This window comes from Pseudomonas putida S13.1.2 (assembly GCF_000498395.2).
Classification (GTDB): Bacteria; Pseudomonadota; Gammaproteobacteria; order Pseudomonadales; family Pseudomonadaceae; genus Aquipseudomonas; species Aquipseudomonas putida_Q.
Window position 1 is genome coordinate 2678376 of sequence record NZ_CP010979.1, and the last position, 56505, is coordinate 2734880.

Below are 56505 nucleotides of genomic sequence, written 5' to 3' on the forward strand. Positions count from 1 at the left end.
CCATTGACCGAATCGGGGAATGTTCGCGGGCGCCTGGTCGCCGACTACAAGACCGAGAAAGCCTGGATTGACCGCTACAACCAGCAATCGCAGTTGATCTACGGTATTACCGAATTCGACGTGAGCGAAGACACGTTGTTGACGCTGGGCTTCAGCTACCTGCGCAGCGATATAGACTCGCCGCTGCGCTCCGGCCTGCCAACGCGTTTCAGCACCGGCCAGCGCACCGACCTCAAGCGCTCGCTCAACGCCGCGCCGGACTGGTCCTACAACGACCATGAGCAAACCAGCTTCTTCACCTCGATCGAGCAACAACTGGGCAACGGCTGGAGCGGCAAGCTAGAACTGACCCATGCCGAAAACAAGTTCGATGAACTGTTCAACTTTGCCATGGGCAGCCTGAACACCGATGGTAGCGGCCTGTCGCAGTTGCCCGTGCGTTTCTCGGGCACGCCGCGCCAGGACAACCTGGACCTGTATGTCACCGGCCCGTTCGGCCTGTTCGGCCGGGATCACGAGCTGATCACTGGCGTTACCCTGTCGCAATACAAAGAGAGCACGCCAAGTTGGGGCGGCTGGCGCTATGACTATGCCGGCTCACCGGCAGGTGCTATCGACAACCTGTTCGACTGGGATGGCAACTCGGCAAAACCGGCCTTCAGCGAAAGCGGAAAGTCGTCGATCGATGAGGACCAGTATGCGGCGTACCTGACTGCGCGGTTCAGCGTGACGGACGACCTGAGCCTGATTGTCGGTAGCCGCGTCATCGACTGGAAACGCGACACGTCCGATCGCCCGTACGGTGGCGAAGCTAGCGAGGTCAATCGCGAAGAAAACGGCGTGTTCATCCCCTATGCCGGGGTGGTCTACGACCTGGATGAGACTTGGTCGCTGTATGCCAGCTACACCAAGATCTTCAACCCGCAGGCCTCCTGGGTCACCGATGAAGACGACAAGCCGCTGGACCCCATGGAAGGCAAAGGTTATGAAATCGGCATCAAGGGTTCGCACCTCGATGGCCGCCTCAACTCCAGCCTGGCGCTGTTCAAACTGGAGCAGGACAACCTGGCGATCTGGCAACACGACAACGTCTACACCGCTGAACAGGACACCACGTCCAAGGGCATCGAGCTTGAGGTGAACGGTGAACTGGCCGAAGGTTGGCAGGCATCTGCCGGTTACGCCTATTCGGTAACCACCGATGCCGACGACCAGCGCATCAACACCAACCTGCCACGCAACAGCTTCAAGACCTTCAGCAGCTATCGCCTGCACGGGCCGCTGAACAAAGTCACCGTCGGCGGCGGCGTGAACTGGCAGAGCAAGGTCGGCGCCGACCTGCACACCTTCAGCCAGGGCAGTTACGCAGTCACCAACCTGATGGCTCGCTATGACATCAACGAGCACCTCAGCGCCACGGTCAACCTGAACAACGTGTTTGATCGTGCGTATTACAGCCAGTCCGGGCTGTACGGTGTCTACGGCGCGCCACGCAACCTGATGACCAGTTTCAGGTACAGTTTCTGACGCGTCGCGATTGCTGAAAAAGAGGGCAGCCCTACATCAGAAGTCAACCGCGGCTGACATCTGCAGCGCCCTCGGGTAACCCGGCGATATTGCACCGTACGAAGCCACCCCCGACCAGTACTCGCGGTCGAACACGTTCTGCACCGTCACCCGGAACGTTGTAGGGTGGCCGTCGATGCGCGTGGCGTAGCGCGCCCCCACATCGAAACGTGTCCAGGCATCGAGTTCCTGGGTGTTGGCCTGGTTGATGTACTGGCTGCCGGTATAGATGGCACCTCCGGTCAGTGTGACGCCTTCTGCCCGGGGGATGTCCCACTCGGCCCACAGGTTGGCCTGCACATCTGGCACACCTACTGCCTCGTTGCCCTTGTTGGCGGCCGTGGCCGAATCGGTCAGTTTGCTGTCCAGCACAGTCATGCCACCCAGCAACCGGGTGCCCGGCGCAACCTCGCCAAACATGCTCAGCTCGACCCCACGGTTACGTTGCTGTGCCTGCACCGAGAACTGGTTGCCAGCGCCCAGCTCACCGCTGGGTTTCTCTATCTGGAATACCGATAAGGTGGTCATGAACGTGTTGTGCTCGTACTTCACTCCCAGCTCGTGCTGCTTGGTCTTGTAAGGCGCGAACGCTTCACCGGCATTGCTTGCCGTGGCCGGTGCGACATCACCTTTGCTCAAGCCTTCGACATAGTTGTAGTACAGCGAAATGTTTTCCCACGGCTTGACCACTACGCCTGCCACGGGGGTGGTTGCACTGTCTTTGTAGCGCGAGGTCACCGTACCTGTGGTGCTGTAGTTGCGTGACTCGATTTCCTGCCGCCGCACTCCCAGCGTCAGTTGCATACGGTCATCGAGGACCGACAAGGTATCAGTCAAGGCGACACCAGACAGCTCGGCCTCGGACACCCGGTCCACCTTTGGCGCAGCGATGTACTGCTTGGGCACCTCTACCGGGTGGTAGATGTTCGAGCGGATTTCCGTGCCGTTGTTGATGCCACGGGACAACTCATCCTGATACCGCGTGGCCATGGCGGTAATCGTATGGTTGACCGGCCCGGTTTCAAACAACCCACGCAGCCCGACGTCGGCGGTGGAGCGGTCGACGTTGAACTTGTAGTAACCGGGGATATTGCTGGTGTCACCCGCCGCGTTGAGGATCCGTGGAACCTGGTCGGACACCCGCGCCACATCTGCCCTGCCGCCACCGGCATGGGCGAACACCGTCAACGCGTCGCTGATGTCGTATTCCCCACCCAGCAACGCTGACTGTTCAGTGGTTCTCGACCAACCCCAGTCCTGCGGCAGATTGGTACGGCCACTGGCGGCAGAGGGGACGTCGAAACCGGGGGCCACGGTGAAGGGGCGCGAGGCAGCATCCCACCGCTCCTTCTGGCTGATGAAGTCCAGGTTCAGGCGCAAGCGCTCACCTTGGTAGTCCAGGGCAATAGCGCCAATGTCCAGCGCACGTTGCTGGTCATCGATAGCCGTGTCGCCCTGGGCAAGGCTGCCGTTGAAACGCACACCCCATTGCCGCTGATCCCCGAAGCGGCGGCTGATGTCGAGGTGGCCGCCCACCTGGGTGTCAGAGCTGTAGCTGGCGGTGACACGGGTCAAATCTTCGGCGAGCGCGCGCTTGGGGACGATATTGATCACGCCGCCAACGCCGCTGTTCGGGGAAATACCGTACATCAGGGCCCCCGGCCCCTTGAGCACTTCGACCCGTTCGGCATATTCGGTGAACACGCGGTAATTGGGTGCAACGCCATACACACCATCGAAGGCCAGCTCGCCCAGGTTGCCTTCACCCACCGGGAAGCCGCGAATGAAAAACGAGTCGACGATGCCACCCGTCTGCCCGGTGGAGCGCACAGAGGGGTCACGCTCCAGGGCATCGGCCACAGTCACCGTCTGCAGGTCAGCCAGTGTTTTTGCGGTGTAGCTGGTGACGTTGAAGGGCGTATCCATCACGTCTTTGTTGCCAAGCATGCCTAGCCGCCCGCCGCGTGCAACCTGTCCGCCTGCGTAGGCCTCTGGCAGTGTTTCGTGGCGCATGCTGTTGGCGTCAATGGTCGTGGCGGCCAGCGTGAGGCCTTCATCACTGCTTGGCTGACGGATCAGTTGGTAACTGCCGTTGCTCAGTTCCACCAGCTCCAGGCCACTGCCGGCAAGCAGCTGGGCGATACCCTCACGCGCCGAATAAGCACCGCTCAGCCCAGGACTCTGCAGGCCATCGGTGAGTGCCGGTTCAAACGACAGCGCAACGCCCGAGGCCAGCGCGAAACTGGACAACACCCGCCCCAGACTGCCCGGGGCAATTTCGTAAGTACGGATGCTCACGCTATCCAGGGGTTGCGCGACGGCGGGCAAAAGGTAGCCGGCCCCTGATACCAGAACTGCACCGAAGAGTGTGCTGCGTACCGCAACAGCTAACGCACGCTTAGGCGATGGGCAACTTGCAACAGGCATGACAGGCGGGTCCTTCTGGCTGGGAATGGAAGTGTTCATTCCAGTTGCCAGCCGAGACTGAAAAAAGTATCAGCCACAAAGCAGTTTTTTTTCCGCGTCCGGCATTTCACGGCGCTGCGGGATAAAGCAGAGTCCAGTAGCCATTGATGTGCGCGGATACCCGCAATGCATAGGTCGACTCCAGCATGCTCAGGCTGCGCTGAGTGTCGCTGACCGGAAACGCCCCGGAAATACGCAGGCCGGCAATGCGCGGGTCGCAGCGAATGACGCCGCGCCGGTAGCGCGCCAGCTGGGTCACAAAGTCATCCAACCGCATGCCGTCTGCCAGCAGCATCCCCTGGGTCCAGGCCGTCGCGGTGGCGTCAACCGGCACCGGCCGGCCGACCGTGTGTGCAGTGAAATCGACACGCTCGCCGGCCTGTACAACGGTGCCGGCCTTGGCCGCCGCGCGGGCGGGCTCGATGCGAATGGCCCCTTCGATAACCGCCAGGTAAGTGCGCCCGTCCAGCTCTCGCACGCTGAAGCGCGTGCCCAGGGCTTGCATGCGCCCCTCCCGTGTTGCCACCCGCAGGGGGCGCGCAGGCACTACGATATCAGGCGCTGTCTGCACCAGAATTTCGCCCCGGCGCAGTTGAATGAAGCGCTCATCGGCATCGAAACGTATGTCGATTGCAGAGTCGGTATTGAGGAAGATCTGCGTACCATCGGCCAAGGTGAGCTGGCGGCACTCGCCTACAGTCGAGCGATAGTCCGCGGCCCATCCTTGTCGCTCGGTCAGCTTCCAGCCTGCCCAACTTGCCGGAAGCACGGCCAGCAGCAACGCCAACCGGCTGATCATCGCCCGTCGGCCCGGGTCGGCCGGGCGGTCGAGCGCCGACATCGACAGCGCCGGCGGCAAACCGTCCAGCTTGCCCATCAGCCGTTCGGCACGTTGCCAGGCCTGCGCACGCTCGGGGCTGCTGCTGCGCCAGGCCAACCAGTCGGCCCTTTGCGCATCGGTCACTGCGCCTGCACTCATGGCCATCAACCACTCGGCCGCTTCTTCAAGTGCCTCGGTAGCCGTTGGGCCGCCACGCTGGACATCAGCCATCTAGTCGACCAGCCTCAAGCACTGGAGAAACGCCTGTTTCATGTAACGCTTGATGGTGATGAGCGACACACCTAGCTGCTCGGCAATGGCTTCGTACTTCATGCCGCCCAGCTGGGACAACAGGAACGCGCGCCTGACCAAAGCTGGCAGCGTGTCGAGCATGGCATCTATTTCGTGCAGGGTTTCCAGGATCAGCAAGCGGGCCTCGGGCGAAGGCACCTCAGGTGCTGGCAAGTGCTCAAGCGCCTTGAGGTAGGCACGCTCCAGCGATTTACGCTGGCACCAGTTGGCAAGGATGCCCCCGGCGACACAGCTCAAATAGGCGCGAGGCTCATCAAACACCACGGTTTTCGAGGCCAGGATGCGCGCGAAGGTATCCTGCACCAGGTCGGCCGCATCGACCGCATTGCCCAGGCGCCTGCGCAGCCTGGCATGCAGCCAGCCCTGGTGGCCGTTGTAGAGCGCCTCTACATTGCGCAGGTGATTGTCGGAGCCGGGTAGCACGTCGCTCATGGGGGCGATTCTGTTCACGCAAGTGAGAATTGTTTTCAATATTAAGGTAGCGTTTCAACACAACGCAAGTTCAACCACCGGGACACCACCATGCCTGATCCTGAATGCACCTTGCTCGACAGTTGGCAGCACAACGCCCAAGCCTGGATCGACGCCGTGCGCAGCGGCGCCATCGAGAGCCGTCGGCAGGTCACCGACCAGGCCATTTTGCTAACCATCCTTGGCCGCCAGCCCGAACGGGTACTGGACCTGGGCTGCGGTGAGGGCTGGTTGATGCGTGCGCTGCACGACCGCGGTATCGAAGCCGTGGGCGTCGATGGTGACCGGGCGCTGGTAGAGGCCGCGCGCGCTGCGGGCTCGGCCGAGGTCCACCTGGCCAGTTATGCGCAGTTGGCCGATGCGCAGGCCTGTGTAGGCACAGGCTATGACCTGGTTTGTGCCAACTTTGCGCTGTTGCACCAGGACATCATTCCGCTGTTGGCGGCGATGAATGAATTGCTGGTGCCAGGTGGGGCGCTGGTGATCCAGACCCTGCACCCATGGAGCGTGGCAGGCGGTGACTACCAGGATGGCTGGCGAGAGGAGTCTTTTGCCGGGTTTGCCGGGGACTGGCAACCGATGCCGTGGTACTTCCGTACGTTGGCCAGCTGGCTGAATGCACTGGACATGGCCGGGTTGCGCCTGGTCAGTTTGCAGGAACCACAGCACCCGCAAAGTGCGGTGCCGCAGTCGCTGTTGATGGTGGCCGAGACACGGTTGGTGTAGGAGCGGCCTTGCGTCGCGATGGGCCGCGAAGCGGCCCCAGAAATTTATGCCGTGACACACAACCTGGGGCCGCTTTGCGGCCCATCGCGACGCAAGGCCGCTCCTACATCGACCGCGTCGGGCTTAGAGCACGGGCTTGCGCGCCGCGCCGCTACGGGCCTTGGCCATGGCTGCCAGGCGTACCGGGACGTTGGCCGCACCGTAACCGGCATAGCCACCCTTGCGCTGGATGATCTCGAAGAAGAAACGCTCCTCGAACGGTTCGGTGTACACGTGGAACAGCTCGCCGCCCTGGGCGTCGCGGTCGTACAGCACGTTGTAGTACGCCAGTTCGCTGAGGAACTCGTCGTCGAAATCGAAGCGCGCCGCCAGGTCGTCGTAGTAGTTCAGCGGGATTTCCAGCAGCGGTACCCCAGCCAGCTTGGCACGTGCCACTTCACGGAAGATGTCGTCACAATCGAAGGCGATGTGGTGAACCCCCGAACCGCGGTAGCTGGACAGTGCATGGGCAATGGCGGTGTTGCGGTTTTCCGAGATGTTCAGCGGCAGGCGCAAGGTGCCGCACTGGCTGCGCAGGGCACGGCTCTTGACCAGGCCATAAGGGTCGGGCAGCACCACTTCGTCGTCGGCGGCGAAGTCGAACAGGCTCTTGTAGAACAGCACCCAGCTGTCCAGCGACTCGGCTGGCAGGGCCAGGGCCATGTGGTCGATGCGGCGCAGGCCGCCAGTGGCGGCTGCAGCCTTGTCCAGGCTGAAATCGGTGTCGTACAGGGTGTGGCCGGCAGTGCCCTGCTCCACCAGGTACAACAGGCTGCCATCCGGCGCACGCACCGCCGGCACTTCGCACTCGTTGGGGCCGACCAGGCCGCGGAACGGCTGCCCACGGAAGGCAGTGGCACGCTTCAGGGCGGCTTGCTGGTCCTTGACCCGCAGTGCGGTGGCGCACAGCGACGGGCCGTGGGCCTCGAAGAAGTTGTGGCCGAAGGAATACGGCTCGGCGTTCAGGACAATGTTGATATCGCCCTGGCGCAGCAACTGCACGTCCTTGCTGCGGTGCTTGCCGGCTTCGGCAAAGCCCAGGCGCTTCAGCCAGCTACCCAGGCGCGCACCAACGGCTTCGTCGACCGCAAACTCAAGGAACTCCACACCATCATAGGTACTGGCCGCGGGCGGGGTGAACAGCACGCCAGGTTCGATCGGCGTGTTTTCCTGCTCCAGGCGCAAGCGGGTCTGTTCTTCGAGGTACAGCAGCGAACGTAAACCGTCGGCGGCATTCTGCCGGGTCGGCGCGGCGCGGAAGCCGTCGTTGAAAATTTCCAGCGACAGCGGGCCGCGGTAGCCGGTGGCAAGAATCGGCGCCAGGAAACCGGCCATGTCCATTTCGCCCTGCCCCGGGAAGCAGCGGAAGTGGCGGCTCCACTCCAGCACATCCATGGCCAGGATCGGCGCGTCGGCCATTTGCACGAAGAAGATCTTGTCGCCGGGGATGTCGCGGATCGCGCTCGGGTCGCCCTTCAGCGACAAGGTGTGGAAGCTGTCGAGGATCACCCCGAGGGCCGGGTGATCGGCCTGGCGCACCAGGTTCCAGACTTGCTGGTAGGTGTTGACGTGGCGGCCCCAGGCCAGGGCCTCATAGCCAATGCGCAGGCCACGTTTGCCGGCATGCTCGCCTAAGAGGCGCAGGTCGTCGACCAGCAGCTGTTCGTCACCCAGGGCATCGGCCTGAACGTTGCTGCATACCAGCACCAGGTCGGTACCCAGCTCTTGCATGAGGTCGAACTTGCGTTCGGCGCGGTCGAGGTTTTTTTGCAGGCGGTCGCGGCGGCAGCCTTCAAAATCGCGGAACGGCTGGAACAGGGTGATGGCGATGCCAAGGTCGGCGCACATCTGGCGCACCTGGCGCGGGCTGCCAGCGTAGTAGAGCAAGTCGTTTTCGAAGATCTCGACGCCGTCAAAACCGGCGGCGGCGATGGCTTCGAGCTTTTCTGGCAGGGTGCCGCTCAAGGACACGGTAGCGATCGAACGCTGCATGGCGGGAGTTCCTTGTTGTTGGAAAATTACGGTGCCAGTCAGGTAAAAACCCCTGTCACAGTTTATGGCACGATCGATTATTCGCAGGTAAAGTCGTCGCTTCAATCTCTTTGTACGGAATGGTTAGTTTTGCGTTCGATTATCGCACAAAACCCGTTTTAACGAATTGCTAGACCGCTGGCCCGTGGTCAACATGAACCACAGACGCAGGCATACCGACCACTGCCTCCTGCCTTGGCGAACCAACGGCGGAACCTGCGCAAACAACAATAACAACGGAGACAACGATGGCTCACTCCAGCTCGCAAGCCAAAAAAGCGACCGCCAGTGGATGGATAGGCTCGGCACTCGAGTACTACGACTTCTTCATCTACGCCCAGGCCGCTGCACTGATCTTCCCGCAGATCTTCTTCCCCAATACCGACCCGAAGATGGCCATCATCGCCTCGTTGGCCACTTACGGCGTGGGCTATCTGGCGCGTCCGGTCGGTGCCTTCGTGCTGGGCCACTGGGGTGACACCCGCGGGCGCAAGAACGTACTGCTGCTGTGCATGTTCCTGATGGGCCTGTCGACCATGGCGGTAGGCCTGCTGCCCACCTACCACGACATCGGCTACCTCGCGCCAGCCTTGCTGGTGGTGCTGCGCCTGATCCAGGGCTTTGCCGTGGCCGGGGAAATCTCCGGGGCCAGTTCCATGATCATGGAGCACGCGCCGTTCGGTCGAAGAGGCTACTACGCCAGTTTCACCCTGCAAGGCGTGCAGGCTGGCCAAGTGCTGGCGGCGGCAGTGTTCCTGCCACTGGCTTACTTCATGCCCAGCGAAGCCTTCACCGAATGGGGCTGGCGCATTCCGTTCCTGATGAGCGCCATCGTGCTGATCGCAGGCTTCATCATCCGCAAGGAAGTGCATGAAACCCCGGCATTCGTGAAGGAAGAGAAGCAGGACAAGGTTGCCAAGTCGCCCATCAGCGAAGCCTTCCGTCACAGCTGGAAGCACATGGTGCTGGTGATGTTCATGGCCCTGATGAACGTGATCCCGGTGGTGGCCACCATCTTCGGCGCAGCCTACGCGGTGCAGCCTGCCTATGGCATCGGCTTCGACAAGAGCGTGTACCTGTGGATCCCGGTGGTCGGCAATATCGTCGCGGTGCTGGTGATCCCGTTTATCGGCAACCTGTCGGACAAGATCGGCCGCCGCCCGACCATGATCGCCGGCTGCCTGGGCTCTGGCCTGCTGGCCTTCGTTTACCTGTATGCGATCAGCATCCAGAACGTGCCAATGGCATTCGCCGCCTCGATCGTGATGTGGGGCATGGTCTACCAAGGTTACAACGCGGTGTTCCCAAGCTTCTACCCAGAGCTGTTCCACACCCGCTACCGTGTTTCGGCCATGGCCATCGCGCAAAACATCGGCACCATGCTGACTGCCATGCTGCCAGCGCTGTTTGCCCTGGTTGCACCACCTGGCTCGGACAACATCCCGCTGGTGGTCGGTAGCCTGGCGTTCTTCATCACTTGCGTGTGCGCCCTGGCGGCCTACATTGCCCCGGAAACCCACCGCCTGGCGATGGAAGACCTGGGTAACCCGGATGCCAAGCCGATGGAAAAGGCAGCGTATGAAGCTAGCCGTAAAGGTAGCTTTCAGGCCGTGAGCCACTGATAGATTGCAGGGGGCTGCTTTGCAGCCCTTTCGCGGCACAAGGCCGCTCCCACAGGTGGGATCGCATCAGCCCAGGCTTGCGCGTTCCCCTGTAGGAGCGGCCTTGTGCCGCGAATGGGCCGCAAAGCGGCCCCGGCAAATTCAGCCTGCAACCACTTCCTGCAGCCTCTGCCAAAGCTTCTCGACATGCTCCCGCTCAGTCGGCAGCGCACCAACCGACACCCGTACCATCCACCGCCCGTCCAGCGTCGCTGGCGTCACATACGCATCCCCGGACGCATTCAGCCGCTCGGCCCATCCCTTGGTATGCGCATCCAGCGCCTCCCCTTCCAGCCCCGCCGGCCGATGGCGAATGCACAAGGTCTGCAGTTGCACCGGCGCCAACACCTCCCACTGCGCCGCCGCCCCGACCTGTTCCGCCAGCCACCGGGCATTGTCCAGGTCACGCCGCAACCGCGCCTGCAATGCTTCGACACCCTCGCTGCGCAACATGAACCACAGCTTCAACGCACGGAACCGGCGGCCCAGCGGGATACCCCAGTCACGCAGGTTTTTCACCTCGCCATCCACTGCCGATTGCAGATAACTTGGGTTGGTGCTCATCACCCGGATCAGGTGCTGCGGATCACGCACGTAGTAGATGGAGCAGTCGAAGGCCACACCCAACCACTTGTGTGCATTGACCACTACCGAATCGGCCAGCTCGATGCCGTCCCACATCCAGCGGCACTCGGGCAGGATCATCGCCGAACCGGCCATGGCCGAATCCACATGCAGCCACAGGCCATGGGCCTGGGCGATCTCGCCAATCGGGCGCAGCGGGTCCAGCGCAGTGGTGGTCGTGGTGCCGGTGGTGGCCACCACGGCGCATGGCTGGTTGCCCGCTGCCAGGTCCTGCTCGATGGCTGCCTGCAGCGCCTGCGGGCGCAGGGCGTAGTGTTCGTCGGTGGGGATCAGGCGGATGTTGTCGCGACCAAAACCGGCCAGCAACGCGGCCTTGTCCACCGAGCTGTGGGCGTGGGCGCTGACGTAGACGATCAGGGGTTTGGCCTGGGCTTGCAAGCCACCGCGCACCAGTGCGTAGTCGCTGGCACGCTCACGGGCGCTGATCAGCGCCACCAGGGTGCTGGTAGAGGCCGTGTCCTGGATCACCCCACTCCATTGGCCCGACAGGCCGAGCAACTGGCGCAGCCAGTCGAGGGTGGTTTCTTCCAGTTCGCTCAGGGCCGGGCTGGACTGCCACGACAGGCCCAGCACACCCAGGCCGGTGCTGAGGAAGTCGCCAAGGACCGAGGACAGCGTACCGTTGGAGGGGAAGTAGCCGTAGAAGTCCGGATGCTGCCAATGGGACAGGCCGGGCATGACCAGTTGGTTGACGTCATCCAGGATGGCTTCGAAGGGTTCACCTTGCTGGGGAGCGGTGCCTGGCAAGGCGGCCTTGAGGTAGCCGGGCTCGACCTGGGCCATGACCGGGCGCTCGCCGACGGTCTGGCGGTAGTCGGCGATGAGGTCGATCAGTTGGTGGCCGTACTGGCGAAATTGTTCGGGGGTCACGTGGGGGCTCTCCTGAGGGTAATCTACTGCCTGTACTGGCCTCTTCGCGGGTAAACCCGCTCCCACAGGTACTGCACCAAGTTCGAGAACGGTGCAGTACCTGTGGGAGCGGGTTTACCCGCGAAGAGGCCGGAACAGGCAACACAATGCCCCCAGTCTAGGCACCTGTCCCCCAGCGAATAACCCCGCCTTGCGCATACCTGCTATGGCAAACCCGCATGCCCACCCTGCACGCCGAACTGCGACTGACGCCACAGCTCGAACACCCGGTTGCGCAACCAGCGATGCTCGGCCGAAGCCTGCAGCCGTTGGTGCCATACCACCCAGTAGCGCTGGCTGTGGTCGATAAAGCCCAACGGCCGCCATGCCAGATCATGCAAGCGGCACAGTTGCCGGGCGATATGCTCGGGCACGGTGGCCACGGCCTGGCTGTTGGCAATGACCTTTACGGTGGCAGAAAAAAACGGCACCTCCAGGCTGACCCGCCGCTGCAAGCCCTGGGCGCGCAGGTGGCGGTCGATGAAGCTGTCCTTGTCGCCACCACCGGAAATGCGCACATGCTTGTGCGCCAGGTAATCGGCCTGGCTGAGCGCGGTGTGCGCGGCCAGCGGGTGGTCGTGGCGCATCAGGCACACCGCACGGTCCTCGCCCAGCAAGCGCCCGTGCAGGTTGGGGGGCGACTCGTCGAACAAGGTGGTTGCCAGGTCGATTTCGCCGCTGGCCAACAACGCATACTGGCCGGCCTGCCAGGTACGGTACTCCAGCGATACACCTGGCGCTTCGTGTTCCAGCGCGGCCACCAGCAGCGGCAGCATGTGCTCGGCCACGTAGTCCGAGGCGGCCAGGCAGAAGCGCCGCTCGCAGCGGGCCGGGTCGAACACCGCGGGTTGGCGCAGGGCGTGCAGTTCTTCGAGAACCTGGCGCAGCGGTTCGACCAGGGCTTCGGCGTATTCGCTCAATACATAACCGCGGCCTTGGCGCACCAGCAGCGGATCATCGAAGGCCTCGCGCAGGTGGGCCAGCTGGCGGCTCAGGGCCGATTGGCTGACGCCCAGGCGCTCGGCGGCGTGGCTGAGGTTTTTCAGCTGCAGCAGGTGGTCGAGGGTGCGCAGGTGGGCGAGGCTGAGGGAGGCGAAGGTGGGGTTCATGCAGGCTCCCTTCCAGTGAATCGACCGGCCCAATCGCCGGCAAGCCAGCTCCCACAGGTACATCACAAGCCTTGAAGGTTGTGGGGACCCTGTGGGAGCTGGCTTGCCGGCGATTGGGCCGCAAAGCGGCCCTGGATCAGCAGGTCAGGCGGTGAGACCAACATAGACGTTCTGCACGTCATCGTTCTCGTCGATCGCTTCGAGGAACGCTTCAACCTCAGCCAGTGCTTCAGCACTCAGGCTGGCTGCGCTCACCGGGTTTTTCGGGGTGTAGCCGATCTTCGCCGAGGTCACGGTAAAGCCATGCTCCGGCAATGCCTTTTGCACGGCATCCAGATCAGTGGTGTCGGTGATGAACAGGGTGGAGCCCTCTTCTTCACCTTCTTCGAAGTCCTGGGCGCCGGCTTCGATGGCGGCCATTTCCGGGTCGGCGTCCCCTTCCGGGGTAGCTTCGATCAGGCCGACGTGGTTGAAGTCCCAGGCCACCGAGCCGCTGGCGCCCAGCTGGCCCTTGCGGAACAGCACGCGGATTTGCGCGACAGTGCGGTTGACGTTGTCGGTGAGGCACTCGACGATCAACGGTACCTGGTGCGGCGCGAAACCTTCGTAGCTGACTGCCGAGTACTGCACGGTATCACCGTCCAGACCAGCGCCCTTGCGAATCGCCCGTTCCAGCGTTTCGCGGGTCATCGAAGCCTTCTTGGCTTGCACGATGGCCAGGCGCAGGCGTGGGTTCATGTCGGGATCGGCGCCCGATTTGGCAGCGATCTGGATTTCCTTGGACAGCTTGCCCATGACCTTGCCTTTGGCATTGGCCGCTGTTTCTCTATGTTTGGCTTTCCACTGTGCGCCCATGTCGACTCTCTTGTTTCAGCGGCCGGTTCAGGAAGCGACCGGCCAAAAGTGGGTGCATTTTATACGCCCTCAGGCATCGGATCGACAAGAAATCTCATCAGCCTTTATCGGCTTTGCCCGCCGCTGCCGCAAACCGCGCCAGGCGCACATCCAGCCGACGCGGCCGCAAGCCGTGATCCTCGGCGCGCTCCTTGCGCCGGATGGCATTGCGCACCATCAGCGAGCCCAGGTAGCGGATCGGTTCGGGCGGGAACAGCCCCAGCGGCCCCTTGACCAGCGGCGAACGGGTCCACGGGTTATCCAGCCCCAGCGCCAGTGACGAAAGAATCTGCCCGCCCATATGACACGGGCCAACGCCGCTACCGGAGTAACCAAAGCCGTAGAACACGTTGCCCTGCCCGTCCAACCGGCCAAAGAACGGCAAGCCGGTCACCGAGCGGTCCGACGGCCCGTTCCAGCTGGCCGCCAGTGGCACCTCGGCCAAGGCCGGGAAAAACTCGCCAAGGGTTTCGCCCAGCAATGGCCGGTACGGCGACGGCTGGTCGAATACTGGCAGCATGCGCCCGCCATAGGCAAACGTGTTGCCGCCCTTGCCAAGCATCAGCCGGCCATCAGAGGTGTTGTGGTAGTAATGCACGAAAATACGCGAGTCGAGCACGCTGATGCCGCTGTCCAGACCGATCTGGCTTAGCAGTTCGGGGCACGGTTCGGTAATGACCATGTCGCTGGAAACGATCGCCACGCTGCGCTCGAACTGCGGGAAGGCACGCGCCATCCAGGCATTGAGGCCCAGCACCACGCGGTCGGCGCGCACTGTGCCATGAGCGGTGCGTACCTGCACCGGGGCACCGTGCTCCAGGCCGGTCATGGCTGTGCCTTCATGAATGCGCACGCCGCGCTGCAAGGCCACCCGGCGCAGGCCGCGCACCAGCTTGCCCGGCTGCACCGTGGCGGCAGCCGGCGAGAACCAGCCCTCCAGGTGCCGCGACGAACCCGCCAGACGCTGCACCTGCTCCAGCGGCAGGCGGTGGAAAGAGTTGATCCCCTTGTGCTCCAGCGCGGCGATGACCGCATCGGTGGCGCCGACCTGGGCCGTGTTGGTGGCGGTATACAACGTGCCGTCCAGCCGATAGTCGCAGTCGATGCCATTGGCCGCGCAGAACGCGCCGATGTCCCCGATGCTGCGCTCTGACTCGCGCACCAGGCGCACCGCCTCGGCCATGCCGAACAGGCGCTCGAGGGTGAAGTACTTGGCCGACCAGGACAACGCGCAGCCACCATTGCGGCCACTGGCACCGGCGCCACAGATGTCGGCCTCGATCAGCACCACATCCAGGGCCGGTACCGCCTCCTTGAGCATCAGCGCCGTCCACAGGCCGGTGTAGCCACCGCCGACAATGCACGCATCGCAACCGGTATCGCCCTGCAGCGGCGGGCACACCGCTTCTTGCGCCGAATCCAGGGCCTGTTGCAGCCAGAAGGGTCTCATTCGCTTGCTTTCCTTTCAGGTACGCAGTGGCTTGATTGCCATGCTGGTATTCGGTGCCACGTCGGTGCTTTGTGCATCACTGGCCGGGCGGCTGTTCCAGTGCGGCAGCAGTACCAGCGCCGAGAACAGCGCGCAGCCGGCGAACACAATGAACACCGTGACGCCATCGAAGTAGCCCGGTAGCAGACCGCCCAGCACCGCCCCCACCGAGCCGCAGCCATTGACGAAACCGGCGGCGGTGGCACCGGCCTTGGCAGTGCCGAAGTCGATGGCCGCAGCGCCGCTGATCATTGAGTCGGGCCCGTACAGGGTCAGGCCCATGACAAACAGCAATGCCACCACCAGCATCACGTTGCCGGTGTGCATGGCCGCCATGAACCCGGCCAGCGCCACCGTCAGCAGCACCAGGCTGATGACACAGGCCGGCATGCGCCGGGCGCCGAACAGCTTGTCGGAGGCCAGGCCGATGAGGATCGGGCCGAGCAGCCCGGCCAGCTCGAAGGCAGTCGGGATGATCGCTGCGCCAACCTTGCCCACAGAAGGCATCTGCTCGAAGACGATCACCGGTCCCCACAGCAGGATGGCGTAGCGCGCCGGCTTCAACAGGAAGTACGCAAGCCCCAAAGTCAGCACCGTGCGGTTGCGCAGGATCTCCCTCAGCGGCGCCCACACGCTGCACAGGTTGTCGGCCGGGGCCATGCTCTGCGGCTCGGGCTCCACAGCCGGCAGGCCGACATCCTCAGGCTTGTTGCGCTGCAGGAAGAAGAACAGCACGGCCACCAACGCCACCACGGCGGCACTGGAGAAGAACGCTGCGTGCCAGGTGCCCACCAGGGTATAGGCCCACCAACCTGCGAACGGTGAGGCTACAAGGCCACCGAAGGCATAGCAGGAACTCCACAGGCCCAGCACCCGCCCACGCTGAGAGGCCGGGAAAAAGCTGCCGATGTTCTTGCACAACCCGGCCCAGCCGGTGGACTGCGCCAGGCCCTGCACCAGCATGCAGCTGGCAAAGATCGGGAAGGTGGCGTAACTGCCCATCACCACGGCGGCCACTGCAGAAATCAGCAACCCGCCAAGCACCACCACACGGGGGCCGAAGCGGTCGGCGAGCATGCCCCAGGTGAACTGGCCCACGGCGTAGGCGGCCAGGTAGATGGCGTCGAGGTTGGCCATGGCGGCCTTGTCGAGCATGAAGCTTGGGTCTTCAGCGATGCCCAGCTTGGCTACCGAGAAGGCTTTGCGGGTGAAATAGAAGGCGGCGTAGGCCAGCCAGGTGATGGCGAAAATCTGGATGCGCCAGCGTTTGAACGCGGCTAGGGATTGATTCATGTGAGTCTGACCTCTTGCTCAAGTGTGCCGGCAGAATGTGAAGAAACGCCTGTCTTGTTCTTGTGGTACGCACAGCGATGACGAGGCTGTCATCGGGTCAGATGGCACCGTGTGGGTACCATGGCCCAGGCGGCATTCGTGGTGCCAGCATCGGGCTGACATCTATGGAAACAGTTGCGCTAAGATAAATAAAATCGATTTATCGTATTACACACATAAGCCAAGCTTGTTACTGAGGTCAGCCATGTCGGTTTCCCACGCACAACTCAAGGCCTTCCATGCGGTGGCCGTGCACGGCAGCTTTACCCGCGCTGCGCAAAAGCTGTTCCTGACCCAGCCAGCGGTGTCGGACCAGGTGCGCAAACTGGAGGAGCGCTTCGGCGTATTGCTGTTCCACCGCAACAAGCGTTCGGTGCAGCTCACCGACCTTGGCGAGCGCCTGCTGGGCATCAGCCAGCGGCTGTTCGCCTGCGAGGCCGAGGCGCAGGAGCTGCTGCACGATTCGCGCGCGCTGCACACCGGCAGCCTGGTGCTGGCAGTGGATGCCCCGGTGCACGTGCTGCCGCAGATCGCCCGCTTCTGCCAGCGCTACCCGGGCATCCAGGTGAAGATCGAAACGGGCAATACCGACGAGTCGCTTGCGCGGCTGTTCAGCTATCAGGCCGACCTGGCCTTGCTCGGCCGGGATGTCGACGATGAGCGCCTGCATTGCCTGCCGCTGCGCCGCGACCCGATGGTGGCGTTTGTTTCGCACCACCACCCGTGGGCCAGCCGTGGTTCGATCAGCCTGGCAGACCTTGATGACATGCCACTGGTGCTGCGCGAGCCCGGTTCGGTGACGCGACAGACGCTGGAAGAAGAGATGCAGCGCGCGGGTTTGCGGATTCGCCCGGCGATACAGGTGGAGGGCCGGGAAGCGGCGCGTGAGGCGGTGGTGGTAGGGATTGGCGTGGGGGTGGTATCGGCGGCGGAGTTTGGCGCCGATGCGCGGGTGTGTGCGTTACCGATTGTGGATTGCCAGCGGCATTTGACCGAGACGCTGGTGTGCCTGAGCGAGCAGCGCACGCGGCGTGTCGTGGCGACCTTTTTGCAGATGGTAGAAGAAGGGTTGTAAGCCTGTACCGGCCCTTGTGCTGCGAAGAGGCCAATACAAGCCATGCAGCTATGCTGGGATAACCTCAACCCACGAAACAACCACCATGCTCTACCGCCTGGCCGCCGACACCCTGGTCCTGCTGCACCTGGCCTTCATCCTGCTGGTGCTGTTCGGCGGCCTGCTGGTGCTCAAGTGGCGCCCTGCCCTGTTCATCCATCTGCCGGTCCTGGCCTGGGGCCTGGCGGTGGAATACCTGCACCTGGGCTGCCCGCTCACCACCTGGGAAAACCGCATGCGCAGCGCCGCAGGTGACGCAGGCTACCAGGCCGGCTTTGTCGAACACTACATCTGGCCACTGATCTACCCCGCCGGGCTGACACCGCACACTCAATTACTGTTGGGCAGCATCGTGCTGCTGCTCAACCTGGGCATCTACAGCTATGTGGCCTGGCGCTGGCACCGCCCTAGCGGGTAGCGACCACGAACAACCGGGGGAACGGCAGCAGCACCTTGCCATCGGTAGCCGGCGGGTAGTCGCGCTGCATGGCCTGCAAGTACATCTGCAGGAAGTCAGCCTGCTCCTGCTCATCAAGCCTGGCCAGGTAAGGCCGCAACGCCGAACCCTTGAACCACTCCACCACCGCTTCGGCACCGCCCGCCAAAGGGTGGTGATAGGTGGTGCGCCACACATCCACCCGCGCACACAGCGGGCTGAGCAAGTCGTAGTAGAACGCCGCACCGTGCCGTGGCGGCAACTGGAAATCGGCGAATTTCGCCGCCCAAGGGCCTTGGCTGGCAATCTCGCGCAACTGCCGATGGGCCGGTTCGTCAAGGTTGTCGGGGGTCTGCACGGCCAGGCTGGCGCCTTCACTCAACTGGCGCACCAGGTGCGGGTACAGCGAGGCGTGGTCAGGTACCCATTGCAGCGAGGCATTGGCCAGGATCAGGTCCTGCGGCTCGGGGGCAGACCAGCCGGCAATGTCGGCGATGACTGTACGTACCCGTGGGATGCACAGCCGTTTGCGCTCGCGGGCCTTGTCGATCATGTCCGGGTCGCTGTCCAGCGCGGTCACCTGGGCATCGGGGTAGCGTTGCAGCAACACCTCGGTGGAATTGCCCGGGCCGCAGCCCAGGTCGGTGGCATGGCGCACCGGGCGTGGCGGGATGGCGGCGAGCAGGTCGCGCACCGCGCGGGTGCGTTCGTCTTCGAACAGGGAATACTGGTTGGCGGACCAGGCCATGTGGGGCTCCTTTTGGGCGGGCAATGTGCCTAGCATATGCCATCTGTCGACTGTGAGGGCCCTATCGCCGGCAAGCCAGCTCCCACAGGGACAGTGCAACACTTGAAGGCGATGATGCCCTTGTGGGAGCTGGCTTGCCGGCGATGAGGCCTTGACCCGTTTTCAGAAGTCCCAGCGGGTAGTTACCATGAGGTTGCGTGGCTCGCCGTAATAGCCACTGTAGAACGTGGTATCCAGCGCACTGAGGTACTTCTTGTCGAACAGGTTGTTGACGTTCAGCGTGGTGGAAAGCTGGTCGGTGATCTGGTAGCGGCCCATGAGGTTGAACACGGCGAACTGCCCTTGCTTGGCCTTGACCGTACCCAGTTCGGCAGGCGCGGCGGTGAAGTGCGTGCCGCTCTGCCAGTTCATGCCGCCACCCACGGTCAGGCGGTCCAGCTCGCCCGGCAGGCGGTACGTGGTCCACAGCTTGACCATGTTGGCCGGAAACACGGTGTTGATGCGCTCGCCGTCGGCATCCTTGATGATGCTGTGGTTGTAGCTGGCGGTGAGGTTCCAGCCCGGCTGCAACTCACCGCTGGCTTCCACTTCGAAGCCACGCGTGGTGGCACCGGAAATCGCTTCATAGGCCGCCGTGGTGGTACCTGGCACAACTCGGCCTGGGTCGACCACGGCAAGGTTGTCCTGCTTGATCTCGAACGCAGCGACGCTGGTTTGCAAGCGCCCGTCAAAATACTCGCTCTTCAGGCCGACTTCGTAGTTGTCGCCCTCGCGCGGCGCCAGCGTTGCGCCGCTGGCATCACGTACCGTCTGCGGCTTGAAGATACTGGTGTAGCTGGCATAGACCGAGTGAATGTCGTTCAGCGCGTAGACCACACCGGCATAGGGCGTGACCACGCCGCTTTCACGGTTACCCGGGATCTTGTTCGGCTGCGTGCTGAGGTCGTAGCGGTAGCGGTAGTTACTGACCCGGGCGCCCAGGATGAGCGACAGGTCGTCGGTGGGCCGCAGGCGCGTGGCCAGGTAGGTACCGCTCTGGTAGATGCTGGTGTCGCCGTCGTACAGCTTGCCATTACCGGTGTCAGGCTTGGTGGTGTAGTTGTCCCAGTCGTAGAAGTTGACCCGGGTGCCTTCGATCGCGGTGCCGCGCAGCGGGTCGTGGTGGTTCTGGTAGCGGGAGAAGTTGTAGCCCAGCACCAGGTCATGCTGGCGGCCGAATGCCTCGAATGGCCCCTTGAGCTGGGCATCCACGCCAACCTGCTTCTGCCAGGTGCTGCCGGCACCGCCGTACAGGCGCACGCCCTCGCCGGTCTGCTTGTCGGGGAAGCCCCAGCTGGCGGTGGCCAGGCTATAGTCGTCGCGGTTGATGTACATCTGGTTCACCGCCAGCCGCAGGCTCCAGTCGTGCCCCAGTTTCTGCTCGAGGCTGGCAAAAGTGTTCAGCGCGTCCTGGGGGTTGCTGCTCCAGCGCGCGGCGCTGTTGGTGGAGCGGGAAAAATCAGTTTGCTCACCATTGCTGTAGAACAGCGGGAAGGCCACCGAGGACGAGCCCTCTGGCCGGTTGCGCTGATAGTCAGCGCCCACGGTGAGCAAAGTGGTGTCGCTCAGGTCGGCCTCCAGGATGCCGTAGAACACCTGCTTTTCCTGGTGATAATGGTCGACGAAGCTGTCGTTCTGCTGGTATGCGGCAACCATGCGCCCGCGCACATTGCCGGTGGGGGTCAACGGCCCGGACAGGTCGACCTCGGTGCGGTACTTGTTCCACGACCCCAGCCCAGCGCTGACATGCCCCTTGAACTCGGCGGTGGGCCGCTTGCGCACCAGGTTGATAGTGGCAGAAGGGTCACCTGCGCCGGTCAGCAGGCCGGTGGCACCGCGCAGCACCTCCACATGGTCGTAGATGGCCATGTCGGCCAGGCTTTGCGCCGACACCTGGCTGACGATATCGAGGGTGGTGGGGATGCCGTCGAACTGGTAGTTGTCTACCGAATAGCCACGCGAGTAGATGTTGAACCGCTCACTGCCCAGGCTTTGGACCGACAGGCCCGGGGTTTGCTGCAACACTTCGGTGAGGTCGTTCAGGCCCTGGTCGTCCATGCGCTGGCGGGTGACCACGCTGATCGACTGCGGCGTTTCGCGCGGCGACAGGTCAAGGCCTGTACCGGCGCGTGTAGTGCCCAAGGTGTAGGCACCGGTGCCGTCGGTGCTGTTGCCGTAACGCTGGCTGTCGATGTTGATAGCGCCCAGTTCCAGCGCCGGGCCACTGGCCGGCGCGCCGATCAGGTAACCCTCACCTGCCCGCTGCAACTGCAGGCCCGAGCCGGCAAGCAGCTGCTGCAAGGCCTGGGCGACGCTCATGCGCCCTTGCACGGCGGCCGCCTGACGGCCCTCGGCAGCATCGGTGGAAAACAGGATGCGGGTGTCGGTCTGCTGGGCCAGGGCGTTTAGCGAGCGGTCCAGGCGTTGGGCCGGGATGTCCAGGCTGAAGGTGGCATCCTGCGCCTGGACGGTGGCGCAGGTCAGCAGGCTGGCAGCCAGCAGCGTCAGCGGTGAAAGGTGGTTACCCATGTGTTCCCCATATGAACGATTCAAGTGACTTCATGGGGATGGCGGTTGGCCATGGGCGAATGTTGATGTGCCAATGAAAATAATTATCGGTTGACTGTTCTGGCCCTTTCGCGGGCTTGCCCGCTCCCACAGGTACAGCGGTGAATCCGATGCCCCGGATATCCTGTGGGAGCGGGCAAGCCCGCGAAAGGGCCAGAACAGGGGATCAATCAACCCGGCCAATGACAAGGCCGCCATCCGCCGCACGCACCACCGCCACTGGCAACACCGCAGGCAACTGCTCCAGCAGTGCCCGCACCTGCCGGCTGTCGAACTCACCCGACAAGCGCAAACCCCCGGTACGTTCATCCGCCAGCCGCAGTGGCACCTCGCTGTAGCGCTGCAAATCCACAATCGCATCGCGCAACGGTGTGCCGTCAAAACGCAACACCGAGCTGCGCCAGGCCTCTATCGCACCTGACGCCACGGCCTGCACCTCGCCCAACTCGCCAGCAGCAGCAAGCAGTTGCTGCCCGGCCCGCAGTGGCTGCACGGCGCCGTGCCCAATGCCGACCTCTACCGCGCCTTCCAGCACCCCTACCCGCACGCCACGCACATCGCTGCGCACATCGAACACCGTACCGATGTCACGCACCCGCACGCCCTGGCTGCGCACAATGAACGGCGCATCGGCATGCACTACGGTAAACCGCGCCTGCCCTTCGAACAGTTCCAACTGCCGGCTGCGCAGGCGCCGTTCAATCTGCAGGCGGCTACCGGAATCCAGCAGCACCTGGCTGCCGTCCGCCAGCACCAGCTCGCGCTGCGCGCCCACGGCCACCCGCACCTGCTCGGTATGCCAGGCAGGGTCCAGCCACCACAGGCTGCCCACCAGCAACAACGACAGCAGGCTGGCCTTGGCCGCCTTGCCGGCCTTGCGCCGGCGTGCGGTCATGGCTTTGCCTTCGGCGAGCAACGCCTCGCGGGACGCCACCCGCTCCCGCAGGGCTTCGCTGAACGCCTCCAACGGGTCGGCCTGGGGCCTGCTTTCACGCTTGTCCTGACTCATGCCCGCTCCTCGCCATGCAGGCGCCGGGCCGGTTCCCAGCGGCTGGCGATGGTTCGCAGCGCCCGGCTGAAGTGCTGGGTGACCATGTTGACCGAAATCTCCAGCTCGGCGGCAATGTCACGCTGAGCCATGCCATGGATGCGGTGCAGCAGGAACACCTGGCGCTGCCGTGCCGGCAGGGCTTGGATAATCGCCAACAGGGCATGCAGCTGTTGCTCGAAATCCAGCTCGCGCGCACCGTCCCAACTGTCCAGGGCCGGTTCGTCATGGCTCGCGGCAGCCAGGTGAGCCGCCCGCAGTGATTCGGCGCGCACCCGGTCGATGGCCCGGTTGAAGGTGACCTTGCGCAGAAATGCCAGCGGCAACGAAATGCGCTGACGGGGTGGCTTGTCGAGAATCTGCAGGTAGACGTCGTGCACCAGGTCGCGGGCAAAATGGCGGTCGCGAAAGCGCTGGCGGATGTAGCGAACCAGGTCGTCATAGTGCAACGCCAGCGCGTCAAGCAGTTCCTGGTTGGGCGGTGTATTAGACATGGTGGGCCGGCGCCAAGTGATAATGCTTCGCATTGTAGGGGCGCAGACCTGTGTTTGTCTGCTATGGCCTCATCGCCGGCAAGCCAGCTCCCACAGAAGATCACTGTACCCAGCCGTTGTGGTGACCCTGTGGGAGCTGGCTTGCCGGCGATGAGGCCGGAACTGACCACCTATGCGTGAAGTCAGTCCATGTATGCGCATGCCCATGAAGACCTACATCGCCCTCGCCATCCTCACCCTGATTGCCACCGCCGCCCTGCTCGGCTCGCCGTGGATGAACCAGCGCTTCCACATGCCCGCAGAAAAACCCCAGGCCCAACAACGCGAAACGGCCGGGTCCCAGAGGGAGCCGGCCGTTTCCAGACACGAGTGACGCTTAGTGCTGCTTGCTGTTACCAGAACGGATCTGGTGCACCACACCCATTGCCACCACGACTGCCGCCGCGATACCGGTGGAAATCACCAGGATCTGATAGTCAGGCATGAAGGCCATGGTTACCAGGGCGGCCACGATGAACGCGATCACCAGGTAGGTCAGCCACGGGAACAGCCACATCTTCAGGCGTACTTCCTTGCCTTCGGCAATCAGCTTGCGGCGCATGCGCAGCTGCGAGAAGGCAATTACCAGGTACACCAGCAGGGCGATCATGCCCGTGGTGTTCATCAGGGTATCCAGCACGTCTTTCGGGCGCAGGGTCTCGCTGAAGTTGATCAGCGCGCATACCACGGCCACCGCACACGAGCCCATGATCGCGTACACCGGTACACCAGTGCCGGCGCGGGTGATCTTGAAGAACGACGGCGCATCGCCACGCTGGGCCAGGGAGAACAGCATGCGCGAAGCGGTGTAGTGGCCCGAGATCAGGCAGCTGCTCACCGAAGTCAGCACCACGAAGTTCATCAGCAGCTCGGCATACGGCACGCCCAGCAGTTCCAGGGTACGGCGATAGGCGCCATAGCCGGAAACGCCCAGGTGCGGGTCGTTCCACGGTACCAGGCAGACGATCAGGAAGATCGAACCGACGTAGAACAGGCACACACGCCATACCACCGAGTTGGTGGCCTTGACGATCTGCGCAGCCGGGTCCTTGGCTTCGGAAGCGGCGATGGTGACGATTTCGGCGCCCAGGAAGGCGAACATCACCCCGAGCAAGGCACCGATCACGGTGGTGATGCCATTGGGCATGAAGCCTTCGGCGGTGAGGTGGCTGATGCCACGCACTTCACCAAACTGCCACACGTTCATCACGGCAGCGGTACACACGATCAGGAAGCAGACGATCGCGATCACCTTGATCAAGGCGAACCAGAACTCGAACTCACCGTAGTGCTTGACGTTGAAGAAGTTGACGGTAATCAGCAACAGGGTCGTGGCCAGCACGAACACGTTGACGCTAACGTCGGGGAAGAAGCCATGCAGGATCTTGCCCGCCACATAGGCTTCCCAGGCCATGAGGATGACCCAGTACCACCAGTACAGCCAGCCGATGGTGAAACCGGCCCAGCGGCCAATGGCGCGGTCGGCGTAGGTGGAGAACGAGCCGGTGTCTGGCGAGGAAGTCGCCATTTCGCCCAGCATGCGCATGATCAGCACCACCAGGATGCCGCCCGCCAGGTAGGCCAGGACAGCGGCTGGGCCGGCGCTGTGGATCACGCTGCCGGAACCGACGAACAAGGCGCCGCCAATAACCCCGGCGATCGACATCATCGTCAGGTGGCGCGACTTCAGCGAGGCACTGAGCTTGCTCTCGTGCCCGCCTTTCGCGGTGGTGGTTGTGGATGTTGCGTCCATCAGTTGTGTACCCCGTGCTTCTTTTTATCCAAGGAAAACCGTGAAACCCCGATGGCTGGCGGTTTCACCTGTACATCAGTGCTAATGCGGGCAGGATGGTGTGAGCGAACACACGCAGGCCCTCCATGGCGGCCTGCTGACGCGCCCCAGGACGACTGCCTGGAGCGAACTGAACATGCTTTATGTGGCGATATCCGACACCTAATGTAAAAATGTCCGACGCAGAGAGCCATGCACAGTGGCATGAATCTCGCACTGCACTGTACAGGTCGCCCATGCAGTACACCCTGAAAACGCCAGGCGATACGCACCCTGAAGGCCCCGAATGTTCGAATTACATCCAGACTCCTCCACCCCGCTGGTCAACCAGATCATCGACGGGTTGCGTGAGTTGATCGACAACCAGACGCTCAAGCCGGGCGCCAAGGTGCCGTCTATACGCGCCTTTGCCGCAAGCTATTCGGTGAGTACCTTCACCGTGGTCGAGGCCTACGACCGCCTGGTCGCCCAGGGGCTGCTGGTGAGCCGTGGCAATGCGGGGTTCTTCGTCAACCGTGCGGCGGGCGAACTGCTGGACCGGCACACTACCGAGGCCGACGCCAGTCGACCAATGTTCAACTCCGAGTGGTACCTGCAACAGATCTTCGAGATCCGTCAGTTGCCCTACAAACCGGGGTGCGGCTGGCTGCCCAACGACTGGATGTACGAAGACGGCCTGCGTCGAGGGCTGCGCCAGGTGGCCGGCAGCCCGCTGGAGTTGTCAGGTTACGGCGACCCCATGGGCCTGATGGAGCTGCGTACGCTGACTGCGCAGAATTTGCAGCAAGAGCTTTCCATCGTCGCCAACCCGGCGCAGCTGATGCTCACCCACGGCGCCAGCCAGGCCCTGGACCTGGCCGCACGTACCCTGGTGCGCCCAGGCGATGTGGTACTGGTGGATGACCCGGGCTATCCCAACCTGATGAGCATCCTGCGCACCCAGGGCGCGACGCTGGTCGGCGTGCCACGCACCCCGGCCGGCTACGACCTGAACAAGCTGGAACAATTGCTCACCCACCACCGCCCGACGGCGTTCTTCACCCAGCCGCACCTGCACAGCCCGACCTGCTCACGCACACCGCTGCCGCAGCTGCATCGCCTGCTGCAGCTGGCCAGCCAGCATGGCTTCCGCCTGGTGGAGAACAACCTGTATGCCGACATGGTCGCTGAGCCGCAGCCATGCCTGGCCAGCCTCGACCACCTGCAGCAGGTGGTGTACGTGGGCAGCTACTCCAAGAGCATCTCGCCCAATGTGCGGGTCGGCTACATGCTGGCCAACCCGGAGCTGATGCAGAAACTGCTGCACCTGAAGATGCGCTCAGGCCTCACCACCTCGCAGGTGATGGAGCGTGTGGTGTACGCCGCGATCATCGACGGCCGCTGGCGCAAGCACCTCAAGCGCCTGCGCCAGCGGCTGGCCGAGGCGCATCAGGAAGTTGGCCGGCATCTGCATCGATTGGGCTTCGAACTGTTCACCGAATCGGATGAAGGCATGTACATCTGGACCCGCCACCCGGCGATTCCGGACAGCGCTGCGTTGCTGGATGATGCGCTGGAGAAAGGCATCATGCTTGGGCCTGGGCAGTTGTTCATGGTCGATGCCAAAGCGACCGGGTGGATGCGCTTCAACGTGGCGTTCAGCACGGACCCGGCGATGTGGGAGTTGTTGGAGAAGGTGTTCGTCAAGCATGTACGCCGGGGTGGGATGTAGGAGGCGGCAAGCGCACGTACAGCGAAAAGATACAAATGATAATGACTCGTAGTAATATGTTGCGCTTCAAGCCCCAGCCACCCCGACAGCGCACTGCCAATGACCACTCAAGCCCCCGCCCCCCGTGTGCTGGTGGTCGACGACCACCGCAAGATCCGCGAGCCTTTGGCCACCTACCTGCGCAGGCACCACTTCGAAGTGCGCACTGCCGAAGATGCCGGGGGGATGTGGCAGCTGCTCAAGCAGCAGGCTTTCGATGTGGTGGTGCTGGATGTGATGCTGCCCGACGGTGATGGCTTCGACCTGTGCCAGCAACTACACCGGCGCTGGAACCTGCCGCTGATCCTGCTGACCGCCCGTGACACCACAGCCGACCGTATCCGCGGCCTGGACCTGGGTGCCGACGACTACCTGACCAAGCCTTTCGAGCCCCGTGAGCTTGTCGCCCGTCTGAACAGTGTGTTGCGCCGTCATCAGGTTACTCAGGCACGACTGCAGGCAAGTACCGTGGTGGCGAAACCCCAGCGCTACCGGTTTGCCGGTTGGCAGTTCTGTAGCAGTAGCGCGACCCTGAGCCGCGACAGCATGCCCACCGTGCAATTGAGCACGGCAGAAAGCCGGCTGTTGCAGGTCATGCTGGCCCATCCCCACAGCCCCCTGACCCGTGAGCGTCTTGTGGACCTGACCGCCGCCCACGACAGCGACATCAGTGACCGCGCCATCGACCGCCAGGTCAGTCGCCTGCGCCGCAAGCTGGCCTACGACCCACAGGCCCCCGAGCTGCTGCGTACCCTCTGGGGCAGCGGTTACGTGCTGGCCGCCGATGTCATGCATGACTAGGCTGCGCCAGTGCTGGCCAAAGCGCCTGCTGCATCAACTGAGCCTGTTGCTGTGCCTGGGCCTGGTTGCGTCGCACCTGATCGGCATCGTGCTGCTGCACCACCACGGCAGCTTGTTGCACCCGCTGTCACGCAATGCCAGCCTGGAGCGCCTGGCCACGGCGTACCATGCCGCCCGCGATCTGCCACCTGGACAAAGCAGCAAGTTGCTGGCGCACATGGGCAATCGCGAGACACGCTTCTGGGTTGCCCGGCAACCGGAGGTGGAGCCATTTTCCCCGCGTGCCGAAGAACAACGCCTGGCCAACGACCTGCGCTCGCGCCTGGCGTTGCCCGCCGAAAACAGCCTGACTTTGCAGCTGGAACGGGCCAACGGTGCCAACGCCCGCAGCCACCTGCTCAGCCCTGCCGGCTGGGCACCGCTGCAACTGCGCAGCAGCCTGGCCATAGGCAACGGCCTGTTCCTCAACGCCATCCAGCACCCCAGTGGCGCATATCGGTGGGGCAGCGTGCTGGCCTACAGCCTACCGGTGACGACCTTGCCCGTGCTGTTGGTGGTGGTCTTCTGCATCAGCCGCGTGCTGCGCCCGGTCAAATCGCTGGCCCGGGCTACCGAGCGGGTCAGCCGAGGCGAATGGATCGCTCCTCTGCCCCTGGCCGGCCCTGCTGAAGCCCGCGAACTGACGCACGCCTTCAACACCATGCAGGCCAGCCTGGCACGCCATGTCGAAGGCCGTACACGGCTGCTGGCGGCAATCAGCCATGACTTGAACACGCCCCTGACCGAACTACGCCTGCAGGTGGAGCTGCTGGAGCCAGGTGAGGCGCGGGACGACATGCTTGAGAGCCTGGAAGAGCTGGCGACGATGCTGCGTGAAACGCTGGGTTTTGTGCGCGATGACGCAGTGCAGGAGCCTACCCGGCGTATCGCCATAGAAATGTTGCTGGGCGAGCTGACTCGCCGCTACGGCATGCTGGGGCACACTTTGACCCTAGGCAAACGTGCCGATGTCTACCTGTATTGCCGGCCCTTGGCGTTAAAGCGGGCACTGACCAACCTGATCGACAATGCACTGAAGCATGGCGGGACGGCGCAGGTTGACGTGAACGTGCAGGCCGGGATGATCGTGCTGGAGATTCTCGACCAGGGGCCCGGGCTGCCGGAAGCGTGGCTGGAAAAGGTGTTCGAGCCATTTGTGCAGCTGGGGCACGGCAACGGGGGGCTGGGATTGGGGCTGGCGATTTCCCGGGCATGCGTACAGGCACATGGCGGCGAACTGGTGCTGGAGAACCGGCAACCGACGGGGTTATGTGCAGTGCTGAAGCTACCGCAGTCCCTGGAAGACCCCAAGTGCCTGGTGTGAGAAAACTGTATTCAGAGCTACGCAAGCCTTGTAGGAGCGGCCTTGTGTCGCGAAAGGGCCCGCGCCCCGGCAAGGCCGCTCCTGCAGATGACCGTGACTGCTCGGGATAGCGCGCGCCCCCGGAAATGGATAAGCATCCACCTTAGAAGTTGTAGGTAGCCCCCATCCACAATGTGCGCCCGTAGTTCACCGTGCCGTAGGTTTCGTCATCCAGGCGCTTGTCGGTGATGTTGTTCAACGACGCATTGAGGGTCAGGGCATCGGTAACATCAAGCGACCCGCCGATATCCGCCGTGGTGTAGCCCGGCGCGCTTTCGGCCGTGACCGTATTGCCATATTCCTCGCCGTAGTAGCTCACCGCTGCCCAGGCCTGGGCGCGGTCGCTCAAGCGCCATTCACTGCGCAGGCTGGCCTTCTGCTTGGGCGTCAGGGCCAATGGCGCACCGGCGTTGGCACCACTTTTCTGCTCTGAATCGGTATAGGTGTAGTTACCCTTGAGCAGCACATCCCGGCTGATATCCCACTGCCCGGTCAGCTCCACACCGCGGATCACCGCCTTGTCGACGTTAACCCGGTCCATGACGATATAGCCGTTCCACAGCCGGTCAGTCGTCACCGTCGAAAGCTTGTCCTGGAAGTCGTTGTAGAACAACGTTGCACCGGCCTGCAGATTGTCGCGGTTCGACCACAGCGCCGAGACTTCATAGTTGGTGCTGGTTTCCGGCTTCAGGTCGGGGTTGCCGAGCATCACGAAGCGGTTACGTCGCAAATAGGCATAGCCCTCCACCACCGCCCGCAGTTCCGGCGCCTTGAAACCGCGGGCCACGCCGCCCTTGAAGGTCCACTGGTCGGTTGCTCGCCATACACCGTACAGCCGCGGGCTGAAGTGGTTGCCGTACTGCTCGTGGTCATCCAGGCGTAGGCCGGCAGTCAGGGCGAAGGTATCGGTCACCGACCATTCGTTTTCGGCGAACAGCGCTTTCTGGCTCACCTTGAACTCACGATTTATCCGGTCACCCAACCCCTGGTTCCAATCCGTGACCTGGCTCTGCTGCCATTGCGTGCCGACGGTGGTGGTGTTGTGCGCGGTGGGGATCACCAGCTTGGCGTCGAACACACGGTTGCGGATTTCCGGCTTGCGTCCGTAAATGTCGGTCTGATCGGGCGTGGCCTTGCCTTCGCGGCTGGTGGTTTCCTGGTAGAGGGCAATGTCTGACGTTGCCCAACCCCAGCGGCCCTGGTGTGACAGAGACCAGTGATCGCGGTTGTTTTCCTGCTCGCGGGTAGCCCAGTTGGCGCTCAGGCCATCGCCGTTTTTCAGGCGCGTGGCGCCCGCTTCCAGCAGGATGTCGTGGTCGATGGTCGGGGTGAAAGACAGGCGCGTGGTCAGGTCCTTGTGGTCGGCCTTGCTGTGGCCATTGGTCAGTTCCAGGTCGTCGTCGGCCTGGCGGTTCAGGTATCGGCCCCACACCTGCAACCCCAGCAGGTCCTCTTTCAGCGGCCCGCTCAGGTAGAAACTGGTTTGCCCGGCGTTACCCTCGTCACTGTGCTGACGCAGCGAGTAGTCATAGCCGATCGACCCGCCCCACTCCGGCGCCACCTTGCGGGTGATGACGTTGATCACCCCGCCGATGGCATCGGAACCATACAGTGACGACATCGGCCCGCGGACCACCTCGATGCGCTCGATGGCGGCCGCCGGCGGCACGAAACTCTGCTCGTAACCGGCATTGCCGTTGACCCGCGACTCGCGAGCGCTCTGGCGCTTGCCGTCGACAAGGATCAGCGTGTAGTCGCCGGGCATGCCGCGAATGGAGATATCGGTTTCGTTGGCGCCGCCGTTCACTGTCACACCTTCCACGTCACGCACCGCGTCGCCCAGGTCGCGGTACGACTTGCGGCGCAGGTCTTCGCCTTCGATCACGGTGATCGACGCAGGGGCATCCTCTATACGCTGCTCATAGCCGGCAGCGGTAACGACCATTTCTTCGAGGGTTAGCGCTACCGGCTGCACAGCTGCGGTTTCGGCATGCAGCGGGCCAGCGATAAGGGCGGTGAACGTGGAGGAGCAGCAGATGAGACGGCGTGTTGCGGACATGCAGGTGACCCTGTGGATTCGTTGTGAATGGGAATCCTAATCACCTGCATCTTTGTAGCTGGGACAAAGTGTGACAGCTTCAACGCACCTTGCCGTCAGACTTGCCCTTGCTCGACACGGCCTGCCCGGGCCAGCACGGCGTTCAGCAGCACATCAGCGCCCTGTCGGGCATCATCAGGCAGCACGTCCTCAGCCTCGTTGTGGCTCAAGCCGCCAACGCAGGGGATGAACACCATCGCCGTCGGGCAGTATCGCGCCAACAGGATGGCATCGTGACCCGCCCCACTGACAATCGATTGCTGCGCATACCCAAGGCCATCCACCGCTTGCTGCACCGCCTCCACGCAGTCAGCATCGAACGGGGTCGCCGGGCTGCCCCAGTGCCGCTCGATACGCACTTGCAGGCCGCGCTGGCTGGCGATGGCTTGCAGCTTCAGGGTCAGCTCGCGCTCCATGGCTTCGATGGCCTCGTCGCGGTGGTGGCGCAGGTCGACCGTGAACTGCAGCAGGCCGGGAATGGTGTTGCGCGAGGACTTGGCAATAGACAGCTCACCTACGGTGGTCAGGCCTTGGGGGGCAAAGTCCGCTGCCAGTTGCTCGACCGCCTGGATCATCCGCGCGGTGCCGTACAGCGCATCCTTGCGCAGCGGCATCGGCGTGGTGCCGGCGTGTGCCGCCATGCCTTCGACTGTCACGTCCAGCCAGCGGATGGCCTGGCCACCACTGACCACGCCAATGGCCTTGGCGTTGTCTTCAAGGATCGGACCTTGCTCGATATGCGCCTCGAAATAGGCATCCACCTCACCACCCAGCGGGCGCTGCCCGGCGTACCCGGTGCGGTGCAGTTCATCGGCGACGCTGACGCCATCCGCATCGCGGATGGCCAGCGCCTCGGCCAGCGCGAGGCTGCCGGTGAACACCGCCGAGCCGAACATGGCCGGGGTGAAGCGCGCGCCCTCCTCGTTGGTCCATACGGCAATTTCCAGTGGCTTGCGGGTCTGGATGTCCAGGTCGTTCAGGCGGCGCACCACCTCCAGGCCGGCCAGCACGCCATAGACACCATCGAAACGGCCACCTTCGGGCTGGGTGTCGAGGTGGCTGCCCATCATGACCGGGGCGGCATGCGGGTCACTGCCGGCACGGCGGGCGAACAGGTTGCCGATGGCATCTACCGACAGGCTGAGGCCCGCTTCGCGGCACCAGTGGCTGAACAGTTCACGGCCGGCTTTGTCCTCGTCGCTGAGGGCCAGGCGGCAGCTGCCGCCGCGGGCGGTGGCGCCGACTTCGGCCATGGCCATCAGGCTCGCCCACAGGCGTTCGCCATTGCTTTTCAACATATGCGGGTACTCCAGGATAATTGGGGTTCGATCAGGCCAGTTCCAGGCGCTGGCTACGGGCGTATTGGCGGGCCAAGGCGAGCACGCAAACCAGCGAAATAGTGGCGATCAGGGTGTAGAAGGCTGCCATCGGCCACCATTGGCCGCTGAAGGTATGGGCCAGCCAGGTGCCAATCAGCGGCGTCAGGCCGCCGGCGATGGCGCCGCAGATCTGATAGGCCAGGGAAATGGCGGTGTAGCGCACGCGGGTTTCGAACATGCCGCTGACATAGCCGGCAATAACCGCGTAGAAGGAGGCCATGCAGGCGGCGGCCAGGGCGATGCCAAGCACGATCAACGGGCCCTGGCCCGAGCTGACCAGCACGAACATCGGGTAGGGCGAGGCCATCGCCAGCAGCGCGACCAGCGCCAGGAAGCGCGTCGCGCCAACCTTTTCCGACAGCCACGCCGCCAGCGGCTGCACACAGAGCTGGATGATCGCCACAAAAAACAGGCATTCAAGGATCAAGGAGCGCTCCAGGTGCAACTGCTGGGTGGTGTAGCTGATCATGAAAGTGTTGGTGAAATAGACCCCGGCGATGCCCAGGGTGTTGGCGCCGATGCACAGCAACAGCGGGCGCCAGGCGGTGCGCAGCACTTCAAACACTGGCGCCTGCTCCTTGCGCCGGGCCTTTTGCGCCTGCTCGCGGCTGGCGATGAACTCGGGCGACTCATTTACCCCCAGACGAATCGCCAGGCCCACCAGCAGCAGCAACGCGCTGGCCAGGAACGGCACGCGCCAGCCCCAGCTCATCAGCTCGTCTTCAGGCAGGCGGGTAACCGCGCCAAAGGCCAGCAGCGACAGAATCAGGCCAGCCGGGCTGCCCAGCTGGGCGAACGAGGCGAAGAAGTTACGCCGGCCCTTGGGCGCATGCTCACCCGCCATCAATACCGCCCCGCCCCACTCGCCGCCCACGGCAATGCCCTGAACGATGCGCAGCAGGATCAACAGCACCGGCGCGGTGGCGCCGATCTGCGCGTAAGTCGGCAGCAGGCCGATGCACACGGTAACGATGCCCATCATCAACAGGGTGATGACCAGCGATTTCTTGCGGCCGATGCGGTCGCCCACGTGGCCGAAGACGATGCCACCCAGCGGCCGGGCGAAGAAGCCCACGGCGAAGGTGCCGAACGCGGCCATGGTGCTGAACAGGCTGTCGTCGGAGGGAAAGAACAAGGCACCGAACACCAGGGCGGCGGCGGTGGCGTAGATGTAGAAGTCGTACCACTCGATCATGGTACCGATGAACGCGGCGGCGGCTGCACGACGCGGCTGGGCGGAAGCGGTGGGCTTCATGGGGGCTCCTTTGCTTGTTGTTCTGGCAGGAGTTGCTGGTCACGGTGGCGCTCTCGTGGCGCTTGGCCTGCTGGTTCGGTGCTGGCTTTTTCGCGGGCTCGCCCGCTCCCACAGGGATCGCACAATGTCTGCCGACAGTGCAGTACTTGTGGGAGCGGGCAAGCCCGCGAAGAAGCCGACACCGACGCCACAGGATTCAATGCATGCGATTTATCGGCCCAAGGCTATGATTAGTCAATTTTCTATTTATTATTCGAACTATTAACCATGCTTATTATCGAGCCCCCGCCATGTCTGACCGCCTGCTCAACGACCGCCTCGACTGGAACCTGCTGCGCACCTTCCGGGTCATCGGCCAGGAGTTGTCCATCAGCCGCGCCGCCGCCCGCCTGCACCTCACTCAACCGGCGGTAAGCCAGGCGCTCAAGCGCCTTGAAGAGCAGCTAGGTCGCCAGCTCATTGCCCGCCGCGGACCGCGCTTCGTGCTGACAGAAATGGGCGAACAGCTGTTCCAGCTGGCCGGCGAGGTGTATGGGCAAATGTCGCAGATCGGCGGTTTGCTGGAGCAACCGGCAGACGAAGTGGTGGGCAAGGTGCGCCTGCTGATGATCAGCCGCATCGTCAGCGAACGCTTCGACAACTTCCTTGCCGACTTCCACCGCCAGCGCCCGCGGGTGGAACTGGAAATCGACGTGATGCGCAGCTCCGATATCGTCGCCGCCCTGCAGGAAAAAACCGCCACGGCGGGCCTTAGCCTCACCCGGCGTGCACAGCCACGGCTGGAACAGCGGCTGTTCCTGCGCCAGCGCTATGCGTTTTTCTGTGGCAAGCACCATGCCCTGTTCGGCCAGGCCGAAGGCGACTTGCAACGGGAGAATTTCGTTAGTTTCACCAGCGACCAGATTGGCGGCATGTTGTCACCGCTGACCATTTTCCGTGACCTGCAAGGGTTTGCCGGGCGGATCGTGGCCTCATCGCCAAGCCTTGAGGAGGTACGCCGGCTGGTGATCGCCGGATTCGGCATCGGCTGCCTGCCCGAGCATGTGGTGGCACCGGATGTCGAAGCGGGGTTGCTTTGGAAGCTGCCGCCGCCGGAAGGGATTGCCGATGTGGATATTCACCTGTTGTGGAACAAGGAACAGCGGTTCAGCCGGGCGGAAGAGATGTTTATCGAGGCGTTGCAGCGCGTCATAACCTAGCGCTTCTGAGCGGCGCGATAGACCTCGCGCGCTCGCGCTTGCTTATAGGTCATCCAGAGACACCGGTACGCCTTTTTCACCCAGCCTGGACTTGGCCAATTCACTCAATTCGAGATCCTCCAGGCGCTTCATCATGGATTCGTACAGTTTGGCCGGAACCATGTAACCCATCACACGATTGTGGTTAAGCACGGCAACAGGCATGCCAGCGGCACCGGCCATTACCGCAGATGGGTTCTTTTTCAGTTCCGATACGCTTACGGTCACACTTGCAAAGATTTTCTGCATTGTTCCGGCTCGAATCAGGACCATATTTTGGTCCATATATAGGACGTAAACAAGCCTACGCTCTTAGACACTGCCGTGCCTCAGCCTTGTCATCTATATCAACAGGCGAAAGCCCCCCGGCCATGTCATGCGTAAGTCAAAGTCCGTCATTTACCGGCTGTACGTGCTTCACTTGGATGGCTTGCATCCCTGCATCACTGCAACTCACTTACAGGAGCCATCCCATGAACATCGACCTGGGCGGACGCACCGCCATTATCAGCGGCTCGACCGGCGGTATTGGTCTGGCCATCGCCCGTGGCCTGGCCCGCGCCAATGCCGACGTGGTCATTGCCGGCCGCAGCCAGAAGTCGCTGGACGCCGCCCTGGCCGAAGTGCGCAAGCAAGGTGGCCGTGGCCAGGTCCACGGCGTGGTCGCCGACCTGGGTACCGCCGCCGGTGCCGAAACCCTGTTCGCTGCCCACCCACGGGCCGACATCCTGGTCAACAACCTGGGCATCTACGACGACGTCGACTTCTTCGAGGTGGACGACAGCGAGTGGGCGCGCTTCTACGAAACCAACGTGCTCAGCGGTGTGCGCCTGGCACGCCACTACGCCCCGGGCATGGTCGAGAACGGCTGGGGGCGGATCCTGTTCATTTCCTCGGAATCGGGTGTCGCCATTCCTGCCGACATGATCAACTACGGCGTGACCAAGGCCGCCAACCTGGCCGTTTCCCATGGCCTGGCCAAGCGTCTGGCCGGCAGCGGGGTTACCGTGAACGCGGTGTTGCCGGGCCCGACCCTGACCGATGGCGTGACCGCGATGGTGGCCGATGCAGCACAGGCCTCCGGGCGCAGCATTCGTGAAGAGGCGGACAACTTCGTGCGCACCGCGCGGCCAAGCTCGATCATCCAGCGCGTCGCCGATGTCGATGAGGTTGCCCACCTGGTGGTGTACCTCGCCTCCCCTTATTCCTCCGCCACCACCGGCGCGGCCCTGCGGGTCGACGGCGGCGTAGTCGACAGCCTCGCTATCTGAATTCAACTGGAGGCATTCGGGGAAAACTTGGATCCCATTCTATGACAAGGTATGCTGGGCAATAGCTATACGCCACTATCCAGGCAGGTTTAGCGCCTGCCTTCAAGGACGAAGCCTTTGCCCAGCCACCCTACCCGCCACACCATTGCCCGCCAGTGGCAGCTGCTCAAGTTGCTGCCCGGCCGCCACCCTGGCATGAGCTCCACCCAGTTGCAGGCGGCCCTCACGACCGTGGGCCATACCACCAGCAAACGCACGGTCGAGCGCGACCTGGTGGAGCTCGCCGCGCTGTTCCCGCTGCAGTGCAATAGTAAAGGCATGCCGTACGGTTGGTACTGGCAACCGGGCCTGAGCCTGGGCGAAGCGCAGCAGCTGCAACCCGACGTGCTTACGCCCCCGGCCCAGGTTGAACTGCATGCCTGGGTTGATGACGCGTTGGCCCTGCGCCTGGAGCAATCACCCCTGTCAGCAAACATGCAACTGACGCCGCAAGCGAGCGGCGGCGCCACGCTGGTGGCCACTGTTGACGACAACCGGGCGCTGATGGGCTGGTTACTGTCGCAAGCGGGCTCCATCCGTATCCACGCCCCGCAGGCACTGCGCGTGGCCATGCTCGAACAGTTGCGCCAGAGCCTGGCGCTGCACGAGGGTAGTTATTGACCGGCAGGCAAAAGTCATTGTCCTGCGGGCCGCTTTTTCCCCAAGCCTGGCCTGCGCAGAATTCGCTCCTGACACCGCATCTTTCAGGAGTACTCGATGACACGCTTCAAGCCCTTGCTACTGGCCGTCGCCCTGGCGACCACTGCCCAGGCCACGTTGGCCGCCGACTGGCAGACCTCGCCCTACGGCAAACAGGATGAAATCGGCGCCGCCAACCTGCTCACCCCGGAGGTGGTCAAGCAGGCTGTCGGCCTGGTCAAGACCGGCAAGACCTACCCCCTGGCCGTGCCCGTGAGCAAGGACTTGCCAGCATTCCGCCACCGCAGCTTCCACCTTTACAACATCCAGCCCGGCGAGCAGGCGGGCCAGACCCTGGGCCGCAACAAGTTCAGCTTCAACGATGAACTGGTCAACGGCTGGACCGGCGTCGGCACCCAGCTCAACGGCATCGGCCATATCGGCATCGACAACGTCTACTACAACGGCAACAAGGCGGCTGACTTCGTCACCGTCGAAGGCGTGACCAAGCTGGGCGTGGAGAAAGTACCGCCAATGGTTACTCGTGGTGTGGTGCTGGACATGACGGCCCACTACGGCAAGGCCATCGTACCGGGCGGCACCGCATTTACCGTCGCTGACATCAAGGCGGTCCTGAAGAAGGAAGGCATCACCCTGCGCAAGGGTGATGTGGTGCTGTTCAATACCGGTTGGCTGGAGCTGATCGGCAAGGACAACCAGCAATTCCTCGCCACCGAGCCGGGCATCGACCTGCCGGCGGCCGAATGGCTGGCGGACCAGGGCATCGTCGCCTTTGGTGGGGATACCTGGGCTTCCGAGGTGTACCCGAACCCCACCGGCGAAGAGTTCCCGGTCAACCAGTTCATGCTGGCCAAACGGGGTATCTACAACCTGGAACTGATCGACACGCGTGCGCTGGTGCGGGACAAGGCGTTCGAGTTCCTGTTCGTGCTGGGGCAGCCGCTGTACAAGGGCTCGACCCAGGTGAACATCAACCCGGTGGCCATTCACTGATCGCCGGACTGGCCGGTTTTCGAAGGTGGGGCCGCTTGCGGCCCCGGCAATCTCAGAGGAACGTGAACACTTGCGATGCCGGCAACCGTGACTTGTTCAGCCCGGCGTTGAAGTCCGATTCACTGCGATAACCCAGGCTAAGGATCACCACGCTGGTAAAGCCACGCTCACGCAAGCCCAGCTCGGCATCGAGGATCTTGCTGTCAAAGCCCTCGATGGGTGTTGCATCCAGGCCATGTGCCGCAGCCCCCAGCAATGCCGTGCCCAAGGCCAGGTAGGTCTGCTTTTCCATCCAGTGCTGCACATCCTTCTGGTCGTAGCGGTGCAGGTTGACGTAATGGCGGCGGCTCTGGTTTTGCCCGGCGCGGGCTTGCTCGTCACGGAAACGGCCATCGGCAGCCTCCTGATCAAGCACAGCATTCAGGTGCGCTTCGGTCATCTCGGTGCGGGTGCAGAACACGATCACGTGCGACGCATCGAGGAGCTTGGGCGTGTTGTAGGCAAAACCCTCGGTGGTGCTCTTAGCCAGGCGGGCCTTGCCTTCGGCCGTGTCGGCGACGATGAAGTGCCACGGCTGGGAGTTGACCGAGGACGGGCTGTGGCGCAGTTGTTCAAGCAGGGCATCGACAGTGGCCTGGGGAATGCGGCGCGCGGCATCGTAGGCTTTGGTGGTGTAACGGCGCTTGGCCAGCGAGACGGTATCCATGTAACAACTCCGGGAATGAACAGTGGATTTACGGCGCATCTTATCTTTCCGGCAGAAAAGAAAAACCGGCACAATGCAGCAACACTTTCATCCATCGAGTGAAAATGCAAAATGCTGCGCATCGCCGACCTCGAACTGTTCGCCCGCAGCAGCGTGCTGGGCAGCTTCACTGCCGCTGCCCATGAAGCGGGCCTGCTGCCGGGCCAGGTGGCTGCGGCAATCAAACGCCTGGAACGCGACCTGGATGTCCGCCTGTTCGCCCGCACCACGCGCAGCCTGCGCCTGACCGCCGAGGGCGAGCGCTACCTGCCAACCGCGCTGAATGTGCTGGAAAGCCTGCGCCAGGGCCATGAAGACCTGCATGGCAACCCCAATACCTTGCGCGGCACCCTGCAGGTGTCGGCACCTTCCGACATGGGCCGCAACATGCTGCTGCCCTGGCTCAGCGCCTTCCGCCGCGAGCACCCGGCATTGCAACTGCGCTTCTTCCTGTCCGACCAGATTGCCGACCTCAACCGCGACCCGGTGGATGTGGCGATCCGCTATGGCCTTAACCAGGATGCCAACTACATTGCCCTGCCGTTGGCCGACTGGAACCGCAGAGTGCTGGTCGCCTCGCCCGACTACCTGGCCCGCGCCGGCCGCCCGCTGACCCCCGACGCGCTGCAGCAGCACGCCTGCCTGCTGTACATGCAGCACAACCGGGTATACGACAAGTGGCAGCTGGGCAACCGCACGGTTCAGGTACGTGGGCCGCTGGTCAGTGACGATGCCGACGTCATCCGCCGCCTGGCCATTCAGGGCGAAGGCATCGTCTACAAGTCGTGGCTGGATGTCAGCGCCAACATTGCGGCCGGTGAGCTGGAAATCGTCCTGCCTGAATTGCTCGGCGAAGCTACCCCGGTCACCTTGGTGTGCCCGCATCGCAAGCAGCTCACACCGGCGGTTTCGCAATTGCACCTGTGGCTGCGCGAGCGCTTCGAGGCCCTGCGGGATCGGGCACTGACCAACGGCTGCACAATCGTTCCAGACTAAGCTTGGGGGTTGCGCTAAGGTAGCCATTTACGCCAACGGCACACGTTCATGAGCAACTGGATCGACCTCAAGCAAGACGCCGATACCGGCATCGAGTCGGTCCGTGCACATTTTGTCGGGCATGCCTACGACCCGCACTGGCACGACAGCTTCCTGGTCGGCGTGACCGAACAGGGCGTGCAGCAGTTCAATTGCCGTCGGGTGCGCCACCGCAGCACCCCGGGTCAGGTTTTTTTGCTCGAACCTGGCGACATCCACGATGGCCTGGCGCCCACCGAAGAAGGCTTCACCTATTCCACGCTGTACCTGGAGCCCGCTTGGCTCGACCAACAGCTGCGGGCGCTGTTCGAGCACGCTCCGGGCGACAGCCTGCCCAGCTTCGCCGACACCCTGTGCCACAACGAACACCTCGCCCGGGCCACCGCCCTCGCCTTCCGGGCCGTGCACGACCAGGATTTGCGCATCGTCCGGCAAACGGCCATGGACGACCTGCTGGCCTGCCTGACCCGGCACATGCACTGGCGCCGACGCATCAACCCCGACCCGCGCCTGCCACTAACCGCACAGCGCGCACGGGACTTCCTGCACGCCAACCTGGAGCGCGACATTGGCCTGGAAGACCTGGCCCAGGCCTGCGGCATCGACCGCTTTCGCCTCACCCGTGCATTCAAGGCCGCATTTGGCATCGCACCGCATGCCTACCTGATCCAGCTGCGCCTGGCCCGGGCGCGGCGCCTGCTCGCCCTGGGCCAGACGCCTGCCGAAGTGGCCGTGGCGTTGGGCTTCGCCGACCAGAGCCACCTGGGGCGCTGGTTCCGCCGGGCGTACCGGCTGACCCCGGCCGACTACCGCAGGCGCTGCTCAAACCTTCCAGACTGAGCGCCTGCAGGCAGCGAGCATGGTGCTTCGAATTTCCGGAGCCATGAAGCATGTCGCAGTCGTTGTTGCCCTTCATTCTGTTCGCCCTGGTGTCCAGCATCAGCCCGGGGCCAACCAACCTGTTGATCCTGGCCCATGGCGCGCGCGCGGGTTTGCGCGCGAGCCTGGCGCCCATCGTCGCGGCCTGTGGCGCGGCGGCAGCGATCGTGTTGATGGTCGGGCTGGGGCTGGGTGAACTGCTGCTACGCCACCCCTTGGCCCAACAGGTGATGAGCTGGGCGGGAGTGTTGTGGCTAAGCTGGCTGGCGTGGAAGATGCTGCGCAGTGCCGCCGCACCGCTGCAGGCGGCCACGGCGCAAGGGTTCAGTGCTTGGAGCGCCGCAGCGTTGCAGGTGGTGAACCCCAAGGTATGGTTGATGGCCGTGGCGGTGGTCGGGGTGTTTGCCGCGCCGTCGTTGCCGGTGTGGCAGTTGGCACTGGTGTTTTGGTTGATCGCCCTGCCGTGCATGGCAGCGTGGGCGGTGCTGGGGGTGGGTAGCGCCCGGTGGTTGCAGGCACCGCGGCGGTTGCAGTTGTTCAACCAGGTGTTGGCGGGGGTGCTGTTGATTTCTGCCTGGGCTGCCGTACTGGCTTGAATCTCAGGCGGTATCCCCTGAGGTCTACGGGGACCTGTAGGAGCGGCCTTGTGTCGCGATGGACCGCAAAGCGGCCCCGGCAATTTCTGCGGCGAAGCTAAAATCCTGGGACCGCTTTGCGGTCCATCGCGACACAAGGCCGCTCCTACAGAAAAGCGCGCTGGCCTTGGGTCAGTGTGTCAGCGCCTCGCGGTAGCGCCGCGTGCTGGCAACAGCCAGTACCAGCCCGACCACCGCCACGCTACCGCCCACCAGGCCGATATCGGCCACGTCCATCTGGCTGCTGACGATACTGCCCAGCAGCGCACCGCCACCAATCCCTATGTTGTAGATACCCGAGAACAGCGCCATGGCCACATCGGTGGCATCGGATGCCAGCTTCAACGTTTTGGACTGCAGCGACAGGCTGAAGCTGAGGATCGCCACACCCCAGAACATGCTCAGCACCGCAAACGCATAGAAGTTGCCCGACAGCGGCAACATCAGCAACAGGCACGCGGCGAGCAAGCCAATCGAGCCCACCAGAAAGCCATGGGGGAAACGGTCGCTGTAGCGGCTGAACAGCAACGAACCGAATACCCCGGCACCGCCGAACAGCAACAACAATAGCGTGGTGCGCTCACCGCCAATCTGCGCCACGTGCAGGGCAAACGGTTCAATGTAGCTATAGGCGGTGAACTGCGCGGTAATCACCAGCGTCACCAGCAGGTAGGTAATCACCAGCGCCGGGCGCTTGAACAGGATTGGCAGGCTGCGCAACGAGCCCGAGTTCTGGCTGGGCAGCAGCGGCAGCGACTTCATCAGGCACAGCATGGTGGCCAGCGCGACCCCGGCGATACTGAGGAAGGTCACGCGCCAGCCCAGCGCCTCACCCACCACGCGCCCCAGCGGAATGCCCAAAACCATGGCAAGAGTGGTACCGGTTGCCAGCAGGCCCAGCGCCTTGGCCTGCTGGCCAGGTGGCGCCACGCGCACTGCCAGCGAGGCGGTAATGGCCCAGAACACCGCATGCGACAGGGCAATGCCGATACGGCTGACCAGCAACATGGCAAAGCTCTGCGACAGCCACGACAGCAAGTGGCTGACGATGAACACCAGGAACACGAACAGCAACAGGCGCCGCCGTTCGATGTTGCGGGTCAGCAGCATCATCGGCAGCGAGGCCAGCGCCACCACCCAGGCATAGATGGTCAGCATCAGCCCGACCTGGGCGGTGCTCATGTCGAAGCTGCGGCCAATGTCACTGAGCAGCGCCACCGGGACGAACTCGGTGGTATTGAAGATGAAGGCCGCCAGGGCCAGGGCGATGACGCTCAGCCAGCTGCCGCTGCCCGTCGTGGGCGGCAGGTCGGTGGGTATGGGTCCGTTCATGGGTGGAAAACGCTTCTCCGCAGACAAGGCAACAGTTCGCACGCCAGCCACCCGCTTGCAGGGGTGCCGACGTACGCGCTGTTATTGATAGGAATGCACGGCATGGTACGCGTCAAGCCGGGGCCTCACAACCGCAAGGCAGGCAGAAGGAGTACCATGCGCGCTTTGTGTGAAACGCGTGTGCAACAAGGAGCCCGATCCGCTCATGGACAAGCAGCACCCCCAGCAGCAGTGGCAGCAGGCGGTCATCGCCTATGCCCAGGCCGTCAACGACTACGTCGCGCAGGGCCGTGCGCAAGGCTGGGACAATCTTGAAGAGCCGCAGGCGCCAGCCACCGGGCACCTGCTGGACGCCTGGCTGGCAGCCCTGCAGGCAGCCAATCACCCTGGCGCCGACGAACAGCAGCGCCGGGCCTTCCGCGAGGCCTGGCCACCTGCGCACCACCCCTTGGTACCGTTGCTCGAAGACCACGGCCAAGGCATCAGCAATGTCCTGCTGCTGGAGGATGGCAGCCTGCTGGCACGCATCGGCATGCCCTACGACAAGGGCCAGGTGGTGCGTATCGATCATCATGGGGTAACCCCGGTCATCGGCATCGAGCACTTTGGCCGCTGCCCGGCCCGCCGTTATTTCGCCCTGGCCAATGCCGAAGGCATACGTGTGACCGATGGCTGGGGGGGCCCGCAAGTGCAGCGCCTGGCCTGGCCAACCGGGCTGGAGGGGTTGCCGCCAGGTTACCCGTTCGAGCCGTTCGACCTGCCGCCCACACCTAGCGCGCTGATCCCCTTCCCGGATGGCCAGCGCGTGCTGCTGGTGAGTGCCGAAGGTATCTTCGTGCTGTCCACCCAGGGTGCGACTCGCCTGCTGCCACAGCAGACACGCGTGCTCGATGAGTTGGCCGAAGGCACCGACCCGGACGACATCAGCCTGGGGCTGAGCATGGAGCATGGCGCGGTGTCTGCGGACGGACGGCTGATCGTGGTGGGTGAGCAAGGCAGCCGGCACTTGGTGCTGGACGCGCAACTCAGGCCGCTGGCGGACATCGGCCCTGGCAGCGAGTACCCGCACTTTGCGTTGTTCAACCGCGCGGGTAACCACCTGGCCCTCAATGCCTGTCATTTCTACAGCGGCGCCACGCTGGGGGTAAACGTCGCCGATTTGCCGGGGCTGGACACCGACTACTACAGCCAGGACCCACGTACCCCACTGCTGCAGGATGGCGCGCGGGTATACGCCGGGGTAGCGCGCGATGGCGAGTACATTGTGGGTGATGCCTATGGCTACCTGCGGGCGTTTGGCGAGGACGGTACGGAGCACTGGCAGCACTACCTGGGCTCGACCATCAGTGCGATGGATATCAGCGCCGATGGGCAAACGCTGGTGGCGGCGAGCCACGCGGGGGTGGTGTCGGTGATTGCGCTGGATAGCGGGCGCCCTGAATGGCAGATCGGCACCGGGGCACATGGCGAGGTGCGGCGGTGGTTGTTCTGGCGGGGGTGGGACAAGGCGATGTTCTGGTAACAGAACCAGGATTTTTTGCAGCCTGTACCGGCCCCTTCGCGGGTAAACCCGCTCCCACAAGGACCGCACATAGCCTGAATGCCGTGGTGCAACTGTAGGAGCGGGTTTACCCGCGAAGAGGCCAGTACAGGCAGCCGATCAATCAGCCCTGCAAAGTGGCCATGTCGATCACGAACCGATACTTCACATCCCCGGCGATCATGCGCTCATACGCCTGGTTGATATTGCGGATATCCAGCATCTCGATATCGCAACGGATGTCGTGCTCGGCGCAGAAGTCCAGTACTTCCTGGGTCTCGGCGATGCCACCGATCAACGACCCCGCCACCACCCGGCGCTTGAGCACCAGGTTGGCCGCATGCACGGGCGGGTCGATCGGTTCGATCAGGCCGACCAGGATGTGCACACCATCGAACTTCAGTGTTTCCAGGTACGGATTGAGGTCGTGCTGTACCGGAATGGTGTCGAGCAGGAAATCGAAACGACCAGCCGCGGCGCGCATCTGCTCGGCATCGGTGGACACGATGACATGGTCGGCACCCTGGCGGCGGGCTTCCTCTGCCTTGGCCTGGGAACGGGTGAACAGGGTCACTTCCGCGCCCAGGGCCTTGGCCAGCTTGATGCCCATGTGGCCCAGGCCGCCCATGCCGAGGATGCCGACCTTGTGGCCCGGGCCCACGCCGTGGTGCTTGAGCGGCGAATAGGTGGTAATGCCGGCGCACAGGATAGGTGCGGCGCTGGGCAGGTCCATGCCGGCCGGGATGCGCAGCACAAAGTGCTCGCTGACCACGATGCTGCTGGAGTAACCGCCCATGGTGTTGCTGCCGTCAACCCGATCCGGGGTGGCGTAGGTCATGGTGGGGCCTTCCAGGCAATATTGCTCCAGGTCCTTGGCGCAGGCTTCACAGTGGCGGCAAGAGTCGACCATGCAGCCGACGCCAACCAGGTCACCCACCTTGTGCGCGGTGGCCTTGGCGCCCACCGCCGTGACCCGGCCGATGATCTCGTGCCCAGGCATCAGCGGGTACACGGCAATGCCCCATTCGTTGCGAGCCTGGTGGATGTCGGAGTGACATACGCCGCAGTACAGGATCTCGATGGCGACGTCGTCCGGGCGCAGGCTGCGGCGCTCGAAAGTCATGGGCGCCAAAGGGCTGGCAGAAGTTTGGGCGGCGTAACCGATGGCGGTATACATGCAGGACCTCGCAGTAAAGTGAAACGATTCAGTCGGCACATTCTGCGCGCCCAACTGCCTCGCGCCCACGGCTGATTCTCCGGCATCCATGCCTGATTATCCGAAGATGCTATCTGTCAGCTGGCGCCACGCCTTCAATCTGCGATGATTAAGCTGTCTGATTCTCTGCCCTTGGTCCACCATGCAACTGACCCGCCACGTCGACGCCAATGCGCCGCTTTGTACGCTGATCCGCAGCCTCGCCACGCGCCCAGGCTTTGTGCCCACGCACCTGCCCCAGGTGCAAGTGCTGAGCTGGGACCACTACGTGGCCAGCAGCCCGCAAATCTACGAACCCAGCCTGATGATCCTGGCCCAGGGCAGCAAGCTGGCGCGCCTGGGGCCGCGCACTCTGGAGTACGGCGCCGGGCATTACCTGGTGCAGGCGTTGTCGGTGCCGTTCATGTGCGAAACCTTCGCCACCCCTGACGCGCCATTGCTGGGCGTGGCGGTGGACATCGACCGTGGCGTGCTTGGCGAACTGGTGCAGAGCATGGGCCTGGTGCCGGACGCTGCAGTACAGGCGCAAACACCGCAATCGATGACCTCCGCAGCACTGGATGCGCCCATGCGCGACAGTGTGGAACGGCTGCTGCACTGCCTGCAGGACCCGCTTGACGCCAAGGTACTGGGCCCGGCGCGCGTCCGCGAGGTGCTGTATACCGCGCTGCGCGGCCCGCAGGCCGGTGTGTTGCGAGCACTGGTGGAGCAACAGGGGCACTTCGCCCGCATCGGCGCCGCCCTCGCCCACCTGCGCGAGCACTACGCCGAGCCGCTGAGCGTGGAGGCACTGGCCGCGCGGGCCAACATGAGCGTTTCGACCTTTCATGAACACTTCAAGCGCTGCACCGACATGGCACCGATGCAGTATCTCAAGCGCTTGCGGCTACTCAAGGCGCAGCAGATGCTGATCGGCGAAGGCCTGGGTGTGGCGCAGGCCGCGCACCGGGTGGGCTACCAGAGCACCTCGCAGTTCAGCCGCGAGTACAAGCGCCAGTTCGAGCGCAGCCCGGGGGATGAACAGCCCTATCAGAGCTTGCCTGTGTAGCGAAGCCAGTTTATCCGGCATGCCCGCTCCCACAATGGTCGCATGCGCTTCAGTTTTGCCGTTCGACCATGGCGATAATGGCGGCCTTGAGCTCAGCCTTGGCCTGCCCGGCCTCCAGCTCCCCTGCTGCAGCCGCCTGGGACAGCGCATCCGCTGCCCCCACCAGCAGGCGCATGCCGGCAACCCCTACATTGCCGCTGGGCGAAAACCCGGCCAAGGCTTCGCGGCACTTGTCCAGGAACGGCTCCTCGTACGCCCGCTTCAGCGCCTCCATTTCCGGCGACCCGGCCAGCGCCGCCGACACCCCGGGTATCTCCCGGCCCTGGCTCATCACGCAGTCCACATAGGCCTCGGCAATCACCCGGGCGCGACTGGCCAGGCTGGCTTCACAGCTGGCCAAGGCTTGCGCGAGCATCTGCGACTGCCGCGCATCGTATTCCTGGTACAGCGCCACCAGCAGCCCGTTGCGGGTCTCGAAATGGTCGTATACCACCGGCTTGGTCACCCCCGCCTGTTCGGCCAGGCGACCCAGGCTCAAGGCATCGGTACCCTCCTCCCGCACCAACTGCCAGGCCATATCCAGCAACTGCCTGCGGCGGTCGTCGCGGCTCAGGCGCTTGCGCGAACGTGCTTGATCATCGCTTGACATCGATTACCTACCAAAAGTAACTTACTAAACGTAACTTACCTGGAGTATATAGCGCGCCAGGCAACCCTGCACCCTTTGACTGGAGAGCCACCATGCACGCCCTGATCGTCGTAGGTCACCATGACCCGCAATCCCTCACCCACGCGCTGGCTCGGCAGGTTGCCGACGGTTTGGCCAGCGAAGGCCACAGCAGCGAGATCGCCGACCTGGCCAGCGAAGGTTTCGACCCCCGCTTCGGTCTTGCGGACCATGCCGTACACCGCCGGCAGGCAGCTGCGCCGGCCGATGTACTCAAGGAGCAGGCTCGCATCGAGCGCGCCGATGCCCTGGTGCTGGTCTATCCGGTCTACTGGTGGTCACTGCCAGCTTTGCTCAAGGGCTGGGTCGAGCGGGTATTCAGCAACGGCTGGGCGTTCGACTATGACGAAGGCACCACGATCAAGAAACTGCGCGGCATGAAGGTTCACCTGATCGGCGTCGCGGGTGCCGATACAGGCACCTTCGAACGGCATGGCTATGGCGAGGCGATGCGCGTGCAGATCGAGCACGGCATCTTCGACTATTGCGGCGCAGAAGTACTCAGTTCCACATTGCTGGATGACAGCGAAGGGCCTGACCAGCTCCCTCACTTGCAGCACGCACACGCTTTGGGCAAAAAACTGTTTGCAGATTGCCAGGCCGCAGCCTGAACCGGCGCAGTGCCGCTACTCAAGTAGCGGCAGCCTCGGTTCTTGTGAGGAGGTGTTCTGTTTGGCACTAAGAGAAAATGAGCGGGAAGAAGCGGGAAGAAAGTGGAAAAGCCCGGATTCATTGGGCTGAAAGAAAAGAAACGGGGCCAAAGCGGGGCCAAAGAGCCGCTAAACGAGAAACCGCAAAAAAGGCGCCAATCGCAAGGATTTGGCGCCCTGTTTGGCACTCGGGTTTAAATCATCCAGCCACCAGCCCAAACAACCCGCCCGATGATCTCCAGGTTGCCGAGCTTGTTCTGCGGAACGGTCATCGGCTCGTAGGCAGTGTTGGCGCTGATGATCTTCACGCCCCCGTCGTAGATCCGCTGGAGCCTCTTGGCATAAAGCAAATCATCCAGGCGAATCACATAGAACGCCTCGCCCTGAAGCGCGTTGCGGCTCAGGTCAACCATGACGGTGTCTCCGTCGCTCAGCACAGGCTCGTTTGAGTCACCATCTACGCGCACGGCGGCAAGCGTATCGGGGCATAAGCCCTTTTTACGCAGGCTGTAGCGGGTAAAGGCAAGCCTCGTGAGCACGCGGGCCCCCTCCGTCCATGCCCCATGACCTTGGCTGATATGGGCGTCATAGAGGGGGATGAATGCGTACTCCTCATCAACTGCCGTTTCTTTTGTGTCCAGGGCACGCGCAGCGCCAGTTACGAGCCATTCGATGTCTACCTGGACAGCCTGGGCAATAGAAACCAGTCGAGATGCCTGAGGCTCGCTTTTGCCATTCACGTAGGAGTGCATGGTGCTCAAGGGGATGCCGGTCCTACGAGAAAGCTCTTCTCCGCTTCCCGCCATGCCAGCACAGGCCTTGATTCGGTCTCCCAGGCTCTTGGCGTATGCCTGGCTTTCAGTGTCGGACATTTCGTTTTCCAGTAGGGGGAAAGCGAAATGCCATTTGTCGGCAATCCGAAACTTCGCTTTCCGGAAATCTGTAGGTAATTCAAGGGTTTATTCGATTTTCGAGATGGCAGACCACAGAAACCGAAAACGAACCTTCCGATTTCGGTTGTACATCCTTCCGAAAACCGATAGCTTATTCACAAGGGAACGTTAGAACCCCTAAAAAAACCACCTTTTACAGTGGCTACGGATACAGAAAATGAAATCAGCTAACGGAATTCCGAAGGATCCTGCGATGCGTTGGGAGTGGCTTAAATTCCAGCTCCGTGCTCACCACACGTCTCTGTCTGAGCTTGCTCGTCAGCTTGGCGTTGAGCGCAACGCCCTTCACAACGTGAAGCGGGTCCCCTATCCAAGGATGGAAACGGCCATTGCCAAGGCTATCGGCCTAAAGCCCGAACAGATTTGGCCTGAGCGCTGGAACAGCGATGGCACCCCTAACAGACAACGAAGCGGTCGCAACGATCCACCTTCAGAAAACCGTTAGAAGTCTAACGCTTATTACCAAGAACACATAGGTCTCGATAAATGACGAATCAACTTGGCTGGTTTACAGCTCGCGAACTCGCGGGTCTGCCAGGTATGCCTGGTACTGAGCGGGCAATACAGATTCGCGGTAAGACTGAATGGAATGGCCGCAAGCGAGCGGGCTCCAAGGCCATTGAGTACTGCCTTATTGATCTGCCTGCCGAAACGCAAGCAGAGATTCTGGCGCGCTCGGTAGCAGGATCAGGTAGCAACTTGCCATCAGTAACGGGCGCCGAAGAGGCAGAGCCGAGTGAGGCCGAGGGTTCGTCACGGCTCAACGAAAAGCAGCGCTCCGTAATGCTAGCTCGCCTCGCGTTTTGTCGAGAAATCGAGCGACTAGCTGAGGTCGTTTCACAGAAAACGGCCATTAGCACTCTGATAAAGCATGCCGAGGACGGTCAGCTCTCGTCCTACTTGCAGAATCGGGTTGATATTGCGAACGACCGTAAAACTGAGGGGCGCGGACTTTCAGAAAGGACTCTCAAGCGTTGGCTGTCGAGTTGGCGGGCAGCTGACCGAGATCAGATGGCCCTCGCCCCACTTCGTCAGCGTGCACGCCTTGATGTTCCGGATTGGGCTGGAGCGTTCCTGCGCTGTTACCAACGCCCAACCAAGCCTAGCGTCGCAGCCAGTTACGCCGAGTTCTCTGCGGCGTGGAATGGTGAGCTGCCGAGCATTCACGCAGTTCAGCGATTCCTTAAAAAACTGTCGCCGGATGCTTTGAATGTCGGTCGCATGAGCACGCAGGAACTCAAGGCCCTCAAGCCTTTTCGCCGTCGCTCTACGAAGAACCTTTTCCCAGGCGACGTTTACACAGCGGACGGGCACAAATTTGATGCTGAGGTTATTAACCCGCTCACTGGCAAGCCTTATCGACCCGAAATCACAACGGTACTCGATGTTGCTACGCGCCGAGTGGTGGGTGTCTCGGTCGGCGAGGCCGAGTCAGCAATCGGCGTACTGGATGCACTTCGTGATGCCGTCCGGGAGTGCATGTTCTCAATCTTCTACGTGGACAACGGGTCAGGCTTTGCAAACGACACAGTCCGGGAGGTAGTCGACCGGCTCGGCGGAACAATGACGCACTCCTTGCCATACAACAGCCAGGCACGAGGGCTATCAGAACGAGGGCACCAGACAATTTGGGTTCGTGCCGCGAAGAAGCTCACCTCATATATCGGTGCGGACATGGATAAGCACGCCGGTACAAAAGTGCATAGAGTTGGTCGTAAGCAATTACGCCTGACGGGCAGGTCTCAACTCATTCCCGAGTTCGGTGTTTTCATGGCCGGCATGGAGCAAGAGGTAGCAACTTACAACAGCACCCCTCACAGGGGGCTTGAGAAGATTCGCGATCTTGAAAGCGGCCTGATGCGGCATATGACACCCGACGAAGCCTGGCAAGCAGCAATCACCGAGGGTTGGGAGCCTATGTGCGCATCGAGCGCCTTGGTGGAATCTCTTATGCGACCGCAGCTCATCAGAACAACGCGGCGCGGCGAAATTGCATGGGCTGGCAACACCTATTTCATGGCAGATCTAACGGCCTTTCACGGCCAAGAAATACGTGTTGGGTACGACGTCAGGGATTCTACTCAGGTCTGGGCTTACACCGACGATGGCGAACTGATCGGCACAGCACAACTCAACGGAAACACCACAGATTACATGCCAATGACTATGGTCGAGCAGGCGCGGGAAAAGCGCGAGAAAGGCCAGTTCAAGCGTGCCGTAGATAAGTTGGAAGTGCTGACGGGCCACCGCGTCGAAATGATTGCACCTACTGCTGCGCCGTCGGCGGTATTGCAGCCAGGCGAGCGTTCAGCGGCCTTGGAGTATGCAAGAGAGGTGGTTGCTCAGCGGCCAGACTTCAAGATCCCAGACAACGACGTTACTCGTTACCGACTTTGGAAAAAACTGGATAAGCGCCAAGCACTTGGTGAAGAACTCAGTGATTTAGAGGCGCGATGGTGGAAGAGCTATTCCACTCATCCTGACCTGATTTACCAGCGCGAGCTGATGGAAGGAATTGAAAAACACGCGGGTTGAGAGCCCGCGTTTATTGGAGTCCAGCGTGTTGGCGCACGCTAGAAAAAGGAGATGCACAGTGAGTGTAACTAAAATCGTAGCCCTTACCAATGTCGGACTACTCGCAGGAGCGGTAAAGCGTGCGCAAGCTCGCCCAGCAGGCCTGCCTGGGTTGGTCGTGATGTACGGCCCCAGTGGCCTAGGCAAATCAGTCGCGGCTTCCTTTGCTGCAAATCAGCATCGTGCTTATTACGTGGAGTGCCGCGACACCTGGTCGAAGAAAGCATTTCTGATAGCCGTCCTGAAAGACATGGCAATCGCGCCCGGTCGCACCATGGGCGACATGATGGATCAGATCGCTGAACAGCTGTCCCGATCCATGCGACCGCTGATTGTGGACGATGTGCAGTACATGCTTGATAAAGCAATCGCGAACATCCTTACCGACCTCTATAACGCGAGCCAAGGAACTATTGTTCTGATCGGCGAAGAGCGGGTGCCGGCCTCGCTGTCAAAACTTGAACGTCTGCACAACCGAGTTATGGAGTGGGTCCCAGCACAACCGGCATCGCTCGATGACCTTATTGAGCTATCCCAGTCGAACTATCCGAACCTTGAAATTGCCGAGGATCTTCTTGAGGACTTGTGCCGGGCCACTCGTGGGTGCCTACGTCGCGTCGCAGTAAACCTGTACAAGGTGCAAAGCGAGGCCTCGGCAAATATGTGGGGTCGTGTTGATTTGGCTACATGGGGTAAGCGCGGCTGGTTCACAGGCGAAGCTCCTACCCGGAGATCGATCTAATGGGCCGGAAAGCAATTCTCGTTGTAACTGGCACAAAAGAGCCTCGTCAGCGTATGTGGGAGTCTATTCGCGTACTCGGCCCCGGATTCTCTGCCAACGATATCGCTAGACGTAGTGGTCAGATGCCGAGGGAAATCAATGACTATTTCAATGCGCTGGTTAAGGCAGGAATCATCGGACTCATTGAATCCCCGAAAGGAAAAGGTGGCCGTGTCTACTCACTGATGAAGGACGAAGGCGCCGAGCACCCACGGCTAAATAGGAAGGGTGAGCGGGTTTATGCACACCTGGTTACTGAAAACATCTGGCGTAGCGTTCGTATTTTGAAAGGTAACTTCACCGCTGAGACGGTATTGCACACCGCCTCTGCCGGTGGTGTCGCGATGACCATTAGCAAGGTCCGCCAGTACCTAAACTCCCTGACAGAGGCTGGCTATTTCACGAAGACCGAGTGGGAGAGGAATATCCCGGAGACATATCAGCTTGTTCCGGGGAAATACTCAGGGCCTCGCCCGCCTGAGATTCGTAAGCTTGACTCGCTCCAAGTATATGACTCCAACCTTGGCAAGCTGGTCTACGTAAAAACCACCGGCTCGTTTGGGGCAGATCACAGCCTGATTGAATCTGGGGTCGCTCTGCTGCGCACTCGAGACTTGCTTAATGAGTGGCTGGAATTGGCTCAAACCGGCAAAGCGGTCAAGCCTTCGGCTGATCTTGTTCAGCGCACGCAACTGGAACTTGCTTCCACCGGGGAGTCTGGAGGCCTGCAATGAAACGGGCGGTGAATTTATCGAACTGGGGAGCCGAGCCGCCGCTGTTCGTGCGGCTCTTGGCTAAAGAGGTAACGGCCACCAGCCGCACGCACGCTGCGATCCGTATCAGCATGAGTCGTACTGCGGTAAGTCTGTTGCTCGATAACAAATACCCAAGCCCTACCACTGCGGGGATTGAGCGCCGAGTAATGGAAGTTCTTGGCCGGATCGAGTGCGTGGCGACCGGAGACACGCTGACAGTTGAACAGTGCCAGCGGTTATATCAACGCCCGGCTCCGACACATAACCCGCTAGCAATGCAGCATTGGCGAGTGTGCCAGCAGTGCCCGTTTAACCCGAATTGCTCAGGAGGTCGCAATGTCTCTTTGCATTAAAGATAACCAGGTAGAAATCCGCGCTCAGGCCAAAGGGATGGTGCGCCTCTATTGCGAGGGTAAATGCGTAGGTTTCGCCGCGACGCTTACTCGGGCGGTGACTAAGGCTGGCGAGCTGCGGGCTCTTTTTAAGCTTCGCGAAAAAACGGACGAAAAATTGGCAGTTGAACAGATTACCAAAGCACCCGTTCGTTCCGTAGTGGATGAATCCCCAGTGGTGGCGTCTAGCTCGCAGGAAACGGCATGGGTAATCGAGGCGTATTGCTGGAACGGCATCAAGTACGCCCCGGTCACGGTGGCGGCCAAGTTTGGTGAGGAAGGCGCCAAAGCACTGCTTCTTGGGCTGGAGACCTACCACCAGTTCAAGCCCGAACTCACCAAGCCTGATGATTTGATGAATTGGCGCGACAAGCACCCACTCGGCGGCAAAGCGGTGCACGCAAAGTACTTCCGTGCCCGGGAAATCCCAATCCTACAGGGGGTGCACTGATGCGCACTCGTTGCCCTAACTGCGGCACCACGCTTTCGCTGGACGCATTGATCGCACATGACGGCGCCCGAGATGCACTGGGTGTTGCCTTCAAGTTGTCCGGCCCGCTGGGTCACGCCCTGGTGCGTTACCTGGGACTGTTCAGGCCTGAAACCCGCGAGCTGACCATGGACCGTGTGGCGAAGCTGCTCACCGAGCTGCTGCCGGACGTGCAGGCGCAGCGCATCGAGCGCGGTGGCCAAGTGTTTGAAGCCCCGCCTGAATGCTGGGCATGGGCAATTGAGCAGGCCTTGGTTGCGCGTGAAACCGGGCGGCTGGTGACGCCCCTCAAGGGGCACGGCTGGCTGTACCAGGTCATGACTCAGTACCAGCCAGGTTCAGCGGGTGGTGCGCTGGTTTTGGCACCAGAAGCGGCGCAAGCCCAGCCGGTACGCCGTGGTAACCCAAGTCAGACCAACGCAGCGCTGGCGGCGCTGGAGGCGCGTGCTCGTGGCTAAGTGGCTGGAACGAGAGGTCGCTTCCGGACTCATGGGCCTGATCGCTCTGCGCCTGGACGGAGCACCCGCCGCCGACACGGTAGGTGCAACGCTCGACATCTGGCTTGTGGTGCTGGCGAAGGGCCGAGAGTGGGATGAGCACATCGACGCCGAACGTATCCGCAAGGCATTCCAAGTGCTGTTTTCAACCTGCGAGCGCTGGCCAGCCCCGGCCAGGCTCCTGCGGGAAATGCCAGCACGGATGCCTGTCCCGGCGCTGCCAAGGCCGAGCCGCACGGACCAGCAGAGACAGACCGGAAACGATGCCCTTGACGGGATCGTCAGCGGCATGAGGCGCAGCGCTCGTATCAGCATTGGGCCGAAAACAGACCGGCAGATTGATGCTGCCAGAGTGGGGGCTGATGCAGTGTTCGATCACCTGCAGCATGAAGCCCTCATTTCAAAAACCATGGAGCAACCAAGCAAATGAGCAACATTCCCGAAGGGTTTCTGAAAGACGCCAAAGGCCACCTGGTTCCGCTGGACCTGGTTAAGCCAATCGACATGGCACGCAATGACCTGGTGCTTGAGCTGGTGGCAAAGGCACAGGTGGTATCGAAGACGCTGGCCGACTTCAAGACCGACGCATTCGGCGATATCAAGGCCTTCGTTGATATGTCGGCGGAGCAGTACAAGGCCAAGGTCGGTGGCAAGAAAGGCAACGTGACGCTGATGTCGTTCGATGGCCAATACAAGGTCGTGCAGGCGGCTCAGGACAACATCCGCTTTGACGAGCGCCTGCAAGCCGCCCGCGCCCTGATTGACGAGTGCCTGACCGAATGGACCCAGGACGCCCGGAGCGAGGTGCGGGCAATCGTCAACGAGGCATTCCGCGCTGACAAGCAAGGCGAAATCAGCACCGGCCGAGTCCTCGCCCTGCGCCGCATGGATATCAAAGACGCCCGGTGGCAGCGCGCCATGGAGGCCATCGGCGACGCCGTCCAAGTGGTCGGTTCCAAAAGCTACATCCGCGTGTACCAGCGGGTTGGTGAGTCGGAGCAGTACGTGCCGATCCCGCTCGACATCGCCAGCGCCTCGCTGACCACCACCACCCACTCCGTGCACTGATTCGCCTGCAATCACCACCAATTTCTGTGAGTAGTAAGAATGGCCAAATACATTTTCACCGTTGAAGACACTGACTCTGGCGTATCCGTTTCCGTTGAAGGTCAGGAAATCCAGTCCGTACTCAGCACCAAAGCAGGCGTTGTGGCTCGCGGCATGGTCCAGCAAGCCAAGATGATCGGTCGCATCGAAGTCCCAATCGCCTTCACCGCTTTCCTCAACAACTGCAACTGCGACGCCGCCAGCCCATGCGAGGTGTGCCAGGCAGTCCGTGAGATGCACCTCACCAAACCCACCATCCACTAAGCGAAACCACCCCGGCCTAGCCGGGGTTGGTCTGCCCGCCATGGTGGCCGGGTACTGACGAGCAGCCGAACGAATGGAGAGAGTCATGAGCGAGCAAAGAGAGCCTTTGGGGCGGATGCCCAACGACGAATATCGGATGAACCTGCCCGAGGGCAAAACCTGCGGCGACTGTGTGCACTGCCGCCGCTGCACCGCAATGTTCGGTCACATCCTAGCCGATGAGTCTTGCGACTGGAGTCCGTCGCGCTTCCGCGAAGCTGTGCCTACAACCGTCATCCACTAAGCGAAATCATCCCGGCCCGGCCGGGGTGGCACACGTAGATAGGAAGCCTCATGGACCGTAACAAGGCCCTGGACAAGATCAAGAAATGCCTGAGGTTGGCCACCAGTGCCAACCCCAACGAGGCGGCGGCCGCGATGCGGCAGGCGCAGGCGCTCATGAAAGAGCACGGTATCGGCCAAGACGATATGAGCATGGCCGATGTGATGGAGTGCACCGCCGTGGCCGGATCGAAGAAGACCCCGGCCAAGTGGGAGGCGCAGTTGGCCAACACCGTTTCGAGGGCCTACACCTGCAAGGTGCTATTTGCCAGCGGGATCGGACGCTGGAACTTTATAGGTGAGATGGCCGAGGTAGCTGGGTACACCATGACTGTTCTGCTGCGCCAAGTGCGTCAGGCACGCCGCGACTTCACGCTAACCAAGCTCCAGCGCTGCAAACTGGCTACCAAGGTACGGCGCGCTGATGTGTTCTGCGAGGCATGGGTTCATGCGGTGCGTGAGCAGGTGTCGACGTTCGCTGGCGCCAAGTTGTCCCCCGCCGTCGAGCAGTACCTGGCACATCACTATCCCGACCTGGTGCAACTGAAGCAGCTGGATCGTAACGCTACAGCGCGCCGCAAGGCTGGCGTGCGGGCCATAACCGATGCCCTGCATGGAATGTTGGCTGCGGGTGATGTACGCCTTAATCACGGCATGACTACGGCGGCGCCTTTGGCACTCGCGCAGGTGGCGTCATGAACCGGCGCAATCAGCAGCTCAGCAAGATCCACATCGCCAAGAAAGACCTCGGCCTCGATGACGAAACCTATCGTGCCTTGCTGGACCGGATCACTGGCCAGTCATCGGCCAAAGACCTGAGCCCGCTCCAAGTGGCAAAGGTACTGCAAGAGTTTGAGCGGCTGGGCTGGAAGTCCAAGCAAGGCCGGGGCAAGCCAAAGCCTGCTGCGGACAAGGCAAAGCTGGTCGGCA

At 62.5% G+C, this 56505-nt stretch carries 53 protein-coding genes and 1 other RNA gene (2 of these 54 running past the window's edge); 31 read left to right on the forward strand and 23 right to left on the reverse strand.

What is annotated here, in order from left to right:
- Window positions 1-1527, forward strand: partial view of a TonB-dependent siderophore receptor gene (locus N805_RS11940; RefSeq protein ID WP_080956861.1) — the 3' portion only. The gene continues 813 nt to the left of window position 1, outside the view; the window shows 1527 of its 2340 coding nt (coding positions 814-2340); its start codon lies off the left edge, out of view; its stop codon occupies window positions 1525-1527.
- Between the two features lie 36 nt (window positions 1528-1563).
- Here N805_RS11940 and N805_RS11945 read toward each other — a convergent pair whose 3' ends face one another.
- From N805_RS11945 to N805_RS11955, 3 genes are all read right to left on the reverse strand, one after another.
- Window positions 1564-3993: a TonB-dependent receptor gene (locus N805_RS11945; RefSeq protein WP_028613513.1), complete on the reverse strand. Its 2430-nt coding sequence runs from the start codon at window positions 3991-3993 to the stop codon at window positions 1564-1566.
- A gap of 106 nt (window positions 3994-4099) precedes the next feature.
- On the reverse strand, window positions 4100-5083 hold the full coding sequence (locus tag N805_RS11950) for a FecR domain-containing protein (RefSeq protein ID WP_028613512.1): 984 nt from the start codon (window positions 5081-5083) through the stop codon (window positions 4100-4102).
- On the reverse strand, window positions 5084-5596 hold the full coding sequence (locus N805_RS11955; protein ID WP_028613511.1) for a sigma-70 family RNA polymerase sigma factor: 513 nt from the start codon (window positions 5594-5596) through the stop codon (window positions 5084-5086).
- Between the two features lie 90 nt (window positions 5597-5686).
- On the opposite strand from N805_RS11955, the gene N805_RS11960 reads away from it, so the two are divergent.
- Window positions 5687-6361 (forward strand): class I SAM-dependent methyltransferase, encoded by a 675-nt coding sequence (locus N805_RS11960; RefSeq protein WP_028613510.1) that lies wholly within the window; start codon window positions 5687-5689, stop codon window positions 6359-6361.
- Window positions 6362-6484: 123 nt separating this feature from the next.
- On the opposite strand, the gene quiC is transcribed toward N805_RS11960, so the two are convergent.
- Window positions 6485-8392 carry a 3-dehydroshikimate dehydratase QuiC gene (gene quiC, locus N805_RS11965; RefSeq protein WP_028613509.1) on the reverse strand — a complete coding sequence of 636 codons (1908 nt, stop codon included), beginning with the start codon at window positions 8390-8392 and terminating at the stop codon, window positions 6485-6487.
- A gap of 287 nt (window positions 8393-8679) precedes the next feature.
- Here quiC and N805_RS11970 point away from each other — a divergent pair, with 287 nt between their 5' ends.
- Complete coding sequence (locus tag N805_RS11970; RefSeq protein ID WP_028613508.1) at window positions 8680-10053, forward strand: MFS transporter; 1374 nt, start codon at window positions 8680-8682, stop codon at window positions 10051-10053.
- A gap of 141 nt (window positions 10054-10194) precedes the next feature.
- Here the strand turns inward: N805_RS11970 and N805_RS11975 are convergent, their stop codons facing one another.
- From N805_RS11975 to N805_RS11995, 5 genes are all read right to left on the reverse strand, one after another.
- Window positions 10195-11607, reverse strand: a complete 1413-nt coding sequence (locus N805_RS11975; protein ID WP_028613507.1) for a DOPA decarboxylase — start codon at window positions 11605-11607, stop codon at window positions 10195-10197.
- Between the two features lie 203 nt (window positions 11608-11810).
- Window positions 11811-12755, reverse strand: a complete 945-nt coding sequence (locus tag N805_RS11980) for a LysR family transcriptional regulator (RefSeq protein ID WP_028613506.1) — start codon at window positions 12753-12755, stop codon at window positions 11811-11813.
- Between the two features lie 144 nt (window positions 12756-12899).
- On the reverse strand, window positions 12900-13610 hold the full coding sequence (locus N805_RS11985; RefSeq protein ID WP_016500402.1) for a YebC/PmpR family DNA-binding transcriptional regulator: 711 nt from the start codon (window positions 13608-13610) through the stop codon (window positions 12900-12902).
- A 97-nt stretch (window positions 13611-13707) separates the two neighbouring features.
- Window positions 13708-15099, reverse strand: a complete 1392-nt coding sequence (locus N805_RS11990; protein WP_028613505.1) for an FAD-dependent oxidoreductase — start codon at window positions 15097-15099, stop codon at window positions 13708-13710.
- Window positions 15100-15114: 15 nt separating this feature from the next.
- Complete coding sequence (locus tag N805_RS11995; protein WP_028613504.1) at window positions 15115-16431, reverse strand: MFS transporter; 1317 nt, start codon at window positions 16429-16431, stop codon at window positions 15115-15117.
- A 244-nt stretch (window positions 16432-16675) separates the two neighbouring features.
- On the opposite strand from N805_RS11995, the gene N805_RS12000 reads away from it, so the two are divergent.
- Together N805_RS12000 and N805_RS12005 are read left to right on the forward strand one after the other, a co-directional pair.
- The gene (locus tag N805_RS12000) at window positions 16676-17545 is read left to right on the forward strand and encodes a LysR substrate-binding domain-containing protein (protein WP_028613503.1); all 870 of its coding nucleotides are present in this window, start codon (window positions 16676-16678) and stop codon (window positions 17543-17545) included.
- A gap of 85 nt (window positions 17546-17630) precedes the next feature.
- Window positions 17631-18002: a DUF2784 domain-containing protein gene (locus N805_RS12005; protein WP_028613502.1), complete on the forward strand. Its 372-nt coding sequence runs from the start codon at window positions 17631-17633 to the stop codon at window positions 18000-18002.
- On the opposite strand, the gene tam is transcribed toward N805_RS12005, so the two are convergent.
- From tam to N805_RS12025, 4 genes are all read right to left on the reverse strand, one after another.
- Window positions 17992-18768, reverse strand: a complete 777-nt coding sequence (gene tam, locus N805_RS12010) for a trans-aconitate 2-methyltransferase (protein WP_028613501.1) — start codon at window positions 18766-18768, stop codon at window positions 17992-17994. The two genes, N805_RS12005 and tam, sit on opposite strands and share 11 nt — an antisense overlap.
- Window positions 18769-18930: 162 nt before the next feature.
- Entirely contained in the window at window positions 18931-21336 is a 2406-nt protein-coding gene (locus N805_RS12015) for a TonB-dependent siderophore receptor (RefSeq protein WP_028613500.1), read from the reverse strand.
- 205 nt (window positions 21337-21541) lie between these two features.
- Window positions 21542-22384 (reverse strand): FecR family protein, encoded by an 843-nt coding sequence (locus tag N805_RS12020; RefSeq protein ID WP_028613499.1) that lies wholly within the window; start codon window positions 22382-22384, stop codon window positions 21542-21544.
- Window positions 22381-22917, reverse strand: a complete 537-nt coding sequence (locus N805_RS12025; protein WP_019470889.1) for an RNA polymerase sigma factor — start codon at window positions 22915-22917, stop codon at window positions 22381-22383. The genes N805_RS12020 and N805_RS12025 overlap by 4 nt, the downstream gene beginning before the upstream one ends.
- A 193-nt stretch (window positions 22918-23110) precedes the next feature.
- On the opposite strand from N805_RS12025, the gene N805_RS12030 reads away from it, so the two are divergent.
- Window positions 23111-23290 carry a hypothetical protein gene (locus N805_RS12030; protein WP_026034399.1) on the forward strand — a complete coding sequence of 60 codons (180 nt, stop codon included), beginning with the start codon at window positions 23111-23113 and terminating at the stop codon, window positions 23288-23290.
- 3 nt (window positions 23291-23293) lie between these two features.
- Here the strand turns inward: N805_RS12030 and N805_RS12035 are convergent, their stop codons facing one another.
- Complete coding sequence (locus tag N805_RS12035) at window positions 23294-24709, reverse strand: amino acid permease (RefSeq protein ID WP_019470891.1); 1416 nt, start codon at window positions 24707-24709, stop codon at window positions 23294-23296.
- A gap of 325 nt (window positions 24710-25034) precedes the next feature.
- Between N805_RS12035 and N805_RS12040 the strand changes: the two genes are divergently transcribed.
- The 3 genes from N805_RS12040 to N805_RS12050 all read left to right on the forward strand — a co-directional run bounded on the left by N805_RS12040 (window position 25035) and on the right by N805_RS12050 (window position 28662).
- Window positions 25035-26459: a PLP-dependent aminotransferase family protein gene (locus N805_RS12040; RefSeq protein ID WP_019470892.1), complete on the forward strand. Its 1425-nt coding sequence runs from the start codon at window positions 25035-25037 to the stop codon at window positions 26457-26459.
- A 99-nt stretch (window positions 26460-26558) separates the two neighbouring features.
- The gene (locus tag N805_RS12045) at window positions 26559-27299 is read left to right on the forward strand and encodes a response regulator (RefSeq protein WP_019470893.1); all 741 of its coding nucleotides are present in this window, start codon (window positions 26559-26561) and stop codon (window positions 27297-27299) included.
- 25 nt (window positions 27300-27324) lie between these two features.
- On the forward strand, window positions 27325-28662 hold the full coding sequence (locus N805_RS12050; RefSeq protein ID WP_026034400.1) for an ATP-binding protein: 1338 nt from the start codon (window positions 27325-27327) through the stop codon (window positions 28660-28662).
- A 142-nt stretch (window positions 28663-28804) separates the two neighbouring features.
- Here the strand turns inward: N805_RS12050 and N805_RS12055 are convergent, their stop codons facing one another.
- The 3 genes from N805_RS12055 to N805_RS12065 all read right to left on the reverse strand — a co-directional run bounded on the left by N805_RS12055 (window position 28805) and on the right by N805_RS12065 (window position 33433).
- Window positions 28805-30760 carry a TonB-dependent receptor domain-containing protein gene (locus N805_RS12055; RefSeq protein ID WP_019470895.1) on the reverse strand — a complete coding sequence of 652 codons (1956 nt, stop codon included), beginning with the start codon at window positions 30758-30760 and terminating at the stop codon, window positions 28805-28807.
- A gap of 95 nt (window positions 30761-30855) precedes the next feature.
- On the reverse strand, window positions 30856-32097 hold the full coding sequence (locus N805_RS12060; protein ID WP_019470896.1) for a Zn-dependent hydrolase: 1242 nt from the start codon (window positions 32095-32097) through the stop codon (window positions 30856-30858).
- Between the two features lie 31 nt (window positions 32098-32128).
- Entirely contained in the window at window positions 32129-33433 is a 1305-nt protein-coding gene (locus N805_RS12065; protein ID WP_019470897.1) for an MFS transporter, read from the reverse strand.
- Window positions 33434-33723: 290 nt separating this feature from the next.
- Between N805_RS12065 and N805_RS12070 the strand changes: the two genes are divergently transcribed.
- Window positions 33724-34632, forward strand: coding sequence for a LysR family transcriptional regulator (locus tag N805_RS12070; RefSeq protein WP_028613498.1), 909 nt, complete (start codon window positions 33724-33726; stop codon window positions 34630-34632).
- 42 nt (window positions 34633-34674) lie between these two features.
- Here the strand turns inward: N805_RS12070 and N805_RS12075 are convergent, their stop codons facing one another.
- Window positions 34675-34920, reverse strand: coding sequence for a type II toxin-antitoxin system Phd/YefM family antitoxin (locus tag N805_RS12075; protein WP_019473905.1), 246 nt, complete (start codon window positions 34918-34920; stop codon window positions 34675-34677).
- 224 nt (window positions 34921-35144) lie between these two features.
- Between N805_RS12075 and N805_RS12080 the strand changes: the two genes are divergently transcribed.
- The 3 genes from N805_RS12080 to N805_RS12090 all read left to right on the forward strand — a co-directional run bounded on the left by N805_RS12080 (window position 35145) and on the right by N805_RS12090 (window position 37634).
- Window positions 35145-35942: an SDR family NAD(P)-dependent oxidoreductase gene (locus N805_RS12080; RefSeq protein ID WP_019473904.1), complete on the forward strand. Its 798-nt coding sequence runs from the start codon at window positions 35145-35147 to the stop codon at window positions 35940-35942.
- Between the two features lie 117 nt (window positions 35943-36059).
- Window positions 36060-36602, forward strand: coding sequence for a WYL domain-containing protein (locus N805_RS12085; protein ID WP_019473903.1), 543 nt, complete (start codon window positions 36060-36062; stop codon window positions 36600-36602).
- 96 nt (window positions 36603-36698) lie between these two features.
- Complete coding sequence (locus tag N805_RS12090; protein WP_028613497.1) at window positions 36699-37634, forward strand: cyclase family protein; 936 nt, start codon at window positions 36699-36701, stop codon at window positions 37632-37634.
- 52 nt (window positions 37635-37686) lie between these two features.
- Here the strand turns inward: N805_RS12090 and N805_RS12095 are convergent, their stop codons facing one another.
- Window positions 37687-38340, reverse strand: a complete 654-nt coding sequence (locus tag N805_RS12095) for an oxygen-insensitive NAD(P)H-dependent nitroreductase NfsB (protein ID WP_019473791.1) — start codon at window positions 38338-38340, stop codon at window positions 37687-37689.
- Window positions 38341-38451: 111 nt separating this feature from the next.
- On the opposite strand from N805_RS12095, the gene N805_RS12100 reads away from it, so the two are divergent.
- From N805_RS12100 to N805_RS12110, 3 genes are read left to right on the forward strand one after another with little or no spacing between them, the layout of a single operon-like run.
- Entirely contained in the window at window positions 38452-39375 is a 924-nt protein-coding gene (locus tag N805_RS12100) for a LysR family transcriptional regulator (protein ID WP_028613496.1), read from the forward strand.
- 48 nt (window positions 39376-39423) lie between these two features.
- Complete coding sequence (locus tag N805_RS12105; protein WP_028613495.1) at window positions 39424-40254, forward strand: AraC family transcriptional regulator; 831 nt, start codon at window positions 39424-39426, stop codon at window positions 40252-40254.
- A 50-nt stretch (window positions 40255-40304) separates the two neighbouring features.
- The gene (locus tag N805_RS12110) at window positions 40305-40889 is read left to right on the forward strand and encodes a LysE family translocator (RefSeq protein ID WP_028613494.1); all 585 of its coding nucleotides are present in this window, start codon (window positions 40305-40307) and stop codon (window positions 40887-40889) included.
- 171 nt (window positions 40890-41060) lie between these two features.
- Here N805_RS12110 and N805_RS12115 read toward each other — a convergent pair whose 3' ends face one another.
- The gene (locus tag N805_RS12115) at window positions 41061-42260 is read right to left on the reverse strand and encodes a sugar transporter (RefSeq protein ID WP_019470956.1); all 1200 of its coding nucleotides are present in this window, start codon (window positions 42258-42260) and stop codon (window positions 41061-41063) included.
- A 205-nt stretch (window positions 42261-42465) separates the two neighbouring features.
- On the opposite strand from N805_RS12115, the gene N805_RS12120 reads away from it, so the two are divergent.
- The gene (locus tag N805_RS12120; protein WP_019470955.1) at window positions 42466-43782 is read left to right on the forward strand and encodes a hypothetical protein; all 1317 of its coding nucleotides are present in this window, start codon (window positions 42466-42468) and stop codon (window positions 43780-43782) included.
- A gap of 142 nt (window positions 43783-43924) precedes the next feature.
- On the opposite strand, the gene calA is transcribed toward N805_RS12120, so the two are convergent.
- Window positions 43925-44977, reverse strand: a complete 1053-nt coding sequence (calA, locus tag N805_RS12125; protein WP_019470954.1) for a vanillin reductase — start codon at window positions 44975-44977, stop codon at window positions 43925-43927.
- A gap of 181 nt (window positions 44978-45158) precedes the next feature.
- On the opposite strand from calA, the gene N805_RS12130 reads away from it, so the two are divergent.
- The gene (locus N805_RS12130) at window positions 45159-46064 is read left to right on the forward strand and encodes an AraC family transcriptional regulator (protein ID WP_019470953.1); all 906 of its coding nucleotides are present in this window, start codon (window positions 45159-45161) and stop codon (window positions 46062-46064) included.
- Between the two features lie 49 nt (window positions 46065-46113).
- Here N805_RS12130 and N805_RS12135 read toward each other — a convergent pair whose 3' ends face one another.
- Window positions 46114-46713 carry a TetR/AcrR family transcriptional regulator gene (locus N805_RS12135; RefSeq protein WP_019470952.1) on the reverse strand — a complete coding sequence of 200 codons (600 nt, stop codon included), beginning with the start codon at window positions 46711-46713 and terminating at the stop codon, window positions 46114-46116.
- A 92-nt stretch (window positions 46714-46805) separates the two neighbouring features.
- Between N805_RS12135 and N805_RS12140 the strand changes: the two genes are divergently transcribed.
- Window positions 46806-47402, forward strand: a complete 597-nt coding sequence (locus N805_RS12140) for an NAD(P)H-dependent oxidoreductase (RefSeq protein WP_019470951.1) — start codon at window positions 46806-46808, stop codon at window positions 47400-47402.
- A 233-nt stretch (window positions 47403-47635) separates the two neighbouring features.
- On the opposite strand, the gene N805_RS12145 is transcribed toward N805_RS12140, so the two are convergent.
- The gene (locus N805_RS12145; RefSeq protein WP_019470950.1) at window positions 47636-48313 is read right to left on the reverse strand and encodes an XRE family transcriptional regulator; all 678 of its coding nucleotides are present in this window, start codon (window positions 48311-48313) and stop codon (window positions 47636-47638) included.
- Between the two features lie 274 nt (window positions 48314-48587).
- Here N805_RS12145 and N805_RS31260 point away from each other — a divergent pair, with 274 nt between their 5' ends.
- The 12 genes from N805_RS31260 to N805_RS12200 all read left to right on the forward strand — a co-directional run.
- Complete coding sequence (locus tag N805_RS31260) at window positions 48588-48839, forward strand: helix-turn-helix domain-containing protein (RefSeq protein ID WP_419198332.1); 252 nt, start codon at window positions 48588-48590, stop codon at window positions 48837-48839.
- Window positions 48840-48880: 41 nt separating this feature from the next.
- Complete coding sequence (locus N805_RS12150; RefSeq protein ID WP_019470949.1) at window positions 48881-50929, forward strand: Mu transposase C-terminal domain-containing protein; 2049 nt, start codon at window positions 48881-48883, stop codon at window positions 50927-50929.
- Between the two features lie 58 nt (window positions 50930-50987).
- Complete coding sequence (locus N805_RS12155) at window positions 50988-51710, forward strand: AAA family ATPase (protein ID WP_019470948.1); 723 nt, start codon at window positions 50988-50990, stop codon at window positions 51708-51710.
- Window positions 51710-52483 (forward strand): hypothetical protein, encoded by a 774-nt coding sequence (locus N805_RS12160; protein WP_019470947.1) that lies wholly within the window; start codon window positions 51710-51712, stop codon window positions 52481-52483. Before N805_RS12155 ends, N805_RS12160 begins: the two co-directional genes overlap by 1 nt.
- 357 nt (window positions 52484-52840) lie before the next feature.
- On the forward strand, window positions 52841-53347 hold the full coding sequence (locus N805_RS12165) for a hypothetical protein (RefSeq protein WP_019470946.1): 507 nt from the start codon (window positions 52841-52843) through the stop codon (window positions 53345-53347).
- Entirely contained in the window at window positions 53347-53844 is a 498-nt protein-coding gene (locus N805_RS12170; protein ID WP_019470945.1) for a hypothetical protein, read from the forward strand. The genes N805_RS12165 and N805_RS12170 overlap by 1 nt, the downstream gene beginning before the upstream one ends.
- The gene (locus tag N805_RS29395) at window positions 53837-54313 is read left to right on the forward strand and encodes a hypothetical protein (protein ID WP_155412688.1); all 477 of its coding nucleotides are present in this window, start codon (window positions 53837-53839) and stop codon (window positions 54311-54313) included. The genes N805_RS12170 and N805_RS29395 overlap by 8 nt, the downstream gene beginning before the upstream one ends.
- Complete coding sequence (locus tag N805_RS12180; protein WP_019470943.1) at window positions 54310-54951, forward strand: DUF3164 family protein; 642 nt, start codon at window positions 54310-54312, stop codon at window positions 54949-54951. Before N805_RS29395 ends, N805_RS12180 begins: the two co-directional genes overlap by 4 nt.
- Before the next feature lie 39 nt (window positions 54952-54990).
- Window positions 54991-55254, forward strand: coding sequence for a hypothetical protein (locus tag N805_RS12185; protein ID WP_019470942.1), 264 nt, complete (start codon window positions 54991-54993; stop codon window positions 55252-55254).
- An RNA gene (locus tag N805_RS29840) (hammerhead ribozyme type II) lies at window positions 55253-55325 on the forward strand. Before N805_RS12185 ends, N805_RS29840 begins: the two co-directional genes overlap by 2 nt.
- Before the next feature lie 262 nt (window positions 55326-55587).
- Window positions 55588-56274 carry a DUF2786 domain-containing protein gene (locus N805_RS12195; RefSeq protein ID WP_019470940.1) on the forward strand — a complete coding sequence of 229 codons (687 nt, stop codon included), beginning with the start codon at window positions 55588-55590 and terminating at the stop codon, window positions 56272-56274.
- Window positions 56271-56505: the 5' portion of a gp16 family protein gene (locus N805_RS12200; RefSeq protein ID WP_019470939.1), read on the forward strand. 167 nt of this gene lie beyond the right edge of the window; 235 of the gene's 402 nt are visible here — the first part of the coding sequence; it begins with the start codon at window positions 56271-56273; the stop codon falls past the right edge of the window. The genes N805_RS12195 and N805_RS12200 overlap by 4 nt, the downstream gene beginning before the upstream one ends.

Excerpts from the sequence above, each read along its gene's own strand:
- N805_RS12140 (WP_019470951.1), top strand. The coding sequence starts at position 46,806 with ATGCACGCCCTGATCGTCGTAGGTCACCATGACCCGCAATCCCTCACC.
- N805_RS12095 (WP_019473791.1), bottom strand. The coding sequence starts at position 38,340 with ATGGATACCGTCTCGCTGGCCAAGCGCCGTTACACCACCAAAGCCTAC.
- N805_RS12090 (WP_028613497.1), top strand. The coding sequence starts at position 36,699 with ATGACACGCTTCAAGCCCTTGCTACTGGCCGTCGCCCTGGCGACCACT.
- N805_RS11960 (WP_028613510.1), top strand. The coding sequence starts at position 5,687 with ATGCCTGATCCTGAATGCACCTTGCTCGACAGTTGGCAGCACAACGCC.
- N805_RS11980 (WP_028613506.1), bottom strand. The coding sequence starts at position 12,755 with ATGAACCCCACCTTCGCCTCCCTCAGCCTCGCCCACCTGCGCACCCTC.
- N805_RS12195 (WP_019470940.1), top strand. The coding sequence starts at position 55,588 with ATGGACCGTAACAAGGCCCTGGACAAGATCAAGAAATGCCTGAGGTTG.
- N805_RS11955 (WP_028613511.1), bottom strand. The coding sequence starts at position 5,596 with ATGAGCGACGTGCTACCCGGCTCCGACAATCACCTGCGCAATGTAGAG.
- N805_RS12110 (WP_028613494.1), top strand. The coding sequence starts at position 40,305 with ATGTCGCAGTCGTTGTTGCCCTTCATTCTGTTCGCCCTGGTGTCCAGC.
- N805_RS12185 (WP_019470942.1), top strand. The coding sequence starts at position 54,991 with ATGGCCAAATACATTTTCACCGTTGAAGACACTGACTCTGGCGTATCC.
- N805_RS12080 (WP_019473904.1), top strand. The coding sequence starts at position 35,145 with ATGAACATCGACCTGGGCGGACGCACCGCCATTATCAGCGGCTCGACC.
- tam (WP_028613501.1), bottom strand. The coding sequence starts at position 18,768 with ATGGCCTGGTCCGCCAACCAGTATTCCCTGTTCGAAGACGAACGCACC.
- N805_RS12020 (WP_028613499.1), bottom strand. The coding sequence starts at position 22,384 with ATGAGTCAGGACAAGCGTGAAAGCAGGCCCCAGGCCGACCCGTTGGAG.
- N805_RS12150 (WP_019470949.1), top strand. The coding sequence starts at position 48,881 with ATGACGAATCAACTTGGCTGGTTTACAGCTCGCGAACTCGCGGGTCTG.
- N805_RS11990 (WP_028613505.1), bottom strand. The coding sequence starts at position 15,099 with ATGAGACCCTTCTGGCTGCAACAGGCCCTGGATTCGGCGCAAGAAGCG.
- N805_RS12005 (WP_028613502.1), top strand. The coding sequence starts at position 17,631 with ATGCTCTACCGCCTGGCCGCCGACACCCTGGTCCTGCTGCACCTGGCC.
- N805_RS31260 (WP_419198332.1), top strand. The coding sequence starts at position 48,588 with ATGCGTTGGGAGTGGCTTAAATTCCAGCTCCGTGCTCACCACACGTCT.
- N805_RS12180 (WP_019470943.1), top strand. The coding sequence starts at position 54,310 with ATGAGCAACATTCCCGAAGGGTTTCTGAAAGACGCCAAAGGCCACCTG.
- N805_RS12115 (WP_019470956.1), bottom strand. The coding sequence starts at position 42,260 with ATGAACGGACCCATACCCACCGACCTGCCGCCCACGACGGGCAGCGGC.
- N805_RS12145 (WP_019470950.1), bottom strand. The coding sequence starts at position 48,313 with ATGTCCGACACTGAAAGCCAGGCATACGCCAAGAGCCTGGGAGACCGA.
- N805_RS11945 (WP_028613513.1), bottom strand. The coding sequence starts at position 3,993 with ATGCCTGTTGCAAGTTGCCCATCGCCTAAGCGTGCGTTAGCTGTTGCG.
- N805_RS12000 (WP_028613503.1), top strand. The coding sequence starts at position 16,676 with ATGTCGGTTTCCCACGCACAACTCAAGGCCTTCCATGCGGTGGCCGTG.
- N805_RS12075 (WP_019473905.1), bottom strand. The coding sequence starts at position 34,920 with ATGCAGAAAATCTTTGCAAGTGTGACCGTAAGCGTATCGGAACTGAAA.
- quiC (WP_028613509.1), bottom strand. The coding sequence starts at position 8,392 with ATGCAGCGTTCGATCGCTACCGTGTCCTTGAGCGGCACCCTGCCAGAA.
- N805_RS12170 (WP_019470945.1), top strand. The coding sequence starts at position 53,347 with ATGCGCACTCGTTGCCCTAACTGCGGCACCACGCTTTCGCTGGACGCA.
- N805_RS12160 (WP_019470947.1), top strand. The coding sequence starts at position 51,710 with ATGGGCCGGAAAGCAATTCTCGTTGTAACTGGCACAAAAGAGCCTCGT.
- N805_RS12060 (WP_019470896.1), bottom strand. The coding sequence starts at position 32,097 with ATGTTGAAAAGCAATGGCGAACGCCTGTGGGCGAGCCTGATGGCCATG.
- N805_RS12100 (WP_028613496.1), top strand. The coding sequence starts at position 38,452 with ATGCTGCGCATCGCCGACCTCGAACTGTTCGCCCGCAGCAGCGTGCTG.
- N805_RS12040 (WP_019470892.1), top strand. The coding sequence starts at position 25,035 with ATGTTCGAATTACATCCAGACTCCTCCACCCCGCTGGTCAACCAGATC.
- calA (WP_019470954.1), bottom strand. The coding sequence starts at position 44,977 with ATGTATACCGCCATCGGTTACGCCGCCCAAACTTCTGCCAGCCCTTTG.
- N805_RS12065 (WP_019470897.1), bottom strand. The coding sequence starts at position 33,433 with ATGAAGCCCACCGCTTCCGCCCAGCCGCGTCGTGCAGCCGCCGCCGCG.
- N805_RS11970 (WP_028613508.1), top strand. The coding sequence starts at position 8,680 with ATGGCTCACTCCAGCTCGCAAGCCAAAAAAGCGACCGCCAGTGGATGG.
- N805_RS12165 (WP_019470946.1), top strand. The coding sequence starts at position 52,841 with ATGTCTCTTTGCATTAAAGATAACCAGGTAGAAATCCGCGCTCAGGCC.
- N805_RS12120 (WP_019470955.1), top strand. The coding sequence starts at position 42,466 with ATGGACAAGCAGCACCCCCAGCAGCAGTGGCAGCAGGCGGTCATCGCC.
- N805_RS12025 (WP_019470889.1), bottom strand. The coding sequence starts at position 22,917 with ATGTCTAATACACCGCCCAACCAGGAACTGCTTGACGCGCTGGCGTTG.
- N805_RS12035 (WP_019470891.1), bottom strand. The coding sequence starts at position 24,709 with ATGGACGCAACATCCACAACCACCACCGCGAAAGGCGGGCACGAGAGC.
- N805_RS12055 (WP_019470895.1), bottom strand. The coding sequence starts at position 30,760 with ATGTCCGCAACACGCCGTCTCATCTGCTGCTCCTCCACGTTCACCGCC.
- N805_RS12135 (WP_019470952.1), bottom strand. The coding sequence starts at position 46,713 with ATGTCAAGCGATGATCAAGCACGTTCGCGCAAGCGCCTGAGCCGCGAC.
- N805_RS12070 (WP_028613498.1), top strand. The coding sequence starts at position 33,724 with ATGTCTGACCGCCTGCTCAACGACCGCCTCGACTGGAACCTGCTGCGC.
- N805_RS12130 (WP_019470953.1), top strand. The coding sequence starts at position 45,159 with ATGCAACTGACCCGCCACGTCGACGCCAATGCGCCGCTTTGTACGCTG.
- N805_RS11985 (WP_016500402.1), bottom strand. The coding sequence starts at position 13,610 with ATGGGCGCACAGTGGAAAGCCAAACATAGAGAAACAGCGGCCAATGCC.
- N805_RS12030 (WP_026034399.1), top strand. The coding sequence starts at position 23,111 with ATGCGCATGCCCATGAAGACCTACATCGCCCTCGCCATCCTCACCCTG.
- N805_RS12015 (WP_028613500.1), bottom strand. The coding sequence starts at position 21,336 with ATGGGTAACCACCTTTCACCGCTGACGCTGCTGGCTGCCAGCCTGCTG.
- N805_RS11950 (WP_028613512.1), bottom strand. The coding sequence starts at position 5,083 with ATGGCTGATGTCCAGCGTGGCGGCCCAACGGCTACCGAGGCACTTGAA.
- N805_RS11995 (WP_028613504.1), bottom strand. The coding sequence starts at position 16,431 with ATGAATCAATCCCTAGCCGCGTTCAAACGCTGGCGCATCCAGATTTTC.
- N805_RS12045 (WP_019470893.1), top strand. The coding sequence starts at position 26,559 with ATGACCACTCAAGCCCCCGCCCCCCGTGTGCTGGTGGTCGACGACCAC.
- N805_RS12105 (WP_028613495.1), top strand. The coding sequence starts at position 39,424 with ATGAGCAACTGGATCGACCTCAAGCAAGACGCCGATACCGGCATCGAG.